The sequence below is a fragment of the Acidithrix sp. C25 genome (genome assembly GCF_904848545.2).
This window is the reverse complement of the sequence record NZ_CAJHCI020000010.1, coordinates 1095758-1153428: the sequence shown is the minus strand read 5'-3', so window position 1 is coordinate 1153428 and position 57671 is coordinate 1095758. Positions and strand designations below refer to the sequence as shown.

Genomic DNA, 57671 nt, shown 5'->3' with positions numbered 1-57671 from the left:
AGCGTTGTCAGCAAGATTCAGATAGACAACCTTTTGTCGCTGCTCTAGAAAGGTATCTATTATTGGCGATGTCTTTGGTAGTTTCACATTTCAACTTCTCAAATCGTACTCCTTTCCTCCGTGGAAGTATCTTCGTGTTAATGGCCATCGAGAGAGGCTTGATTTTTGCGCGTTTCTCTATTGATTTGACATCTAGCTGGTCCATGTGATTGTTATGGGAGTTTTAATTCCATCGAAGGCATGCGTCAATTAGTAGGTAATTGTTTGGATTTTTGTGTTGCTAGCTTTGTTGGTGACTCATTCTCGTTCGGCTGCTGGTAGCTGAACGAGAATATGTGCTTTAAATAAGCTTTGGTAATTCTAGGAAAGTATGAATCAACTAAGCGCTCGTTGGTTTTTGGATGAATGATTTTAGATCAAACTGCAAGCCTATGAGCTTGGTCCGACCTTGTTTTCGATAGGCTAAACCAAGCTTTCATAGCGAACAAGCTATTCGCATAACACTCTGAAATGCTCCAATGAGCCCTTTTAATTTCTTGTAAGGTGTGTTAATCTTCTCATGACATGCTTACACCCGAGGAACTCGCCACTATTGAAGCATTCATGGCGAAGACTGAAAACATCGACAAATATAAGCGGGCGCTGGCAGTTCTCACCCTTGAAGATGGGAGTCCCCTCAACAGGACAGGCCTCTCTGTCAAGCATGTACAGCGAATTCGACGGTCATTCCGCGGCATTGGCACTGAGGCATTCAAGGACAAGCGCCATAACAACGCTCCGGTACTTCTCTCAAAGTCTCAAAGAGATGAAGTGGCAATCATGCTCACGACTACAACTCCCAATGACCACGGCTATAGCAGTTCCCCGTTTTGGTCAACACGGATCCTGGCTACAGTACTCAAGCGCAGATACGGTGTTCTCTATGCCTCTAGGACTAGCTATTACGTTCTGTTTCGGGAAAGTAAGTTCAGCTTCCATCTGCCGGGCAAACAGTACGAGAAGGCTGATCCACAAGCAGTAGCTGAATGGAAAGACGAGCAGCAAGAACGTCTGAAAGAGGCATTCTCTGATCCAGATACGGTGATTCTCTGTGAAGACGAGATGGTTCTCACTCAGGCGACAACTACTCAGAAAGTGTGGATACCGAAAGGAACCACACCAGCTGTAATTGAGACCAATGGAACCAGAAAGAACCGGAGCATCTATGGGTTTTTGAACCTCAAGACAGGCAAGGAGCATGCATTTGCAACAGAGCGCCAGACTATGCATGAAACAGCGGCCATACTGCTGGCGATCCGCAAGATCTACCCAAGAGAGAAGATTCTGCTTATATGGGATGGGGCAGGATGGCACAGAGGGAGCGTCGCTCAAGAGGCAATTAGGGAGCATCACATCGAAGCAGTCCATTTCCCTCCGTATTCTCCGCAACTCAATCCCCAGGAACACGTTTGGAAGCAAGGGCGCTCTGCTGTAACCCACAATCGCTTCATTCCCAAGATTGAACCAGTCACAAAGGAATTAGTCGACTATCTCAACACGACGACATTCCCATACTCTTTGCTTGATTTCAAGGAGCAAGTCAGAGTGTGAGCTCTATAAATTAGATTCTTCGTTTTTGAGACTTTCATCGCTGTAGATGCGTTGTAGCAGCTTTGACTAGTTGTCCCGTCTTGCTTTGCCAGGACATAAAACCGTAATCTCTGTCAGTAATTGACTCGAAGAGTTGAAGGCGCCAATCACATCTATGAGACAAGGCGGTTCTTTGATTCCTTGAAGAAGTCCGGGAAGAGTAGTTACCGTACTTTCATTAGCACAGATGATGACTGCAGACGTGTCGACAAGAGCCGTATTGACGTCGGCGAATCGGGTTAGCCCTTCAAAGCCCGGAGGCAATGCTTCGGCGGAATTATCTAGAATTCGAACGTCGTATCCTAACTCTTTGGCCTGTAGCGCTACCTCTAAACCGAAGCTTCGTCGTAAGGTACTGCTACCAGACTTGTATGCGAGGCCCAGCACGAGTATTGGACCATCTTTGGGACCCTTGGTTTGCACTAAGGCTCTGATTGGCCAGAGTTTCTGTTCGTTATGACTCTCAAGTACCGCTTCAATGACTGGGATCCGGACTTGGTCCTCATGAGCAAGAGTCTCGAGGTAATGTATGTCTCTGGCGAGCGTACCGCCGGCTATTGGACCACCTGGAGTAACATAGGCACGTGGTCCTATTCTCCTGTCCGATTTCAGGGCAGCGGCAACATCCCATGCGTTAGCTCCGTGATGTTCGGCGACACGTGCAATTTCATTTGCGAAGGCCACGGACATCGCCAGAAAACTGTTGAGAGCATGTTTGGATAGCTCAGCCGATTCAACTGACATTGAGACTATCGGTATATCTAATGGAGCTAGGAGCTTTGAAAGTGTGCTTTCGGCCTGCTGCGATGATGTGCCGATGACGATCCGGTCTGCCTCCATAAAGGAAGAGATAGCAGTTCCTAGGCGAAGATTTTCTGGCGAGTAAGCGAAATCAACGTGACGATCTGGTCGGAGCTCTGCAAATCGCTTCTCAATGCGGCTAGTACTGCCGAGCGGAAGTTGCGAGGATATGACGAGTAATGCTTCATTTCGAAGGTGTAGGAGAACTCGGTCGATGATTTCAAATACTGCGTTGACGTCAGCTGAGTCGTCATCTCTAACTGGAGTATCAATGGTAATCCATGCTACATCAGCGGTTTTGATAAGGTCGAAGTCGGAACTAAAGGTGAGATTTCCGCTGGCGACTCCTGTGAGCATTAGGTCCGCTAGACCAGTTTCTTCTAGGGGTAAAACGTTTCGACTTAGGTCGTTGACCCTTGCAAGATCTTCATCTATGGCTAGAACTTGATGGCCGAGACTTGCAAGCGATGCGGAGTAAACGCAACCTAAATGCCAAAGGCCAATGACTGCTACCTTCATGATAATGACCCTGCGCCTTGACTATTAGCAGTCCTAGGACAGCTTAGGTGACTTCCGAGGTGAGCTGGCAATGTGGCTATTTTCCTGAGGTTCATTTGATTGCTCATGAAATGCATTCTTTCGTTTTATGTGAACTCTGTTCGTGCTGCTAAGTGTGTTAGTTGCTATTCATACGCCGACGCGTATTATCGCCTATGGCTAGGGCAATTTGGCTAAAAGGACTGGGAGTAAGTCTATCAATCTTCATGACTGTAACTTCTTTTCTTGCTTTGGGCAACTCTTACCTCCCAGAATGATGAGATCTTAACTTGGCACTCTTGTCATTTCACGAATGGACCCCCTGAAGCTATGTCAAACTTGGTGAAGGCGATAAAAACGTTTCGACTTAGGTCGTTGACTAGAGATTCCATAACTTCGTCCATTCGAACGCTCCTTGGCGCTAGCAAGGTCAATTGGGAGCTTTTAGCAACTGCGACATAGACATTTCATTAATGTCCCCCCTTTTTTTCTTTGGCAGATAGAAAATCGTAGCCCTATGAAGATGAGCTTGTCTAGCTTCTAGCTTCTAGCTATCTTGATATCAACTAGAGATCCCAGTGGTCAAAGGACATTGGAATGGTAGAACGCAAAGCGTTCTGCCATTCCAAGATTGTTTTCCTAGCAATTTTCCACAGAGTTAGGCAATCTTGGTGATTTAGGTCCTCAGTGGGACCCAAATCCTGTATTTGGACGAAGGGGCCATTGTGGTATTATTATCGCAGTTTATGGTCAACACACGGGGACTTGGTTCAAGACGGGTCATGGATCAAGCAGGATCTTATATTCGAGTAGCATCAATCAATCTGATTCAGACTAAGGGTGATGACATGTCAATTCTTAGGTGGTCTCAGGTTGTTAGATGGGATAGATGTTCTGGTGGGTGTTTTAGAGATCTATAGTTGGTAATTGATCGTCACCCAAGGTGCTATTGGAAGAGTCCACGGTTATCCCTATGGCCCAAAGGCAGTGGCTTATTCTGATTTAGAAGCTAACTTTCCACAATTAAATCCGAATAAATCCGAAGTTCCGGTTATGCACTATCCGTCTTGGTGCTCACTCATTTTCGCCGCTAAGCCATTGTGGAGGATCGGAGCCAAGGCGACGAGCAGGAAGTGCCCACTGAAGTGGGGCTCCTTGCACAACAACTGGAGGCGGCAGTCGTAGTGCGTCGCCCCAAGCAGTTCGCTCAATTGGACCAATAGGATCAGGTGGAATTGGTGAGTCACTTGGATCGGAAGGGACCTGCAATGGCCCCGCTTTGATTAGCAAATCGGCCACACGCGCAAGGGAAGTCCGCCATCGGCTACCGGCGCCATCAATCTGGCGCTGCGAGAGACCAGTAATCGCCGCGGCGGCTAACAGATAGCCCGTAGCATGATCGAGCGCCTGCACTGGTAGGGGTGCCGGTCGACTGCCACCAGTCATAAGGCGACCTGCATCGGCGATACCCGAACTCATCTGAACGAGACTGTCGAATCCTCGACGTTGCTGCCAAGGGCCGGTCCACCCGTACGCATCGAGGCTCACGTCGATAAGCCCGGGACAAACGTTCTCACGTACTTCATCTCCGAGTCCAAGGCGATCTAGGGCGTCCGCACGGTAACCGTGAACGACGACATCAGCCGAAGCGAGTAGCTCGAGAAAGTGAGTCCTTCCATCTGGCGTGGATAAATTGAGACGGGCGCAGCGCTTACCTAAGGTGACCTCGGGAACAATCGCGGGCTCATCCCAGTCGGGTGGGTCAATCCTCAGCACCTCGGCGCCCCAGCCCGCGAGCAATCGGGTGGCGACTGGCCCAGCAAGAACTCGAGTGAGGTCGAGCACGCGCAGTCCATCCAGGGGACGTTCTCTGTTTCCAAACAACCTATTGCGCTGGCTAGCCGTTGATGTGCGCCGTGTCCACATCAGTGGTTCGCTGGCAACCGCTCGACCCTGGGGATGTTCCTGCCAATCCATAATTGGTCGCATGACAGCCGCGGCACCGCCCGCACCTATTACAGCGCTCTCCAACTCTTGAGCCGACCAAGTACCGACGGCAGCAGCGACAGCATCGCGGTCTTCTGGAACCTCTAGAACGGTGAGTGCCGCGGTGCGGTGACGAATAGCGTTGGTGTGAAGTCTGATCCAACCATCACAACACTCGTACTCTCCGCCCACTGCGTCCCATGCCGGTAGGAGATTCCATCCCTGTGGTCGGATCGAACCAGCAAACCAGGCCGAGGCCAAGTTTCTATCGACAACCACGCCTGGCGGTGTGTTTCCATCATTCAGGGCCACGAACGAAGCCAACGACGAGCCAGCCACGGCGATCGAAGCTTGTGCTAAGTCGCTCACGGCAAATACCGAGGGCAATGAACCTCCATCCAACAACGTCACAGGAGAAAACGGCACCGGGGAGCCAAGCGCCGCCTGAAAACTAGCGATGAATTTGAGGGCAGTGTCCGTCATGTCATTACTCCTTCTCGCATCATGCGAACTTGCAAGGACTCCTTGGGTGGATTCAACTAGATAGCACAACAACTGCGATTATTTTCTCATCTGGAATCTTATAACCCAGAGTCTTTCTAGATCTCCAATTGAGGCTTCTTTGGATCATTTTCAAGGCATCGCCTGAGTAGTTTTTCAAGTCAGCTTCCTGTTAGCAGATACTTGGCGAAATGGCCGGTTGATGTTCTTGATTGGTCTTCTTGGTCGAACCTCTTGGCCAAGGCGAATGTGGATCGACCAAAAATATGGTACCTCTGTCACTAAAGAGAAGTTTTTATGGCTAGCCAACTGCGATCCCAACTCCCAAGTGATGGATTTCATGACTTCCAAAGAAAACCTCTGGATTGCCTTTGGTCATCGCTTTCTCGAGCGCCGCTGGACCGTGGTCATCTGGGGTGCTACAAAAAGATATAGCACCTTCAGCGTTCAATAAGAGCTAGGGTCCAAGGGGCGGGCGCAACGATTGGGTGAAATTTAGCCGAATGCGAGAGTAGAATGCGAGGCAAATACGCATTGGAGCCCCCATATTGTCAATGCACGATTCACTTTTTACGACTAAATTCGATGGAACTAGTACTGCTTGGGACGTGGTAGAGGGTCTCGATCTCAGCAACCTTTCTGCCATCGTCACCGGTGCTTCTTCTGGTATCGGAGTCGAGACCGCTCGCGCACTTGTTGGTGCTGGCGCCGAAGTAACGTTAGCAGTACGCAACATCAGCGCGGGTTCAGCCGTAGCTGACAACATAGTGAGATCGACTGGTAACGACTGCGTAAGGGTAGTTTCGCTGGACCTGGCCGACAGTGCCTCGATAGCTAGTTTTCTCGATCGCTGGAATGGCCCATTGCATCTGCTTATCAACAATGCCGGTATCATCCCAAGTACGCTGCTCCGAACGCCAGAGGGCTGGGAGCTGCAATTTGCTACCAATTATCTTGGTCACTTCGCCTTAAGCTGCGGCTTGCATGATGCCCTAGCCCCAGTTTCGACGTGCGTCATGAATGAAAGAGGTTGTAAATCATGTAGAAGCTGATAACAATCACACTGCAATGCTACATAGATGATGGAGGTAGGCCCTCCGGGATCGCCTTTTGGGAGGAGATTCCAAACCACCGTACGGGGCATTAGCTAAAGACTGTTGTCCAAAGCGGTACGGAAAAGTTAGAGCAATGACTCTTTCAGGTATGAGTTAAGAAGACGAGTGAAAACAAACCACTGACGAAGCGTTCGAAATTGGTATGGATGATGTCGAAACCGAGGGACGTCGAACTTTCGGGACAACTTGGAGACTAACCCAATTAGTGCTCCTTGGGCATCCGGCGTGTAGGTGGCGTGAGCTTAACATCAGGCGTTTATGTGGAACATGAGAACCCAGTCCTAGACGTTCTTGGCTAAGCCCACATGGGCTAAGCCCAAAGATGAGGAAAAACCTACAAGTTGCAGATCAACAAGAGGGAAAGTACCAAATGCCTATGGATTGGGGGCGGACCATCCCGTAGTAGCTACGAAGTCCTTGTAATGAGGATGGAGCCAAGGGGATGGAGTGAACAGGAAATGCAAATGAACAACTTCTCAAGGTAAAAGTTGAGGGGGAGGGATCAAATGACAAGACCACGACAAGAAAAAGCTTTTGATATCGACAAGTACGTCGTACTTAAAGCATACAAAGAGGCAAAAGCCAATCGAGGAGCACCAGGGATTGATAAGCAGTCCATCTCAGTCTTTGAGATGGATCTAAAGAACAATCTCTACCAACTCTGGAATCGAATGGCTTCTGGAAGTTATTTTCCAGCGGCAACTAGATATGTCGAGATAGACAAGTCAGATGGCGGTAAAAGAATCCTAGGTATTCCAACCGTCAAAGATCGCATCGCCCAAGGGGTAGCTAAAGCCTACATAGAGCCAAGATTGGAAGAGGTCTTCCACGAAGACTCCTATGGTTACAGGCCGAATCGCTCAGCCCATGATGCCATTGAAAAAGCACGCAAGAGATGTTGGAAGTACGATTGGGTCATTGATCTAGATATCAAGGCCTTCTTCGACACAATAGATCATGAACTGCTGCTAAAAGCTGTCTCTATGCACGTATCAGAGCCATGGATAATTCTCTACATCAAACGTTGGTTGAAAGCTCCAATGCAAAACAAAGATGGACAACTAATAGATCGAGAGCAAGGATTACCCCAAGGCGGGGTGATTTCTCCGATTTTGGCGAATCTGTTCTTACATTACGCTTTTGACAAATGGATGGTAAAGAACTTCCCGGATGCCCCGTTTGAACGATACGCGGATGACCTTTTGGTACATGTGAAAACAAAGAAACGAGCCGAAGAGATCCTAGAGGCTATAGGTCAGAGAATGACGCAGGTCAAGTTGGAGTTACATCCACAAAAGACCAAAATCGTCTATTGTAAGGACTCCAACCGTAAAGGAGAGTTCGAACAAATACGCTTTGACTTTCTAGGATTTACCTTTGCACCACGCTACGCCCGCAATAAGTTCAAGCAGCAGTTTAACAACTTCCTGCCAGCGGCTTCAGATAAAGCGGTAGAAGAAATGGGCAGAGAACTTAGGCGGTTTCGTATTCACCTCCAAACAGGCCAAACCATAGCCGAACTCGCCAGGCTTTACAACCCGGTGATCTTAGGCTGGATCAACTACTATGGACGCTTCTACAAATCCAGATTAGGCCAACTCCTCCGTCGTATCAATATCTATTTGATTAGATGGGCACGCAAAAAGTACAGGCGACTTAGCATACGAGCAAATGCTTGGAAATACCTATCTCAAATAGCCGAACGTGAACCCAATCTTTGGGCTCACTGGTCATTTGGGGTAATACCAAAAGTCGGTTCGCTAGGAGCCGTGTGAATTGAGAGGTTCACGCACGGTTCTGTGAGAGCGGGGAGGGGAAGTTCCTCCCCGCCACTCGACGTGCGTCATGAATGAAAGAGGTTGTAAATCATGTAGAAGCTGATAACAATCACACTGCAATGCTACATAGATGATGGAGGTAGGCCCTCCGGGATCGCCTTTTGGGAGGAGATTCCAAACCACCGTACGGGGCATTAGCTAAAGACTGTTGTCCAAAGCGGTACGGAAAAGTTAGAGCAATGACTCTTTCAGGTATGAGTTAAGAAGACGAGTGAAAACAAACCACTGACGAAGCGTTCGAAATTGGTATGGATGATGTCGAAACCGAGGGACGTCGAACTTTCGGGACAACTTGGAGACTAACCCAATTAGTGCTCCTTGGGCATCCGGCGTGTAGGTGGCGTGAGCTTAACATCAGGCGTTTATGTGGAACATGAGAACCCAGTCCTAGACGTTCTTGGCTAAGCCCACATGGGCTAAGCCCAAAGATGAGGAAAAACCTACAAGTTGCAGATCAACAAGAGGGAAAGTACCAAATGCCTATGGATTGGGGGCGGACCATCCCGTAGTAGCTACGAAGTCCTTGTAATGAGGATGTAAGCCAAAGAGATGGAGTAAACAGCAGATCTAGTTGTAATTGGCAAATGAACAACTTCTCAAGGTAAAAGTTGAGGGGGAGGGATCAAATGACAAGACCACGACAAGAAAAAGCTTTTGACAAAAGACAAGTACGTCGTACTTAAAGCATACAAAGAGGCAAAAGCCAATCGAGGAGCACCAGGGATTGATAAGCAGTCCATCTCAGTCTTTGAGATGGATCTAAAGAACAATCTCTACCAACTCTGGAATCGAATGGCTTCTGGAAGTTATTTTCCAGCGGCAACTAGATATGTCGAGATAGACAAGTCAGATGGCGGTAAAAGAATCCTAGGTATTCCAACCGTCAAAGATCGCATCGCCCAAGGGGTAGCTAAAGCCTACATAGAGCCAAGATTGGAAGAGGTCTTCCACGAAGACTCCTATGGTTACAGGCCGAATCGCTCAGCCCATGATGCCATTGAAAAAGCACGCAAGAGATGTTGGAAGTACGATTGGGTCATTGATCTAGATATCAAGGCCTTCTTCGACACAATAGATCATGAACTGCTGCTAAAAGCTGTCTCTATGCACGTATCAGAGCCATGGATAATTCTCTACATCAAACGTTGGTTGAAAGCTCCAATGCAAAACAAAGATGGACAACTAATAGATCGAGAGCAAGGATTACCCCAAGGCGGGGTGATTTCTCCGATTTTGGCGAATCTGTTCTTACATTACGCTTTTGACAAATGGATGGTAAAGAACTTACCCTATGCCCCGTTTGAACGATACGCGGATGACCTTTTGGTACATGTGAAAACAAAGAAACGAGCCGAAGAGATCCTAGAGGCTATAGGTCAGAGAATGACGCAGGTCAAGTTGGAGTTACATCCACAAAAGACCAAAATCGTCTATTGTAAGGACTCCAACCGTAAAGGAGAGTTCGAACAAATACGCTTTGACTTTCTAGGATTTACCTTTGCACCACGCTACGCCCGCAATAAGTTCAAGCAGCAGTTTAACAACTTCCTGCCAGCGGCTTCAGATAAAGCGGTAGAAGAAATGGGCAGAGAACTTAGGCGGTTTCGTATTCACCTCCAAACAGGCCAAACCATAGCCGAACTCGCCAGGCTTTACAACCCGGTGATCTTAGGCTGGATCAACTACTATGGACGCTTCTACAAATCCAGATTAGGCCAACTCCTCCGTCGTATCAATATCTATTTGATTAGATGGGCACGCAAAAAGTACAGGCGACTTAGCATACGAGCAAATGCTTGGAAATACCTATCTCAAATAGCCGAACGTGAACCCAATCTTTGGGCTCACTGGTCATTTGGGGTAATACCAAAAGTCGGTTCGCTAGGAGCCGTGTGAATTGAGAGGTTCACGCACGGTTCTGTGAGAGCGGGGAGGGGAAGTTCCTCCCCGCCACTCGACGTGCGTCATGAATGAAAGAGGTTGTAAATCATGTAGAAGCTGATAACAATCACACTGCAATGCTACATAGATGATGGAGGTAGGCCCTCCGGGATCGCCTTTTGGGAGGAGATTCCAAACCACCGTACGGGGCATTAGCTAAAGACTGTTGTCCAAAGCGGTACGGAAAAGTTAGAGCAATGACTCTTTCAGGTATGAGTTAAGAAGACGAGTGAAAACAAACCACTGACGAAGCGTTCGAAATTGGTATGGATGATGTCGAAACCGAGGGACGTCGAACTTTCGGGACAACTTGGAGACTAACCCAATTAGTGCTCCTTGGGCATCCGGCGTGTAGGTGGCGTGAGCTTAACATCAGGCGTTTATGTGGAACATGAGAACCCAGTCCTAGACGTTCTTGGCTAAGCCCACATGGGCTAAGCCCAAAGATGAGGAAAAACCTACAAGTTGCAGATCAACAAGAGGGAAAGTACCAAATGCCTATGGATTGGGGGCGGACCATCCCGTAGTAGCTACGAAGTCCTTGTAATGAGGATGTAAGCCAAAGAGATGGAGTAAACAGCAGATCTAGTTGTAATTGGCAAATGAACAACTTCTCAAGGTAAAAGTTGAGGGGGAGGGATCAAATGACAAGACCACGACAAGAAAAAGCTTTTGATATCGACAAGTACGTCGTACTTAAAGCATACAAAGAGGCAAAAGCCAATCGAGGAGCACCAGGGATTGATAAGCAGTCCATCTCAGTCTTTGAGATGGATCTAAAGAACAATCTCTACCAACTCTGGAATCGAATGGCTTCTGGAAGTTATTTTCCAGCGGCAACTAGATATGTCGAGATAGACAAGTCAGATGGCGGTAAAAGAATCCTAGGTATTCCAACCGTCAAAGATCGCATCGCCCAAGGGGTAGCTAAAGCCTACATAGAGCCAAGATTGGAAGAGGTCTTCCACGAAGACTCCTATGGTTACAGGCCGAATCGCTCAGCCCATGATGCCATTGAAAAAGCACGCAAGAGATGTTGGAAGTACGATTGGGTCATTGATCTAGATATCAAGGCCTTCTTCGACACAATAGATCATGAACTGCTGCTAAAAGCTGTCTCTATGCACGTATCAGAGCCATGGATAATTCTCTACATCAAACGTTGGTTGAAAGCTCCAATGCAAAACAAAGATGGACAACTAATAGATCGAGAGCAAGGATTACCCCAAGGCGGGGTGATTTCTCCGATTTTGGCGAATCTGTTCTTACATTACGCTTTTGACAAATGGATGGTAAAGAACTTACCCTATGCCCCGTTTGAACGATACGCGGATGACCTTTTGGTACATGTGAAAACAAAGAAACGAGCCGAAGAGATCCTAGAGGCTATAGGTCAGAGAATGACGCAGGTCAAGTTGGAGTTACATCCACAAAAGACCAAAATCGTCTATTGTAAGGACTCCAACCGTAAAGGAGAGTTCGAACAAATACGCTTTGACTTTCTAGGATTTACCTTTGCACCACGCTACGCCCGCAATAAGTTCAAGCAGCAGTTTAACAACTTCCTGCCAGCGGCTTCAGATAAAGCGGTAGAAGAAATGGGCAGAGAACTTAGGCGGTTTCGTATTCACCTCCAAACAGGCCAAACCATAGCCGAACTCGCCAGGCTTTACAACCCGGTGATCTTAGGCTGGATCAACTACTATGGACGCTTCTACAAATCCAGATTAGGCCAACTCCTCCGTCGTATCAATATCTATTTGATTAGATGGGCACGCAAAAAGTACAGGCGACTTAGCATACGAGCAAATGCTTGGAAATACCTATCTCAAATAGCCGAACGTGAACCCAATCTTTGGGCTCACTGGTCATTTGGGGTAATACCAAAAGTCGGTTCGCTAGGAGCCGTGTGAATTGAGAGGTTCACGCACGGTTCTGTGAGAGCGGGGAGGGGAAGTTCCTCCCCGCCACTCGACTGAATTCCCCCCAAGAGCCCTTTTAAGCCCCCTTTTAGCCCCTATTTGGGGGTAACCCCTATTTGGAGATGCTGGTAGATGAAGTTCGGTTTTCTCAAGTGGCCGATGTAGTGCCCTAAGCTGAGAGTTAGCTGCGAATATTGACCTACAAGGTAATTCATCTGGTATACTTGTTATATGTTCATTCGCGAGAAGACCACTAAGAATAAGGCAACTGGAACTAAATATATAAAGCATCAGTTAGTTAGGTCTTATCGCGAAGGAGATAAAGTACGCCAAGAGATAGTTATGGATCTAGGACGACTTGAGATCGATCCTAAGGACTACAAGAAGCTAGCTCAGATATTGACGATGAGACTAGCTGGCTCTGAGTCTTTGTTTGAAGGTGATCTAGAACTAAAGTCAATCGCCGATAAAGTTCTATCTAGCTTTTCTGTTACTCAAACACTTCGCTCTGATCGTGAAGTAATCACAAAAGATGCCGAGTTCCTAAATGTCAATACATCATCTCTAGAGGCATCTGATATTAGGCGCTTAGGTCCTGAACTAATAGCTAGTAGCTTCTATGACAGATTGAAGATCAAAGAGCAACTACTACGGTGTGGCCTTAGTGAAAAAGAGACAGCAATTGCTAAAGCTGTAATATGTGCTCGTTTGGTTGCTCCTTCTTCTGATCTTGAAACACATCGCTTCCTAAAAGAGGACTCTGCACTCTATGAATTGGTAGACCAAGACCTTAGCAATATCGGTAAAGATGCTATTTATGAGATAGCTGATGCTATCTACGAAGCCAAAGACTCAATCGAGATGGCACTTATCAAAGCCGAGAATGAGCTTTACCCAACTAATAAGCGTCTCTTTTTATTTGATCTTACCAATGCCTATTTTGAGGGACGAACACTTGGTAATGATCTAGCCCAATATGGCCACTCCAAAGAGAAGCGCTTCGACTGTACTTTAGTAAGTCTTGCCCTTTTGGTGGATGATCGTGGACTACCGATCTATAGCCACATATATCCCGGTAATCAGTCAGAGCCTGAAACCCTTGGTGATGTCTTATCTAGTATCTCTAGTCACCTAAGACAGGGACTCTTTAGCGAAGATCTCCCAACGGTTATCATGGATAGAGGGATAGCAACTTATGACAACATCGCACTGATTGAGTCCTATGGTCTTAGCTATCTGGTAATTACACGCGCTAATGCAGCTAGACACTATCTAGCTGAACTACGCCAAGGAAAAGATACCTTCTTAGAGATCAAGAACTCCTCCAATGAGAGCATCTACATCAAAGAACTGGGTGATGACCTGGGTGGTGAGATGGATGACAAGGGAGAAGCTGCCGAGGCGGGTGCTGACCTGGGTGCCGAGGGAGAAGCTGCTGAGTCGGGTGCCGAGGGAGAAGCTGCTGAGTCGGGTGCCGAGGGAGAAGCTGCTGAGTCGGGTGCCGAGGGAGAAGCTGCTGAGTCGGGTGCCGAGGGAGAAGCTGCTGAGTCGGGTGCCGAGGGAGAAGCTGCTGAGTCGGGTGCCGAGGGAGAAGCTGCTGAGTCGGGTGCCGAGGGAGAAGCTGCTGAGTCGGGTGGTAACCTGGGTGCTGAGGTGGATTCTGAGCAAATAGTTGTTCATCTACAAGGCAGTGAGTCGATGGGCATCGAGTCGATGGGCAGTGAGTCGATGCGTGTTGATTTCATCGATGCTGGATCACTCAGCGCTCATCCACAAGCTAACCATTCACTTGGCGGCGAGTCCCTCGGTATCGATTCGATGGATACTGCTCCACAAGTTGGCGGTCCACAGGCCAAGCACTCCCAGAGCAATGAACCCCAAGCCAACCATTCCAATAGAGCTCAACCATACGCAAGTGACTCCATGGACAACAAGATAAAGCAGATCCTATGTATCTCAGAGCGTCGCAGGGATAAAGAAGAGGCAATTGCTATAGGTATGCAAACTAAGTTCCAGAGTGCATTTGACAAACTAGCTGACTCAGTTAAGCGTGGTCAATATTCCAATGCCACAACTGTGGCTTCAAGAATAGGAAAGCTAAAGCAAGAGCATCGCTCTATTGCACGTCGCTATGAGATAGATGCCATAACTGGCGATGACCAAAAAGTCAAAGAGCTGGTTTTGACTGAGAAACCAAAAGTAAAAGAAGCAGCTGAGACTCTCTATGGTGCATATGTGATTGAGACCAATAGGAACGATCTAGAACCAGAAGAGATCTGGAAGCTCTATATGACCCTAACAAAGGTAGAGGATGCATTCAAAGCCCTAAAGAGCAATCTAGGGATGAGACCGATCTATCACCAACTAGCTAGTCGTACCGCTGCTCATCTATTTATCTCAGTAGTTGCTTATCACCTCTATGGAGCAATTGCACTTAGCTTATCTCAAGCCGGTGACAAAAGAAGTGTTCACGGCATTCTTGCTCAAGTGTCTACCCATAGCCGCTTGAACGTAACGATGTTAGATGATAACAAACGTCTACATAACCTTCGTATCTCCTCTACTCCAAACTCTACCCAAAAAGAGATCTACTCTATTCTTGGAGTAGTAGATACCCTAGCTCGAACCAAGAAGGTGATTGCTCAACTGTAGTGCCCAAATCCAGACACCAATATGGTCATGAACTGGGCTTTCATGGGGTGGTTGTCGAGTGGCGGGGAGGAACTTCCCCTCCCCGCTCTCACAGAACCGTGCGTGAACCTCTCAATTCACACGGCTCCTAGCGAACCGACTTTTGGTATTACCCCAAATGACCAGTGAGCCCAAAGATTGGGTTCACGTTCGGCTATTTGAGATAGGTATTTCCAAGCATTTGCTCGTATGCTAAGTCGCCTGTACTTTTTGCGTGCCCATCTAATCAAATAGATATTGATACGACGGAGGAGTTGGCCTAATCTGGATTTGTAGAAGCGTCCATAGTAGTTGATCCAGCCTAAGATCACCGGGTTGTAAAGCCTGGCGAGTTCGGCTATGGTTTGGCCTGTTTGGAGGTGAATACGAAACCGCCTAAGTTCTCTGCCCATTTCTTCTACCGCTTTATCTGAAGCCGCTGGCAGGAAGTTGTTAAACTGCTGCTTGAACTTATTGCGGGCGTAGCGTGGTGCAAAGGTAAATCCTAGAAAGTCAAAGCGTATTTGTTCGAACTCTCCTTTACGGTTGGAGTCCTTACAATAGACGATTTTGGTCTTTTGTGGATGTAACTCCAACTTGACCTGCGTCATTCTCTGACCTATAGCCTCTAGGATCTCTTCGGCTCGTTTCTTTGTTTCCACATGTACCAAAAGGTCATCCGCGTATCGTTCAAACGGGGCATAGGGTAAGTTCTTTACCATCCATTTGTCAAAAGCGTAATGTAAGAACAGATTCGCCAAAATCGGAGAAATCACCCCGCCTTGGGGTAATCCTTGCTCTCGATCTATTAGTTGTCCATCTTTGTTTTGCATTGGAGCTTTCAACCAACGTTTGATGTAGAGAATTATCCATGGCTCTGATACGTGCATAGAGACAGCTTTTAGCAGCAGTTCATGATCTATTGTGTCGAAGAAGGCCTTGATATCTAGATCAATGACCCAATCGTACTTCCAACATCTCTTGCGTGCTTTTTCAATGGCATCATGGGCTGAGCGATTCGGCCTGTAACCATAGGAGTCTTCGTGGAAGACCTCTTCCAATCTTGGCTCTATGTAGGCTTTAGCTACCCCTTGGGCGATGCGATCTTTGACGGTTGGAATACCTAGGATTCTTTTACCGCCATCTGACTTGTCTATCTCGACATATCTAGTTGCCGCTGGAAAATAACTTCCAGAAGCCATTCGATTCCAGAGTTGGTAGAGATTGTTCTTTAGATCCATCTCAAAGACTGAGATGGACTGCTTATCAATCCCTGGTGCTCCTCGATTGGCTTTTGCCTCTTTGTATGCTTTAAGTACGACGTACTTGTCTTTTGTCAAAAGCTTTTTCTTGTCGTGGTCTTGACATTTGATCCCTCCCCCTCAACTTTTACCTTGAGAAGTTGTTCATTTGCCAATTACAACTAGATCTGCTGTTTACTCCATCTCTTTGGCTTACATCCTCATTACAAGGACTTCGTAGCTACTACGGGATGGTCCGCCCCCAATCCATAGGCATTTGGTACTTTCCCTCTTGTTGATCTGCAACTTGTAGGTTTTTCCTCATCTTTGGGCTTAGCCCATGTGGGCTTAGCCAAGAACGTCTAGGACTGGGTTCTCATGTTCCACATAAACGCCTGATGTTAAGCTCACGCCACCTACACGCCGGATGCCCAAGGAGCACTAATTGGGTTAGTCTCCAAGTTGTCCCGAAAGTTCGACGTCCCTCGGTTTCGACATCATCCATACCAATTTCGAACGCTTCGTCAGTGGTTTGTTTTCACTCGTCTTCTTAACTCATACCTGAAAGAGTCATTGCTCTAACTTTTCCGTACCGCTTTGGACAACAGTCTTTAGCTAATGCCCCGTACGGTGGTTTGGAATCTCCTCCCAAAAGGCGATCCCGGAGGGCCTACCTCCATCATCTATGTAGCATTGCAGTGTGATTGTTATCAGCTTCTACATGATTTACAACCTCTTTCATTCATGACGCACGCCGAAAGTAGGGCTAGCCAAGGGCGCTCGTGCTCAGGGTGACGCACGTATTGTCTCGCTGAGCTCTGGTGGTCACATGCGTTCACCGGTTGTATTTGACGATATCCAGTTTGAACGTCGCGACTATGATCCGCAAGTTGCCTACGCTCAGTCTAAAACGGCGGACTCGCTCTTTGTGGTCGAAGCTACACGCCAGTGGAAAGCAGATGGCATTGTAGCTAATGCCGTCAATCCTGGTGGTGTTGCTAGCGGGTTGCAAAGGGATTTCACGCAGAAGCAAAGGGATTACTTGGCAGAAGCAAAGCAGCGGGTGTCTTTGTCTACAAGACTGCCGAGCAAGGGGCAGCTACCACCCTTGTTGCAGCTGTGAGCCATGAATTTTCTCAAACTGGAGGCCATTACCTTAGTGACTGCAACGAAGCACCGACAGTCCCTAACGACAGCGATTTGTTTGCTAATGGTAACGCTGTAAAGGAGTGGGCGATTGACCCATCAACCGCACGGAGGCTGTGGATGGTGTCGCTTTCTCTTCTCGACCAACCTGTTCAATAGCGTTCATGAATATCCTCGGCGAACTGGCCCTTTAGATTCGATACGCCAGCTTTGGTAAGGAAACGATCAGTTTGGGATATCGCAAAAGAAATGGGGTGTTCTCACTTAGGGTATCGATGTAATGTTACCTGGACAAGCTAGTGATTGAAAAACCTGATATCTGGATACCACGAAAAGGTGCCTTGTGTGCAAATGAGGCTGAGGATATCTGACATGAAATTTTATCACGTGCTTTAATGAGCTAGATAACCAGATCCTTGAGCAGATCCCTAGGTAGATCTCATTCTAGAGAGTCAAGAGAGATAAAGAAGGCAAATGGTGGATGAGATTCATATCGACTTTAGCTCATCTCAATGCTCTTTTCGAAATACAGGGCAATACCAAACGGCCTAAAGCATCAAAACTCACTTACAAAGCCCAAGGTTTTAAGGAGACATTGTTTCCTGGTGAGATTGTTTCCTGGTGAGATTGTGGCTCGAGAAATTGTGCTTCCCATGGAGATAGCTAATCGACTTTGGCTGGACATCGTAGACTTTTGGGTAATGCAAGTTTTGATGGCCATTGAGAGCTATAACCGAGCGCCACCAGCCTGACATGGATCGCCTTAGCCCGGACCTTAGCCTTAGACTTGTCAACGGCTTCCTCAATTACGCCAGCGTACTTATCGGTGGCCTTAGGACGCCTCTCATATTGACCCTGTCGTATCAGTTGTCCGGCATTTCGTGCTTGAACATACTTCCCTACGGTATTAGGAGAACAGCCAACGAACTGCGCTGCTCCGTTATACGATCTAAAAAGATCGTAAGCCTCAATAATTTCCATGGATTCTTTGCTATCCTTCACTTTGGGCCCTTTCTTGGCATTAGGAGTGGTATAAATCCATAATGCCCCAAGATAAGGGCCTTCATTCTTCTTTTTTCTCAAAAAGTGATAGCCAGACCGCCTTTGCATGCCCACTCTCGGGTCCAGGAGACCCGAGAGTGGGCCGTCACGCTAGGCGGTCATCCTGTATGCAATTTTCGTGGCTATATTCATTCATGCCAAATGGCCATATTCATGCATTTTGTAATGGCCGTTGACAAACTGAGCGACTAATGCCGTTGTGAATGGTTGACTTTTTCACCCGATGCCAATACGCCTAGTTGATTTTCAGTTGATTTATTGGCCACTGATGTGAATCGGCCAAAAGTTTGTAGTAGCGGAAATCGAGCATATTAATAGTTGCATATTAATAAAGAGACCACCTTCGTATTTGATACGCAAGAGGATTGCTTAGGGACTGCGTCCGCCAGAGGCTAATTCGTAGGTCGTAATTTTAGAGTTGAATAGCTATTTCCTTGCAGGGCCATCTTGTTTAGGGGGCCAACCGTTTCACTTATCCATCCGAACGGTGCGCCACTTGTTTTTTTTTGCGAAGGGAAAAACTTTGAAAGAGACCGAGTCCTAGCGTTCAGGGAGATTAAAGTATTTTATTTGCTGATTACCAAGCTTTACCTTTAGATCGAATTAGCTGTTATGGTTTTTGAACTATGAGGGGTTGGGCCACATGAGATTGGTCGGGGGATTGCGCATAGGTTTGGCAAAGAGAAAGCCTTGTGCGAGAGTGGCACCGTTTTTGGCAACGAAAGCGAACTCTTCCTTTGTCTCAATACCTTCGGCTACGACCTCGATCCCCTGCTCTCTGGCAGCAGTTGCTAAGCCGCGGAAGATCGACTGTTTCAGTGGATTGCGGTCAATATCAATGATAATTTCGCGATCGACCTTGATGATGTCGGGCGAGAGGTCAATTAATGTATTGAGACCTGCATATCCACTACCTACGTCATCTAGTGCCACTTTGAAGCCGTTGTGACGGTAGTAGTCGAAGATACGACCAAGGTGGTCCATGTCTTCGATGCGTTCGGTCTCGGTTACCTCAAAGACGATTCGACTGGGGTCAAAGTTTGCCTCATCAGCTATCTCTAGGGTGGTGCGCAGACACTGACGCGGATCATAGATTGCATTGGGAAGAAAGTTGATGAAGATGCGACCTGGAAGTTCCAGTTCTGCGGCTGTGCGAATGGCGGTTTCTCGAGCAAGGCGATCCAGGAAAAACACGGCATCGTTGGCTCGCGCGTATTCAAAGAGCACCGTGGGTGAGATGATTTCTCCTGTCTCGTTTCGTCCTCGAGATAGTGCCTCAAAGCCATGTAATTGTTGACTTGCTATCTCCACCACGGGCTGAAAGTGAGTCTCAATTCTTTTGTTCTCGAGACATTTGCGCACTTCTGGATGTCCCATAGAGCGTCGGTATTTATCGAGACTCTGGACACCTCGCATGACATCAAAGGTGACTTCTTCACCAGAACGAAGGGTGAGGAGTTGAATCTCGCGTTGCTGAAAGTCTGAGAGGTTCGCCTGACATGCGAGAAACTGTAGCGCTGTAACTGAATCTGCACCACTGTGTTTTAGTGAGAGGCCGTTAACTTCAAAATCAAAGCCGCCACGGCGCATTGACTCTTCTAAGAGTATTAGTAACTCCATCGATGGGACCGAGAGTAAGACTCGATCAAATTCTTGTTGTTCTGGCACGCAGAAGGTACCGCATTCTCTACATGGCACGCTATTTAATCCATTTCTACGATGGAGCCGGTCGAGCTTCAACTATTTTTTTATCGACCAGATCCCAAAGTTAGTTAAGTATCCTTGCTGAATCTTGCTCTTTTGCTCGGTTGTCTTGCTATTAATGCGAATGCTCACCTTGGCCAAACCTCCTAGCCAGGACTCTGCTGAGTCTGAGTTTTAGCAGCTTTTATTTTTTTGACAATAGGATTGGAAACTAATTGGCTTCGAACTCATCGACAAGGGATCGCTTGGTGTTTTTGGTTGGGAAAGAAGTTGGAGCCTTCAAGCTGTGGAATTATTTGGGTAATGATCAGAAAATTTACCCGGTTGGAGCTGTGGGTTGAGGCGAGGTTGGTTGTGTTATTTCAAGTGAATTTATGTCACCTCTAATTTGGAGATTAATTTGGAAAACGCAGGCTGTAGAGAACTGATGGAAGGTAGGAGTGAGCAAGATTAAGACTTTCAAGCGACCATTGGGTGCAATTTTGAACCATTGATGATGTCGGCGACAGATTTTGTGGGAGCCGACACGGCTTATGCAATACCATTTATGTGGCAGGGTCGCAGTCGTCGTGAATGAAATTAGATCGACCTAAGTCGACGTGGCGATCCGTTATGGGGGCTAGTAACTCGATATAGCTGATCTCATAACTCCAAGGATGTGGCACCTTTTGATTTTTGGCAGCGCGATAGAGATTGTGGAGCTCGTGGACAGAAAAAGTTTTTATTGAATTGGAAACCACCAAGATCTTCAAATTCCCATTGTGCCTATTTGGCGAGAATGTTTTTGCTTTTGGGCCTTCACTCTATTATTTCGAGTTATCCCTGCTCATCCCAAGGTGTCGGATCGATAGCTGGTTGAGGTTCTTTCGCAAGCAGACAGCGTCCTTTGATTGAGGCTCATCCCTGTGTCTTTATCTCGAGCAACTTAATTGTGTAAGGCACGGGTTCCGGTGATTCTTGGAGCTTGCCTTGCAAGGCCAGCACATGGACTAGGTCATTTGTGGGGATATGGTTAGTGTGTGCTTTATCAATATGTCCCAGACACTGTCAATCTCCTTTGAAAAACGCCCCCATCACCAGTGCTCCTAGAGTTTTTTAGGCCGTCATGGTTATCTGCGCAAAAGAGGGTTGGGATAGTTAATTCAAAAATAGCCATTGAGCGTGACCCCCAATGATTTTACGCTATCTCTGTTTCTATGACCGTCATTAGACCGCCATCTACGAAGATAGATGCCCCGCTCTCGATTTGATTCACCTGGGCCTGATTCACCTGGGCCTGATTCACCTGGGCCTGATTCACCTGGGCCGACAAGGTCTCATGAAGCTCAATATGAACTTGGGAGCGCTGGATCACAAGTAGTGAACCTTGGTTTATCTATAGAGAGATTGGTCACCGTCAATTTGGAAGTTTGCCTATCAGTTACGGTCAAATAGGGATAATCATGGCCAAATGAGGCCACTGGATTACTCGCCATTGGACCGATAGCGAACTTGGCAGGCAACATCAAAGTTGATTCGTTGCTTTTTGGAGTTGTACCTTGGGTAAATTTTCACTTAGTTGCTTTAGCTGGGTAGTTTTTTGACAGGGGATGTTAGCTGGGTTGAGCGTACTTTTGATGACAAGGTACGTTCCAATGGAAGATCACAATGCAGTTCCTTTCAGTTGTGTAGCTCGAATTGTCGCGCTCGAATCAGGGACGGCATGCTTGTTGGTATTTCATTTGCGACAGCAGGGGACTCTACCCGGTGGAAAAGGCAATAGATGATTGCGCGGTAGTGGTCGTTTCTTTGATAGCTATTGAACTTGAAATCGCACCGACTTTGATTTGTAAGATACCCCTGATACCCGCTGATACCCATATAGTGCCATTACACCGTCGATACAAACCAATCTTGTAAAACTGGCTTCAAAACTTCTTTCAAACGGCTAGATTAGGGCTATACGCGGGTGTAGTTCAGCGGTAGAACATCAGCTTCCCAAGCTGAGAACGCGAGTTCGATTCTCGTCGCCCGCTCCAGATGTATTAGCTCTTCAGCGGCTGTTTTTAATGCCGAGTTATTTCGTGTAGCTCCCGAAAGTCATGCTCAGACCATATTTCGACCACATTGCGTAAATTTTTGCGTACATTTTGCGACTCTTCCGTTTCTACTGGGGTGGAGTACTCGATTTCATATGCGGTAACACTCTTTATCAGCCCCAAGTGATCTTCTTTGTCTGATAGGTATCTATAGTTGCGCCATGGATAAGACCATATGAAACTATTTAGTCAACCCAGATACGCCAAGACAAAGGGCATCACTGACACGATGACCATCTTGTTGTTTGTTGTCTTTGGTAAATGAAGGCGGTTATTGGTGGCTTAGCTATTTCACCACGATTGAATCAAGTACCCGCCAGTTGGGCTTTCCGCTATAGAGCAGTGCTCTTATGCGGTAATTCAGGTCTCAACCAAGCCGCCAGCTAGATTCGGATTGGCATCTAAAGAGGCACCCTTAGATGAAACATTCATAAGTCGCGCAGCCAAGCCTGCATCGAGAAGTGAAACCTTTGGACGAGATACAACGCGCTTTGAAAGGTTGGTTGTCCACGCCGGTATGTTCTGCGTCAGATATAAGGTCTGTAGCAACTCTAGATAAGGAGTCAGGGTACGTTGAGGAATGTTGGTGTCGCGAGCCAAGTCGGCAACGTTCAACTCTCCGCTACTTCTTGCAGTCAACATTCTCGGGATCACTGGCAGCTCCGTGACATGTTGAAGGTTCGAGATATCCTCAGCCTCCCTGCGAAGTATGGCATTAGCATAGTTATCAAACCAAAGGTCACGACGCCTTCCCGGAGCACGATTCAAGACCTCGGGATATCCCCCGCAACAGCTAGTTCGAGATAGTCACTTCGGCTCAGATCACTTGTATGGTTTATGAATCTTTCACCGGACAAAGCCCGATCGATGAACTTCTCCCTATGCCCTATGAGCTCACCCTGACTTAGGCCGAACAACTCGATAATCTCAGCCCAACCAGCAAGACTATCTTCGATAGTGGGTAATTTGAGGAGATTGGCCGATCCAGTCAAAAGAAACCTACCCAGACGATTATCGCCATCGACTACGAACTTTAGTGCTAAAACTAATTCAGGGACACGTTGTACTTCATCAATAGCCAAAAGACGACCTGGGTCGGAGTTGAGGCACCCGACTGGATCCTCACGGGCGCCGTTCGCCGCAACTGGATCGTCAAATGAAACTAACCGTCCGTCCTTAGAATCGACGATCTCTCTAATGAGTATCGTCTCCCCACCTGCCTAGCGCCCTGTATAACAACAACTCTGGTATCGCCAAGGGCCTCTAATACCCGACTCTTGGCATTTCTAGCGATTCGCACCATGTTTTGATTTTAGAAAATACTCCCCGATTTGCTGTACTTACTTCGCCGATCACCGACGGATCGTCTGTAGGACTGAACTCTCATTCCAGTTCACCGGCATCTCCCTGGTCCAGAAACCTCTAGAGCAATTCTGCAACGAACTCGGCCTCCACGATTCGCTGCATTTTCGCCCGTGAAACGAGCAATGTGTTACACGGATCCACCCGCTACAGGTGTACCGCTGCCGTATGCAACTCCGGCGGTGTTCGTCGTTGACAAGCGGGAGAAGGTACCAACCCGCCGCGAGAAATCGGTAGTAGCATCGTCGTCACCGATCTGTACCAGCGCATGGAAGGGACCATGGACGGGAACATGCCCAAATGAATTCCCGCCATGCTTTTGGATAGTAATCAACCTCGTGTGCAATCTGCGCCTGACATTAGGCAGGCCATACAGGAGCCAACTATGAGCTATGGGAGTTTGAGGGGCTCGTGGACTTCGGACGCGCTTGCTGTCAGGGGAATAGCAGATTGGCGGGGTGACGAACGTGACGTCGAGGAACTCTGGCCTTTGCTCATATTAGAGAAGTCTCAAAACTATTGCGGTGACGTGGCACTGGCGTACGTCGCCATCGGTGACTCCAATGATAAACGGAGATCTTCGGTCTATAAATGATAAAACCCATAGACTAGCAGCTGACAAATGACCCGGAAAGGCTTTTGCGCGAACAGATTGTCAGCTTCTATCCATTACGCCTGATGTCGCTCCAACAAGAAACTGAATCGCATCTGCCGAAAGCAACGCCCGTAACACATACTCGACGATGACGGCTTGCTCATTGATCGGTAAAAGGAGCACCGGTATCAGTCCTAGCTTGCTCCCGTTGATGTTTGATTGGCGCATCCCATCGATTTTGGAAAGTTCTACCTACTCATGTCCCCAAGCTAAATTAATCCAGTAGTTGATGAACTATGGGATTACAGCCCAACGATCAAATCACGCTCGGACAAAGTATCCAGAGCAGCTTGCAGACACCCCTACCCGAAAGACAGCGCTATTGTCCACAAGTTCGGAGGGTTCGTTCGATAGAACAAAGAGTCCCCTAGATCCAACATGAGCTCCTTGATCACTTCGCCATCGAAGCAATTTTTCAGATCGCTGACGTCCAACTTCCCACTTTAGATATTTCCCATTTGAAGTCTAAGGACACTTAGCGCTGGATCAGCAGCGCACCGTTCTGAAGTCCCGTACTCCATCCATCACAGCAAAGTCGCCATCCTCAATACATAGTAGGCGACTGCCAAACCAGCAATGGAAAGGGAGACCGCTAACTCCATTTGCTTGCGCGATTTCCTGCCCGACCGAATTTCGTTCAGCACATCGGATACCGAGTTGGCATAAGAGTTCGCCACCCGTCAATCGGTAGCTAATCTTTCACAGCACACTTCCGTAAGTATCGTATAGCGTAACCACAAAACTCATCAAACGACACTAAAGCATTAAAGCAAGTAAGCAAAAATGGAGATCAAATCAATAGAACTTCTATTATTCGAGCAAAAGCGTAGTAAATAACTACCTTTTTGCTACCATTTTTATCTTTCCCTGTGCATTACCGTTGTGTGAACTAAACTGATGAGGGTGAGAGCATTGACTGTATACGAGCGTCTTTTAGAGCGGGCTTTCGACCAACATGGCTTCATCCGCGCTGCTCAAGCGAGAGAACTCTCAATCAACCCAGCAATACTCCGTCAACTTGCCGCCGTTGGTCGTCTCGAACATCGAGGTTGGGGCCTTTACCGACTAGTAGCCATTCCCATCACAGAAAGGGATGAATTCCAAGAAGCCGTATTGTGGGCTAACGGATTAGGTGTTATTGCTGGGGAATCTGCGCTTGCCCTTTGGAACCTAGCGGACGTCAACCCTATGAAGATAGAAATAGTAGTTCCTCCCAATTACCAGCCTCGACGTCAAGGGCAGGAACGATACAGAATACGCCGACGAAATCTACAAATTAGCGACATCGAGGAAGTGGACAACATCCGAGTGATTACACCAAAATTGGCTATCGATGACGTCATAAAGGCGGGGGTTTCAGGTGAGCTCGTAGCACAGGCCATTGCAAATGCCAAAGCTCGTGAATTGATCGGCACCATTACCGAAGCTCGCCTTCGCGTCCAACTAGCAGACAGAAGCACATCCAAAAATTCATTGCACCATGAATGAATAAAAACCATTGCCCGGTGACAAAAACCGTCTTGAGCGATTACTGACGGAATGGTCCAAATCGGAGGAGATCATCGTAGCTCGACTTCGTCACATTGTTGGCATTTCCGTCATCGCCCAGATGCTCGATGGACTATCCGACGATCAAGGAATACCTAGAATCGCATTCAAGGGAGGTTCCGCCCTCGTGATGCGTTTCGGAACTAAAGCAAGAGCAACCAAGGATCTCGATGCCGCATTTCGTGGCAACTTAGAGTTGGCAGTTAGTTTGATAACGGAGAAAGCTGAAATAGGGTGGTGTGGATTTACTGGAAGAGTGACCGAACCACAACCTATCGAAACCTTGATTGGATCAACCACCGCAATACGTTTCAAAATCAAACTTGCTTATCGCAACAAAGACTTTATGACCATCCCTTTCGAAATGTCTACCGAAGAAGCCGCTTCGTTAAACGAACCAGAAGTTATCGCTCTCGCAATCAGTCTCAAGCGTGTGCAGCTCATCGAGCCCGCTGCAATAGCATTCCTACCTATAAGATTTTAGATTGCTCAAAAGCTTCATGCCTGCACTGAAGCTCCGACCGAAGATCGCCCCAACTATCGGGCACGCGATCTCGTTGACATTTTGCTAATTGCTGAACTAGGAAATGTACACAACGAGCTATCGGCTACCAGATCAGCTTGCATCACGATATTAGAGGTTAGATGCGCTCAGCCATGGCCACCCGTCATTGGGGCTTACCCAGGATGGGACGAAATTTGGAGAAACCTCCAAGAAAACGAGAGAGTAGGAAACTCTCTTGATGAAGCCTTAGTAAGAGTGAACGACCTCATTATGCGCATCAACTCAGCGAAGTAACGCCTACCGGGACAACCTTCGCATACGAGTGGGCACCTTGATCGCTGATATCACAGACAACGGTGCCGCACTTATAGATAGAGATCGGACAACTACAAATTGGACCATGCCGGATCATCGGATTTCAGCGTGTTTGGCGCTATCTCGTTTTGTCAAAAGATACTTGAAAATGGTGGGCCAACCGGGACTCGAACCCAGGACCAAGGGATTATGAGGTGTTTACAAAGTATCAGAATTGATAACCTATTTATCCGAGTACGTCTCATTTTTGCTGCTCATTGAAGCGTTCTAGCAAGGATACCGAGACGGCCTCGGACTGGGTGGGATGTTCGCGGACACAATTGTTGGGTGAAAAGTTGGGTAAAGTTCAGGATCCACTTCCTCTATCGCAACTAACGATTCCAACCCAAGAATACGGAGAGGTCTTGCGATGCACCGCTATGGCGATGGCTCACAAGCGGAGAGAGACACCATTAACCAGGTAAACATTGCAAACCTTTGAGCGATCTCACCGAAGGCTACGATACCTACAGCAGAAAGTCACTCACCTCGCGGCCCAATAGTTGGCTTGCGTTTCTTTCGTTTCCAGCCATACTATACTCATGAGGACATTAACTCATTCAAATATCGCTGTAGACAACCTTGGCTCGTTCGTGGCAAAGGTACGGCCTGTCGTCAACGCCCAAGGAACCCTTTGACTTGAGGTTGGCAACCTTTCGTGCAATGTAAGTGGCGAACTCGCCTTGAACATCCTTACGCTCGTTCAGGCAACTGCGAGTGACAGGGCCGTGGAATGCGCCATCCTACCCAGCGAATTGAGCACAGGCGAAGCCGCTGACTCCAAAGTGACATCGGTTCGCTGCGAGGCGAGAATGAGACGCTGCGGAGTGAGAATGAGACTCTAACACTTTGAGATCGGTTCGCTGCGGCTAATGAACACTACCGTTGCCAACCAGATAGATGCGTTGACAACAAAGATCGCTGAGTTAGAGAAGAGGCTGGGTCGTCATTCGTCGAATTCATCTTTGTCACCATCCTCGTTTCCGGTAACTGTCAAGTCAGTTGACGTAATTTCTTGGAAATATCTTTGGTGTGCTGCTGTACCGTGGTTGACCACCTCTCTCGTTGTGCCACACTCGGCGTGATCCATTTGTCTTCTGCTAGTGACCAGTTGCGAATCTTGCCGGAATGATACGCCCCGCTAAAAGCTTGTTGCTAGGGTTTTAGGCTACGTGGAGCAACAACTGTCGATGCGGGCCAAAGGCCAAGTAGCCCAATCTCAGCCGAGCCGGGGACGGATGCAGTGCTTTGGCGTGTGAGGTAAATTGATGAACTAGCGCCAAAACCTAACTGTTTGGGCTTTTAGTGGTGGTTTAGAGGCCGCTTTCCAAAGATACGACAAGCTCCTAGTTGCAATACCAAGTTACAAAGTCGATGTTTAACCCAGCGTTTAACCCAGCGTAGAACTAACCATGAGGCCAAGGCAATACCCATTACATATACGTGCTATGTTAGGCGAAGTGGTGGTTGCGATGAAGGCAGAGCGTTGAGACAAGGAATTTTGAAATGGCGCATGGAACTTCGATTTGGGACGGCGGTCCGTTGAAGTTTCTGCATGCTAGCGATTTGCATATAGATAGTCCACTTCGGGGGCTTTCTGCATATGAGGGAGCACCAATACAAGAGATCCGAGGTGCTACTCGTCGTGCCGTGGAAAACCTCGTGGGTGCAGCGGTCTCTAATGACGTGGATCTCGTTGTGCTAGCGGGTGATATCTTTGATGGCGACTGGAAGGACTACAGCACTGGCTTATTTTGGATTAGACAGTTAGTTCGACTCTACGACGAGGGAATTCCGGTTGTGCTTGTAGCTGGCAACCATGACGCAGTCAGTGAGGTTAGCAAGCGTCTTTCCTATCCTCCCAATGTCTATCAGCTATCAAGCGCTGCGCCACAGATTCAACTATTTGATGAGCTGGACCTAGCTGTTGTAGGTCAAAGTTATGCCAGTCGAGTGGTGGCGGGCGATCTGGTGGCAAATTTTCCTAGCGCAGACCCCGGACTTTTTACCATCGGCCTCCTACACACAAGCCTCGATGGTCGTGTAGGCCATGCTTCATATGCCCCTACTACTGTGGATATGCTCCGCAGTAGAGGTTATTCCTATTGGGCGCTCGGTCACGTACACCAACGAGAGGTCGTATCCACTGAGCCCCATATTGTCTTTGCGGGCAACCTTCAAGGTAGACATATTCGAGAGACTGGTCCAAAAGGAGCATCGCTCGTAACCACCCAAGAGGCAGAGGTTGTCTCAATTGCGCCTCTGGAACTCGATGTCGTTCGATGGGCGAATTGTAATGTTGATGTAAGTCAAGCCCAAACCTTCGAAGAGGTGATCTCAGAGATATCTCAAGTGCTAGATAAAAGTGTCATCGATGCCTCTGGAAGACTTGTGGCTGCTCGAGTCAATATCAGTGGCACATCACCGATCCACAGAGAGCTTTGGAGGCGATCCGAGCAATTAGATAGTGAGGTTCGTGGACTTGGAGCGGTCCGAGGTGATCTTTGGATAGAGAAGGTGGTGCTGGGTACTCGCAACTTCGTCAGAGCTGATGGTGAAGTGGTTGAGGCTATTCGACAAAGGGCAAAGCAACTACAAGACGACCCAGAGGAGTTCGCTAGCCTTCTTTCGGTCTTTATGGACCTGCGTAATAAATTGCCCCTTGAGCTGCGGGTGAATGGATTGAACGGCGAGGAATCGGTGGGGCCTACCTCAGAAAGTCATCTTCGAGCCACGTTAGAATCTGCCGGTGATCTAATATCTAGCCTTTTGAGCGAAACGGATCCATCATGAGGCTTCTAAAGTTGAATCTTGTCAAGTTTGGGATGTTCACTGAAAGAGAGCTGGATCTACTTGCAGAGGGTGTCAACGTCATAATCGGCGCCAATGAAGCGGGCAAGACGACGACGATGGCGGCAGTTCGACAACTTTTCTATGGTATACCTCTACGCAGTCCCTATTCGTATCTTCATTCGAACTCCGACTTGCGCATAGGTGCAATCGTGCGCCCTAATGATGGCAGTGACTTTGAGGTCTATCGGATCAAACGTAACACGCAATCCTTGCGATCTGGTTCTGATCTTCCAATTTCCGAAGCGACGATGGCCGAGGTGCTCGGTGGGGTAGGGGCAGAAGTCTATGACTCCCTTTTTTCAATCGGCCATGAGGAGATTGTCTCAGGTGGACAGTCTCTCCTAAAGAACGAAGGCGAGCTAGGGCGAGCCCTTTTTGCTGCCAGCACTGGTCTAACGCAACTGAACTCAGTTATGGCCAAGTTGGATGCAAAAGCAGGCGAACTATTCAAATCCGGGGCTTCGAAACCACGGATAAATGCAGCTCTAACGAGCTACAAAGAGTCGACTTCGGCGGTCAAGGCACATAGTCAGAGTTCTTCTGCGGTTGAGGAGCTCGATAAGTCACTTCATATAGCAAACGAACGACTTAGCAAATTAGAATTGAGCTATCGTGAACTCTCTGGCGCTTTGGTTCGAGCCACGAGGGTTCTATCTTCCAGGGGCCAAATTGGCCGAAGAGCCCAACTTCTTCAGGAGTTTTCGGGAATCGACTTAGGAAATGTCCGAGTCACCCCAAATATGCAGTCACTTCTCAATGAATCCCTAGAGATCCGTAGAGAATGCCTAGCCAGCCTTGCAACACTCGTGCCCGATCTTGAAAAGCTTGATATGAGACTTGCTGAGATCGACGTTGACGAACCCCTACTTTCACGCTCTGAGGAGATCGAACACCTAAGTGAACAACTTGGAGGAATTCGCCAGAACCTAAAGGATCTACCTAGTCTCAATAAGCAGGTTGGAGACCTCGAGCGGGAGCTTGAAGTGTTGTTTCGACGGGTTCCAAAGAATTGTCGCAGAGATGATAAGGCTATGCCCGTGATTAGTGACGTTGAACGATCACAGATCCAACGCCTAGGGGAGGCATGGCCAAAGATAGACGACGCCTTAGTTGGTGCACGTCTCTCAAGAGATGAGATAAAGGTTACTCTTAGTCGCAACATGGATGATCGTGATCTGCTACCTGAAGCCTCCGATATCTCGAACTTACGGGTAGCTCTAGCTCGGATCCGAGAGGCTGGTCAGCTCGAGTTGAGCCTAGAGGGATATCGACAACAGATCATAGGACTCGAAACCAAGATCAATTCCTCAATTGCATCTCTTGGTCTTACGATAAGCCCAAGAGAGTGCGACAAGCTTTCGTTACCTTCGCTAGCACGAGTTAATGATGTTGCTCAACACGTTATGCAAGCAAATGCAGCACTTGCAGAGGCACTTGGTGAAGGTAGAAGAATTGATGCGGAGCTGGCAAAGATAAAAGATGATCTCGAAGGGCTCATTCAACGTAAAGACCCGCCATCTATCGAGGAACTTTCTCTTGCCCGTGCCCATCGCGATGAAGGATGGGCCCTGGTGCGCCAAGTCTGGCTGGAAGGCGAGGCGATCGAATCACAAGCCCAAGCCCAGGCACAAGCCCAGGTATGGAGCGATGGCCAGTCACTTGACCGGGCTTATGAAGCCGCAGTAAGTGGGGCTGACAAGATTGCCGATAGGGGCTGGCATGAAGCCAGGGATGTGGAAAAGCGAGCCAACCTAGAGCGCCAAAGTGCCCTCGATCTCGCCTTGATTGAGGAAAATGCACGACTGATCGAGGTGCGCCGTGGTGAGTGCGAGGTCGCAGGTCGAGAGTGGGCCATGCTATGGGAGCCACTTGGAGTTGTGGCTTCGAGCCGGGCTGAGATGGATGAGTTCTTGGAGGCGGCACGAGAACTGGGATCGCAATCGCTAACACTTAGAGATCTTGATGCAAAAGAAGGCGAAGTGAGCGCAACGATATTGCGCTGTGTCAATGATCTGCGTGGCCTTCTCGGTGAGGTTGGAGATATACCCCAGGACACCTTGAGTCTGGTTGCTCTACTTGAACGGGCAGAACAGCATTGTTTGAGATCAGAGACCCTGGATCGCCAAAGATTATTGGTAGACCAAGAGATCAAAGGCAATCGTAGCTTGATGGAAAAGCACGAACGCGCGGTGGTTGTCGCTGAGAGCAACCTTGCTTTATGGGAAGTTGAGTGGAGCGAGGCAATTGCGCCCTTGGGTGTTGATGGTACGACCAAACCCCAAGATGTCTCATCGTTGTTGTCTACCCTCAAGATGATCGAGGATAAGCAGAGCGAATTAGATGAAAAGCGACGTCGAGTCTTTGGGATGGAGCGGCGAAACTCTCAGGTCGAAGAGCAGTTGAAGGCAGTTCTGAGCTTCCTTTCACATCTCACGATCGATGCCACCTCAACAGAGATGAGAATCAATGCCCTTCAAAAGTTACTTAAGATTCAACAGAACGCCGATGCGACACGACGGGCTCTAGGAGAACAACGCGATAGTAAGGTTCTTGAGGTCGAGAGGATTAGTAGGTCCAAAGCAGATGCAAATGCGAAGATAGATGCGCTGATCAAGGAGGCATTTGTTCCCGATGAACAGTCATTGATAGCGGCGATCGAATCTAAGAAGCGTTCCGAGACACTTATTTTGGAAATTGAGAAGATAGAGACCGATCTATATGGTGCTAGCGGTGTTTCACTTGATGTGCTCTTGGGGGAAGTTGACTCCTTGGCCGGAAGCGACCTTGACGCGCTGATCAAAGAGCTGTCTGGCGAACTTGATGATTGTGATCAAGAGCGCAAAGAGGTCGCTGTGGTCATCGGTGGTCTTAATGTCAAGAGGGCATCGATCGATGACTCTGATGAAGCAGCCCTAGATGCCGAGCGCACGCAGTTCATCCTTGCGGATATTGAGAATAACTGTGATGAGTATGTCCGGGTCATGGTGGCTCGCTATCTTTTAGAACAACAGATTGTTGAGTACCGTTCTCAAAATCAGGGGCCGATTCTTCGACGGGCAAGTGAAATCTTTAGTCAGCTTACCCTTAGAGAATATTCTGGAATTGATACCGACGTCGATGAAAAAGGCAACCTTGTGATTCTTGCTACGGCTACATCCGGAGGCTCGTTGGACGTTGGGGCATTGAGCGTAGGCGCCCGGGATCAGCTCTATCTTTCACTGCGTCTTGCTGGCCTTGAACACTATGCCTTTGGTACCCGAAACTTACCGTTGCTACTCGATGATCTATTCGTACATTTCGACGATGCGCGCACTAGTGCAGGTCTGGCTGTATTGGCACAGCTCTCTTCCAGAATGCAGGTGCTGCTCTTCACCCACCATGAGAGAGTCGCTGAACAGGCAATGGATGTCATTCCGACCGACAAACTTCGGGTTCAAGTATTGAAACATTAGAGGGTGCCTGTGACGATAGAGCGGATTGGTTTGCCATTGAATAGCCCAGCGTTAGGTAATTGCTCAAATGGATTATTACAGCTACGACAAGGATGATCCTATTGTCTGTCCTTAGTATCACAGGTTCGTTACCTTAGAGGCTGATTTAGATAAGGGCCAAGGCAGCACAGTTGAATCTGTCATGAGATTGACTTAGATTGGCCAGATTGACCTAGGGTTCCCCTCCTAAGGGGGTCAGCTTGTCGGCCTCCCCTCCTCGCACCAAGAGCCTTCTAAGCTTTTTGATCTGTCTTTAGCCCTTAAATGAATCAAAAGTTCCCCCGACCTCGTTCGTCAGTGCCAATCTCTCTTACTATCGTTATTTTGTATGATTCTTTCCGATCGCACCATACGCTCTGAGATTGAGGCTGGACGAATAGTAGTTGACCCATTGGGTGAAAATGCAATTCAACCCTCATCTATAGATCTACGTGTCGATCGCTTCTTTCGTATCTTTCGCAACCATGTAGCTAAGGTGATCGACCCACGTGTCGAACAAAAGGATCTAACTGAAGTTATCGAGGTAGATCTCGATGGTCTTTTTATCTTGCATCCAGGTGAATTTGTCCTAGGCTCAACTCTTGAGCGCATTGGAATCCCAGACAACTTAGTAGGCCGCCTGGAAGGTAAATCATCCCTTGGCCGTCTTGGCCTTTTGATTCACTCAACCGCTGGCTTTGTCGACGCTGGCTTTAGTGGCAATATCACCTTGGAACTCTCCAATGTAGCCAATCTCCCAATAACTGTCTATCCAGGTATGAAGATCGGACAGATCAGCTTTTTGGAGATGACAACCCCAGCCCTTATCCCATATGGCTCTAAGAGCCTTGGTTCTAAGTACCAAAATCAAAGCGGCCCAACCCCATCTATGAGCCATAAGAACTTCGAAGAATAACCATCTTCGCTATCGACTGTTATTTGGGGGGGGGGTGACTGCGTCAGCCATCTATGAGCCATAAGAACTTCGAAGAATAACCATCTATAGAGTTGGCAGATTTGTTACTTGGTGGTAACATTAGTTTTTGCCTATTTTATGACTGCTCTTTCCTCTAATCTATTTGGATGTTCCACCAATTGGATACTTTTGCCAATTGGTTGTTTCAAACTAAATGGCGACTAAATGACGAAATGAGCACTCGTTAGAATCTTTTGGCACCGATGAAGATCCCTGGAGGCTAGATGCGTCTAATCGTTGGATTAGTAATTACTGTGGCTGCATTGGCCATAGCTCTAAATAGAGCGCTATTTATTATGAAGTTGGTGAGATCTGGAGCTAAAGCCCCAAATCGCTCATCAACCATAGCTTCTCGAATTTCAACTGAACTCACAGAGGTACTTGGTCAACGAAAGCTCCTCGCCAAGACAGTCCCAGGAATTGCACACTTCTTTACCTTCTGGGGATTTACCATTTTGATCGCAACGATCATAGAGGCATATGGAGCTCTCTTTCAATCCAACTTCGCCATTCCACTGATTGGCCATGACTCATGGCTTGGCTTTATCGAAGACTTCTTCTCTGTAGCTGTCTTAGTCTCTTTGGTCGTCTTTTCAATAATCAGAGTGATAAATGCACCTAAGAAAAAGGCTAAAGCATCTCGCTTTTATGGATCACATAACTCTGCAGCATGGCTAGTACTGGCGGGAATAGCCCTAGTTGTCATAACCCTATTGGTCTATCGAGCCGCTCAAGTAAATACAGGTGACTTCCCCTATTCCAACTTCGCATTTGCAAGCCACCTAATCGCTAACGCCCTAGCACCCCTGGGCCATTCAGCCAACAGTGCAATTGAGACCATCTTCTTATTGGGTAACATCGCCATCATCATGGGCTTTTTGGTCTTTGTCACCTACTCCAAGCACCTACACATCTTCGTAGCTCCAATCAACATCGCATTCTCTCGACGTCCCAAGGCACTAGGTGCCCTAGATAAGACACCTAACATGGACCCAGAAGAGCTAAGTGAAGACAGCGTCTTTGGCGTAGGCAAGATAGAGGACTTCTCCTGGAAGCAACTGCTAGATCTAGTAACTTGTACAGAATGTGGTAGATGCCAAGAACAGTGTCCCGCCTGGAATACACAAAAGCCCCTCTCTCCCAAACTCCTTATCATGGATCTAAGAGAGCACCTCTTTGAATCCTCCCAGCGCCTATTGACAACCGCTGGAACCACTCAACTTCTTGAAGAACCCAAGATGCTGGTCCCAAGTGTCATAGATCCAGATGTCCTGTGGTCTTGTACCACCTGTGGAGCTTGTGTTGAAGCTTGTCCTGTAGATATAGAACACATCGATGCAATTGTAGATATGCGTCGTTACCAAGTTCTAATGGAGAGCGACTTCCCAAGTGAAGCCCAAGGCATGCTCCGTAACATAGAAAACCAAGGAGACCCATGGGGCCTTGGCTCTTCTCATCGAGGAGATTGGGTATCAGAACTTGACTTTGAAGTCCCAATAATCACCAATGAGATCCCTGAGGATATCGAATACCTCTTTTGGGTTGGCTGTGCTGGAGCACTAGATGAAAGAGCTAGAAAGGTCACCCAATCGATTGCTCGCCTACTTCATAGATCTGGAGTCACCTTTGCAATACTTGCAAAGAAAGAGAGCTGCACCGGTGATCCAGCTCGAAGACTAGGCAACGAATACCTCTATCAAAGCCAAGCAATGACCAACATAGAGACCCTAAATTCAGCCAAAGCCAAAAAGATCATAGCCTCTTGCCCCCACTGCTTTAATTCCTTAGCCAATGAATATCGTGGCCTAGGTGGCAACTACGAAGTCATCCATCACACCCAACTACTCAAAGAGCTAGTAGATGCCAAAGCACTAGTTCCAACCATTACCCAAGATGCCAAAGTAACCTATCACGACCCATGTTACCTAGGTCGCCACAACAACATCTACGAAGAACCAAGAAGTGTCCTTGGATCGCTTCCAGGACTGTCGTCTGTTGAGATGCACAAGCACAAAGAAAAGGGCTTTTGCTGTGGTGCCGGTGGAGCTCGCATGTGGCTAGAAGAAAAGATCGGCAAGAGAGTCAATGTAGAACGCATGGATCAAGCTCTAGAGATGGATCCAGATATGGTATCTACAGCATGCCCCTACTGCATGATCATGCTAGATGACGCAGTCAAGGCCAAGATCGCTGATGGTGGAGCCAAAGAAGGTGTAGAAGTCCTAGATGTAGCCCAGATCCTCGAGAAGTCACTTGAGTGAAACTAAGGAAGTCAAAGACCACTAACCTCCATAACGATGGGTGACTAAAAGCGAAGGGCACCTAAAGGCGGAAGTTGATAGTGGATGCGATAGGTATCTTTGGTGACTTTTTCATAACTTGCGATCAAGCAATATTGAGGCCTGATACCTACCACGATTGAGGTAACTTTAGAAATAGGTTTGAGGGATCAGGAAAGTCTGGTCCAAAGACTTCGGTACAGTGGTCCAAAGATACTGGTGCTGTGGTCCAAAGACACTGCCAATAGTGCTCCAGAGAATCGCAATAGTCAGGCAATCGCGCGAGGTGAGATTTTCTCCTGCATCTGCATCGCCGAAGCTCAAATTTATCTCCATCTCTGAACCCAACCGCTACCCAATAGCGCAGGAACGGCAGGATTGGGCGACTCGTAACCTCCAACTCCACGAATTCTTATTGGAGGTTGTATGTTAAACTCCAATAAGGAGATTTCATGTCTAAGGTTGTGAAGCGGCGCTGGACGAGCGATGTCGGTGGCACCGGACTTTCTCGGAGGGACAGGCGTCGTGTATTTACGAGGCCTACGTCCCTGATCGTCTTATGGGTCGTCGCTTTTGCCTAAAGGGTGAGGTCGCTGCCGATGTAGCAGATGCCGAGGCCGCAATTGCCCGCTTGAATACTCAAGCAGCAGCTCTGGTTGAGACCGAGGCGCTTGCTCGAATCTTGCTTCGTGCTGAAGCGGTCGCCTCGTCACGTATCGAGGGGCTAGAGGTCGGAGCTCGACGCCTCTTGCACGCCGAAGTTATTCGAGGGATGGCCGAGTCCGCATCCGACGTCAGCGCAACCGAGGTTCTCAACAATATCGATGTATTGGTCTTCACCGTCGAAAGCATTGGCTCTGGTGAGGCAATCACCGTCGATCTTCTTCTTGATATCCACCGACGTCTACTCGCCAGAACACTACTGGAGCCATACGCAGGTATCATTCGGGACCAGCAGAACTGGATCGGTGGGAGTTCCTACAACCCGTGCTCCGCCGACTTCGTGCCTCCACCCCCGGAACTCGTCATTGAACTCCTACGAGATTTGTGCGACTTCTCTTGCACCGACGACCTTCTAGCCATTGCGCAGGCAGCCATCGCTCACGCGCAGTTCGAGACCATTCACCCGTTCGTGGATGGCAATGGTCGAACCGGACGAGCCCTTATACACCTGATCCTTCGGCGTCGTGGACTTGCTCTGCGAAGCATCCCTCCGGTGTCGTTGGTGCTCGCCACATGGGCGCGGGATTACATCAATGGCCTTGCCCTTTTCCGATACGTCGGATCGCCTGACGACACTGCTGCCATCGATGGTGTGAATACGTGGATCGGTCGTTTTGCGAGTGCCTGCACTAGGTCTGTGGCTGACGCCATTACCTACGAGGAGCGGGTTGCGGAACTGGAACTTGAGTGGCGCGAACGACTGGGGTCCGTTCGGGCTAACTCTGGAACGGACATCCTTCTTCGGGATCCTTCCCGGTGCCCCAATCCTGACCGCTGAAAGCGCTGCAAAGCTTCTGGGACGGACCTACAAACCGGCAGCCGCTGCGATTGAGCGGCTCGTCGAAGCTGGGATTCTCCAACAGGTGAATGTCGGACGGCGAAACAAGGCGTTCGAGGCACCCGAGGTCATCGCTGCGTTTACGGATCTGGAGCGATAGCTTGCCCATCCAAAAGTCGATACTCGCATGAACAAGCCCGTTCGGACCGTTCCTCGACGTCGCTGAAGAGCTAAGTGTCCCATATGTATTGAGAGTTCGAGTGCACCGTTAGATACTGATATGCGCAAATGCTACGATTTGCATCATACTTGTTATCAGTGTCTCGTATTCGACTTGTGATCGTCAACCGCAAGAGAGAGAGGAATACTCAGCGACCGTTTGACCTTATCAGCGATTTTGAGAAGAACCTTCATTTATGGATCGTCGAATTCGAGGAAGGATAAATCCATATCGTCATTGATACGCCACGGGGATACGATGCGGTTGGGTGAAGCGCTATTCCCGGTGTTGGTGACATCGAATGACAATAACGTCTTGGTCCGTTTGTCTCGAAGCCTCATGGGCATTAACCAACACCGGTGTTTCCATCCGACCAAAGATCGGAGGGTCGCTTTGATGGAGAAGCTCAATACCGCTTCGCTGGGGGTACGTACTGGCTTAGCAGAGAGGGATTTCAGCATCACTAAAGCCGCGATATTGGCGGTATTGGGGATGACCTAGCGAACTAATGGTTTAGATCAAATCGTCCAAATGTGACGGGTTTGTCACGTTATAGGAAACGCCCGCCACCGCCAATTTTACAACACTTTACAACAAAACTTTACAACAAAGAGATCCACAATCGCCAAAGCAGCCGATTCCGAGATAGCCTACTCCAAATATTGTAGATTTCTATGTGATCGGTATCTTTTGGCGAGATCTTTTGTGGTACGTACGATTTGAGTTGTAGGCAATCGCCAATTCTTAGTTGTAGGCGTGCTCGTCAGCTTGGCGAAGGCGCATGGACATGGTCTCTAGGAGGCGTAGTGCCATGGCGGGGATCTCCTCTAAAACCGAGGTAAATTCTCTCGCACTCAGAACAAGAAGTGTCATATCGCTCTTGGCGGTCACGCTAGCCGAACGAGGCAGATGATCCAGTAGTGAGAGTTCTCCAAAGTGTGAGCCAGCCCCTAGGGTTGCGACCTCTTTTCCGGCTTTTGTCACCAGCGCCTCTCCTTCGACAATTAGATAAAAGTCCCTACCCGAGTGACCTTCTTCGCAAATTGAACTGCCCGCCGGCGCCAGGGCCTCATCGCAAGCTCGTTCTAGAAGGGCTAGTTCACGCTTGGAACATCCAGCAAAGAGCCAGATGGAGCGAAGGTGTTGCGCCTTGGAGTCGACGGGTTCGTTTTTTGTCATAGCTAAAAACTAGCCAATTCTAAGGAGTGATGAGCGTTGTTTTGGAAGTCTATCCTTTGGCGGTTACCGCGGGTGCCTTGAGAGGCCCACCTGTAGGTGTTATGGCAAACCAAATTCCACCAGCGCCTTGGGCATTCAGCTGTCCGGGAGCGGTATCGCCTGAGTACGTATAAAGGGGATGCCCAGCATAGGCGATCTGTTCTCCCTTGGTAGGGGAGGTAAGAACTCCTAGATAACCGGCCAAGATTCCCCCTGAGGCTTGTGGAGCGCCATTTGTAAGCACTGGAGGAAAGGCAAGTGAACACGTTGCTTTGCAGCCAGGATAGGTTGGGGTATCGCCAAGTCGCATATAGAGAGTATGGCCATCGGGGGCAGCTAAAACCATTCCGTAGTTTGTCTTTTCCACCATGATCGTAGTTGGACCTTTGGGCAGGCCATTAATTGAGTTCGGAACAGTTGTTGGCGAAAAGACAGGAGTTTGGAAACCCGCACCACTGTAGGTGCGTGGCTTAGCAGTAGACGCCCCATTTAAACTTGGAGCATTGGTTCCACCTGCACCTAAGGTCGCGGTTTTGCTGGCACTGGTGGCACCTAGGCTTCCACCCTCAGGAGGTAGTCCTTTTGATCCAGTTGGTTTTACACAAGCAGTCAATATGGCACCACTTAGAAACGTGGAGAATAAAAGTATCATCGGTCTATGCAAAGTCACGGTAGTAATTGTATTGCATGTCCGCACATTATGGTTCTTCGCCTAATCGATGAGCGCCAGAGCACGTGGCACATTTGCTCAGTTTTCCGATTAACGGTCTTTGGTAATTTAGCGGCGCCAGAATCTAGTTAGTTTTGGTTGCTTGTGGATCGACTGACTGGTGTTTATCATTTGATTTAATTCACGGGATCGAAGATGGATATCGGATCGTAACCATTAAAACAAAGCCCATCGGGTATATATCTTTTGCCATGAATATCCCATAATGTGGTTGGTTTCCCGCGTCTACCGTTCCTCTAAAGGAGATCGGGCCCTTCTTGGTCGATTGGGAACACGCCTAATGACTCCATTACTTCGGTGTCGTCGTTGTAAATTGATGCTGAGTGGGGTCACTAGCGCAGAGGTATTGGGGTCATTTTGGTCAAGCGTTTCAAGCGTTTCGGGTATCTCGAATCCCCCCCCAAGAGAGCTCTATGGTCGATAATGACCTCCAGATCATCTTTTTGAGCTGGCTTTGTACGCGCACTGAATCTCCCAAAGCGCAAACAGGTGGGACGCAATCCTTGAACCTCAAAACTGCAGTATTCCCGCTCCACGGTAATATTGCTACGATAACTCTATGGGTAAAGAGCAGATTTTTGTTACTGTACAAAATCGTGGCCTTATTGCACTTCCGAGCGGTATCCTGAATCGCTTTGGCTTGGATAAGGCGGGTGCCCAAGTCGAGGTGATTGAGAGAGAAGAAGAGATAGTACTGCGTTCCCATTTTGGCGTTTCGGTGGATCAGAGACATGGTTTTGGACTGAGCGGTGGCAAACGCTAGAGCGTGAAGCCCACCAAGCTATTAACAGCGCAAGTGCCACCGTATTTGAAGATGTCGAGTGAACCTCCCCGTCCGTGAGGGCGGGGAGGTTCACTCGACTGGGTTAGCCCTTAATGCTTATCCATCTAGCCACTCGAGATTGGTAGGTGTTGTATTCATCGCTGAAGGTGGCCGTTAGGTAGGCTTCTTCCTTCGGGATGATTATTTTGTCGATGACAACCAGTACTGCGCTATTGAGAACAACGCCGGTAATAGATCCGTTAGCTATTGCCGCTCCAAAGTTACTAAGGGCTGCTCCCAGATAGATTGGATTGCGTGAGAACTTGAAGGGACCGTCTTGAATTAGCTCTGTTTTCTCTACATTTGGATTTGGGTTTTGACTATGTTTTTTCATGGTCAAAAGCGACCAAGTAGATATTGTGATTCCAACTTGGATCGCGAGACGTCCAATAACTGTCATTTTGGTTCCGGATTTTATCCTAATTTTGGATTTTTTATCCAAAGCTAGAGCCGAGGTGGTGGCCAGAACGAAAAGTAGGGGTGGGGGAATATGTTTGGATCGTGTGACTTTGCTATTTTCTTCACCATTACTCATAACATCACCTTATTTGGATGAACTGACTATTCGCGAAAGACCACTGCCACCTGCTTTCTTGTGATGAGTTATGTCTCAGGAGAGGGCCTATTGCTAGATAACGGCTGTTAGTCAGTTTGTTTAGCTTTGTTTTGGCCTTCTTTTGGCTGTGCCCGCTTCTTGTGTTGCCATGGTTTGTGGCGAGGGTATCGGATAAGGCGCTTGACTGTAGTCGACCTCTTGGAGATGGCTGGGGCCACATCTAAGGGGAACTGTGAAATAATTTGTCGATTTAGCAAGAGTTAGTTCAACATTATTGGTCGCCTGGCGAGATTTTTTGAATCCAACCAAAATGTGGCCCTATTGGTTGTGACTAAAAGATCTTCGTAACGGCGCAAAAGAAATAGGCTTCCCATTTAGGTAGGCCTGAGTCGGCAATTGGGTTGGATAGTCTGGTTGATCGTATCAACGGCATTTGGTCGCTTTTGTTTTGTGGAATTAGTGGCTTTTGATTGAACCCAGCATCAAGTCCTAGAGAACTACATGTGCAAGTGAGATTATTATTTTTTGTAACTAAAACTCGTTCTTGCCGTCTGTCTCGTGGTTCGTCAGAGATCTCTATAAGCCACTTTTATTTAGTTGGCGGTTTTGGTTACATAGAGTTGATACCCAACGTGGATATAGTTTAATTTGCGCCCAAAGATCATTGTAAATGCGTCGATGGCAGGTTTCGGACTACGGATTGGATCTTGTCCGTAGGGGAGCTGTTCGAACCACAGATAATCATCGAATGCTAATACTCCTCCAACTCTAAGTAATTTAAAGCTAAGGACCGCGTCAGTTAAGACATCAGGAGCTTGATGGGATCCGTCGACGTAGATAAAGTCAAAATATTCGCCTAAACCCATCGCGAATAATTTAGAGAGGAAGAAGTCCGAGGTTCCTTTGTGTATATGAAGATCAAGGCGATTGTCGATACTATTTCTGGCTAGCTCAATGTTATATAAAAAGCGCTTTTCGACCAATGACATGTCGAGGCCCTGTTCCATATGCTCGATGCCACCGATCCAGGTGTCAATGGCGTGAAGTTCGACATTTGCCAATGCACCGACGGTCTCGACTATATATGTGGTGGCCGCTCCTTCGAAGGACCCGACTTCTAGAAGTTTTCTAGGATTTAATTGCGGAAAAATTGCATCCCATACCGGCTTGGTCGTACCTTGAAACCAGTTATTTGTGAATTCGTAGTTGCTCATGAAATTACGTCGTCCTTTTAAACTTTGATGTAAGGTTGTAAACGACCGGATCCCATGGTCTAGGTTTTTGCAGATACCTACCTTGAATCAATCAGAGGTCGGATTCGCTAGAACGGACACTTCGTGTGCACAAATATATTTTCGACAAATATAGCGTTATCCATTAATCTTTTTCTTTAAATGGCAATATTTCACCAGGGAGACGCTTTTTCCGTGGTCTTTGAGCTCTTGGGAGTAATCGCAAAATTAAGCGGATCGATCCGAGAATTGTCAATCTCTATATGAGGTGCGTTGCCTGATGATCCACTCTCTCCAATCTCCATTTGCGAGCATGTTGATCTTGTCGAAGATTTTGCCAAGTGCGGACTGGAATGTTGATCTGCTTGGGATTTGTATCTTCATGGGTTAGCTGAGTGCGATGGTTGCGCAATTGAAATGGTCGCTCGATTATTCTTGAGTGACTCTAATAGGGTCGAATATACTTGGTCTCGACCTAATTTGAAAAGAAATCTATTTTTTAACCTTTTTGTTCGTTTTGGTGGAGTCTTCGATGTTTCGAAAGAGATATTCTGGCCGACTGCTTCACTCGGTTCAACTCTGGCTAGGCCTTCTTTTGGCTGTGCCCGCTTCTTGTGTTGCCATGGTTTGTGGTGAGGGTATCGGATAAGGTGCCTGACTGTAGTCGACCTCTTGAAGGTCGCCGGGGCCACATCCAAGACTTGCTAATTCGGAGGCGGTGTTAGCGATTGGCGATGGCAGATTTGGAGCGATAAAATTCGGGGCTTTCATCGCTAGTGTTGAAGTCAAGTCTCCCACCGCACTTCGACGCCACTTGGAGATATTTGGTGCTTGAACGCCAAATCTCTCTTCGAGGAAGCGAAGTTGTGAGGTGTGATCGAAGGTCTCGGAGTTTATGTAACCGCCTTTTGAAAAAGGAGACACAACTAACATTGGGACTCGCATTCCAAGGCCGATGGGACCATTGATCCCGCCAGATGATCCATCCAAAGGAGATTTGGTAATGTATTCTCCCTCGGTGCCTGGTGGTGGCACTAAAGGAGGAACGTGGTCGAAGAAACCGTCATTTTCATCCCAGGAGATAAAGAGAACCGTCTTGGACCATACCTTTGGTGATGCAATCAACGCACTTAGCAACTGGTCGATGAACCAAGCACCAAGTGCAGGCGGAGCCGGTGGGTGTTCGTCATAGCCCAAAGGCGGAATTACCCAAGAGACCGATGGAAGCGAGTCGTTGTGAATGTCTGTCATAAAGGTGTCGGGAAATGTCGGCGTAAACGCCTTTTCGTAGAGCGATGACCCCTTGTGGCGATATTGGGAGAAGTAAGGAAGAATTGCGTCAGAGATCCAAAGAACTTCTGGGTTGTCAACTCTATATAGGGGTCCAGGTGGCGTGTAGACCTTCCAGCTGATATTGGCATCCTCTAGTACTTCGGGCATCGTGGTCCAATCGACGCTAAATCGTGCTGACGGAGAGGAGTTGGTAATTAGAACCGGGCCACCATGGCTACCGTTAGGGTCGATCGTTCCGGAGATCGACATGAGGCGATTTGGATGCGTTGGTCCTAAGACTGAGGCATGATAACCGTCGCAAAGGGTGAAGGCATCGGCTAACCCATAGTGATATGGAAGGTCTTGTCGAAGATAGTATCCCATGGTGAGGACTCCATTTGCCACACCTTCATGCAAAGGGTCGGTATGGGTGCTCACAAACCTAGCCATCGAACCGTGGTCCCAGCATTCGTGTTGCGTCTGCCAATCATGCGCCAGGTCAAAGGTGCATTCTCCAACCTTAGATGAGGTGTTGAGCCTAAATGGTAGGAGACGCCCGAGTGGAGGTATCGTGGTGTTTGCGGCAAATGCTTGGGAGAAGGCACCGAGTTGGCCACTTGGATGATCGTCGAAACCTCGAACTCCGGGGTAAGTTCCAAAGTAGTGGTCGAAGGAGCGATTTTCTTGCATCAGAAAGATCACATGTTCGATAGCCCCTAGATCTGACCCAGCTGGAGGTATCGCGATTGCCTTTGAGATCGTCTTTGAATTTCCACAAGACGCCGCTAGGGCGGCCAAACCACCAGCTAGTGCACCTTTTAGGAATCGCCGTCGGTCGAGAAATTGGTCGCTATTTCGATTCAAAGTGCCATGGGTCCCTCGCTATATTGTTATCTTTGGACGCTTTGCTCACTTGGCGTTTCGCTAAGATATCAACGCCACAATAGCACTTTCTATTATCTTTGGGGTGTTATTTGGAGCTGCCCGGGTTGCCAGCTGCAAGATCGATGAGGACCCCGTTTTTCATGCGTTTTATAAGGCGAAGGCGCTGAAATCGGCGAACCCATGATCTAGATCTATCTTTGAGATCAACCTATTAGGACTATTAGCCCTGTTTGATGCCGGAGTTGGTTTTACGCTTTGGTTTTACGCTTTGGTTTTACACCTCGGCTTTACGCTTTGGCTTTAAAATCTAGGCTTTGGATGGTGATGTCTAATAATGGTGCTCTTGGAGAGCCGCTTGAAATTATCAAATTATCAAATTATCAAATTATCAAATTATCAAAGAGCCATAAGCGTCATACAGAGCGATAAGTGTAAATAAGCAATAAGAGCCATAAAGAGCTACACAGAGTCATGCAGAACTATAGAGACCAGCGCCTCCCAAGAAGACGCTGGTAATAAGCCAATGTTAGAACGAGGAAGTCTTAGCCAAAGAGACTTGATGCCAAGTAACTAGTCTCGTCCCAACCAGTGGGTGCGTGTTGCTTTGAGGTTTTGATCGACGTCGTAGACGATGGGTAGTCCATTTGGGATCTCAAGGGTTAGGATCTCTTCGCGGTCGATATCTTCAAGATGCATTACCATGGCTCGCAGAGAGTTGCCGTGGGCTGAAACCAAAAGGGACTTTCCTGCTAGAAGCTGGGGGACCATTACGTCATAGAAGTAAGGAAGCATCCTTTCTCTAACGTCTTTTAGGCATTCAGCATCCGGAATGATCTCTGGTGCTAAATCGCTATACCTAAGATCGTGACGACTATGACTTGGGTCGTTCCTATCAAGTGCCGGTGGCACAACATCATAGGAGCGTCGCCATTGATGAACTTGCTCTGAGCTAAAGCGTTCCTTCATCTCTTCTCGAGTGTGGCCTTGAAGGGCTCCGTAGTGTCGTTCGTTTAATCGCCAGTGACGATAGACAGGGATCCAACTACGACCTAGCTCTTCTAAGGCAAGATCCGAGGTTTTGATAGCTCGACGCAATAGTGAAGTATGAAGGATGTCGGGAGCTAGGCCTTCGCTGGCCATAAGCCTGCCGGCAGCTATTGCTTCCTCAACGCCCTTTTCGGTAAGGTCGATGTCTGTCCATCCTGTGAATTTCTCTTCTAGGTTCCAGGTGCTCTGGCCGTGTCGTAAAAGTATCAATTGTCCCATAACAAGCTCTAAAGGTAGCCTTGATTTTCAAAAAATCTTTCAGAATTGGAAAGAAAATCTCAAAAATCAAAGTTGATATGAGTACACTCAACTTTATTGCACATATAATGTGTATGAAACTTCACTAGGAGGTATTTAGAAAGATGCCAAAAGCCGTAGGAATTGACCTCGGAACTACCAACTCGGTCGTTAGCGTCCTTGAGGGCGGCGACCCGGTAGTAATACCCAATGCAGAAGGTGGTCGTACGACCCCTTCAGTCGTAGCTTTTTCCAAGACTGGAGAGGTTCTTGTCGGCGAAGTCGCCAAGCGCCAAGCAATTACCAATCCAGATCGCACAATACGTTCCGTAAAACGCCATATGGGTACAAACTGGACCATCGATATCGATGGGAAGCCTTTTACTCCACAAGAGATTTCGGCACGTGTTCTATCAAAGTTAAAGAGAGATGCTGAGAGCTACCTTGGCGATACTGTAAATCAAGCCGTAATTACGGTTCCTGCTTATTTTGATGATGCTCAGCGCACCGCGACTAAAGAGGCCGGACAGATTGCAGGCCTTGAGGTCCTTCGTATTATCAATGAGCCAACTGCAGCAGCACTTGCCTATGGATTAGACAAAGAGGGCGAGGATCAGACGGTTTTAGTCTTTGACTTAGGCGGTGGCACCTTCGACGTCTCAGTTCTTGAGATTGGTGACGGTGTCTTTGAGGTCAAGTCGACAAGTGGAAACACAAGCCTTGGTGGCGATGACTGGGATCAACGTGTGATCGATTGGCTCGTAAAGACCTTCAAGGATACAGAGGGAATTGACCTCTCTGGCGACAAGATGGCGATGCAAAGGCTCAAAGAGGCTGGCGAAAAGGCCAAGATTGAGCTTAGCGCCGTTGGTGAAACCACAATTAACCTTCCCTTTATCACTGCTAATGCAGAGGGACCAAAGCATCTTGATCTCAAGCTAACTCGGTCTAAGTTCCAAGAGCTAACCGAGGATCTAACTCAAGCTTGTCGTGGGCCATTCGAGCAAGCAATTCGCGATGCTGGCTTAACCAAAGAGCAGATCGATCACGTTGTCTTGGTAGGTGGCTCGACTCGTATGCCAGCTATTCAAGAGCTAGTAACCGGTATCACAGGAAAAGAGCCTCATAAGGGTGTAAACCCCGATGAGGTAGTAGCAATTGGTGCTGCGGTGCAAGCTGGCGTTCTAAAGGGCGAAGTAAAAGATGTTCTACTTCTTGACGTTACCCCTCTAAGCCTTGGTATTGAGACCAAGGGTGGAGTGATGACCAAGTTGATCGAGCGAAATACTACGATTCCAACCAAGCGTACTGAGGTATTTACCACCGCAGACGACAGTCAGCCTTCGGTTGAGATTCATGTCTTGCAAGGTGAGCGCGAGATGGCCATGTACAATAAGACCCTTGGAAAGTTCCAGCTTGTTGGCCTTCCTCCTGCACCAAGAGGGATTCCTCAGATTGAGGTAACCTTTGATATCGATGCCAATGGTATCGTTCATGTCTCTGCTAAGGATCGCGCTACCAACAAAGAGCAGTCGATCACGATCTCAGGACAGAGCACGCTAAGCAAAGATGACATCGATCGAATGGTCAAAGATGCTGAGGCTCACGTAGCTGACGATAAGCGACGTCGCGAAGAGGCTGATATCCGAAATAACGGCGATACTTTGGTCTACCAGACTGAGAAGCTGCTAAAGGAGCAAGGTGAGAAGTTCTCGGGTGACGAGAAGGAAACTGTGGAGGCCGCCCTTGAGACACTCAAGAAGGCGCTTGCCGACAGTGATGTCGAGGTTATCAAGAATGCCACAGATGCCCTCATGAAGTCCTCGCAAGATTTCACTCAACGCCTTTACGAAGAGGCTTCCAAGGCAGCAGCTAGTGCGCCTAACCAAGAGGATGCAAGTGCTCAAAGTGCCGCTAGTGACGATGAAGTCGTCGATGCAGAGATCGTCGACGACCCCAAGCCCTAAACGCTTAATGAGTTGCTGACTCTATTCATAGGAGCTATTGGCCTTTTGTGATTTTGACCGATTACAAAAGGCCACCAGTTCAATCTTATGTAGAGTTGCAAATCTCTCTTGGGTTGCACTGTGGCATCTAAGTGAATTTTATTGATGAAATTAGATTCCCACAGTGCTATGAGTAGATCTTTGCGATAGACGCATTGTAAGTTTGAAGATATTTACCGAAAGGATACCAATGAGCGATTCGGATGCGCCTTTGGAAGCCGAAGGAGCAATTACGAGGGCAGACGATGGTACGTTTGGCGATCAGAACCAAGAGATCGACGGCAACGGCGGAGCCATCTTTGATGATTTTACGGAAAATGGTGATGAGGTTATCGTTCCCGATCTTATAGATGAGACCTTGGCCGATGACGAGGTTCCCTCTTGGGATAATTTGGCTGATGTGGTTTCGCAGATCACCAAAGAGCGCGACGACTATTTGGATGCACTACAGCGCACCAAGGCAGATTTCGACAATTTCCGTCGACGAACGGCTCGATTGGAAGCCGAAGCATCTGAAAGACGAGTAGTAGCGCTTTTGGAGCGATTGATACCAAGTCTCGATGATTTAGCCTCGCTCTTAGCCCATAAAGTTGGTGCTCCTGACGAAGAGTTGGTAACAAAGACAATTAGGCCAATTTTCAGCGCGCTTGCAAATGAAGGGTTAGTGGTTATCGAAGAGGTCGGTGCTGAATTTGACCCTGAGATCCATCAAGCTGTTGCTCATGAAGATGGTGACGGACCAGCCAAGGTGGCGGAAATATTTAGATCTGGATACCTTTGGAAGGGTAAGACGATTCGACCAGCGATGGTAAAGGTAGTGGGGTGATAGCCCATGTCGGCTAACAGCGAGTGGTACGAAAAGGATTACTACTCAATTTTGGGTGTCGATAAGTCGGCAAGCGAAAAAGATATCCGAAATGCCTATCGTAAGTTGGCCAAGGCATATCATCCCGATGCCCATCCCGGTTCCGAGGAGAAGTTCAAGGAACTCTCAAGCGCCTATGAGGTGCTCGGAGATGCTAAACGAAGAAGTGAATACGACTCCTTTAAGGATCAATCTCCATTTATGCCTCGAACCGGAGGCGGAGGTGGAGGATCAGAGCCAGGCTTCAACTTCAAAGTCGAGGATTTGGGAGACGTCTTTGGTGGCCTCTTCAATAAAGGTAGGCGAAATCCTACAGCTGGACCACAGCGTGGTAGCGACGTAGATACTTCATTGTCGATTACCTTTATCGAATCCATTGAAGGCCTTACCACCTCAGTAAATGTGATTGGGGAGGCCCAGTGCCGAACTTGTCATGGAACTGGTGCAGCGCCAGGTAGTTCTCCGGTTGTCTGTGCGAGATGCCAAGGAAGTGGCTCGGTAAATGAGAATCAAGGTTTTTTCTCCTTTTCTCAACCCTGTCCCGCCTGTGGTGGCAGGGGACTACGAGTCGACTTACCTTGTAATTCGTGCCAAGGCACAGGAACGGTTCCTTCCAATCGAAAGCTCAATGTTCGAATTCCAGCTGGAGTCGAAGATGGTCAACGCATTCGGCTCAAACAAAAGGGTGGACCGGGACGAAATGGGGGCCCAAGTGGAGATCTTTATATCACCATTAAGGTGGGTGCGGATCCAAGATTTTCCAGGCGCGGAAATGACTTGGTTACCACTTCTAAGATCTCTTTTCCCCAGGCGACGCTTGGAACCGACATTGTGGTTCCGACATTGCGTTCGAGTGTGAAGCTTAGAGTTCCGGCAGGCACTAAGTCTGGTCAGGTTTTGAGAGCCAAGGGATATGGCGTAGCACCCTCGGGTCGCAGGATCACGCCAGGTGATCTTTTGGTAACGATTGAAATCGTTATTCCAAAGAATCTCTCTGATGAACAACGTAAATTAGTTGAAGAGTTAGCACGGATCCTACCTAAGGAGGTTTAGTTCGACTCTTCTTTGAGTGACCTTTCTTGTTATATCACTAAGGAGGTGCCATGGCAGGCGAATCTTATAATGAATCATTTTTTAGAGCCGTATATGTTATCTCTGTCGCGGCCGAACTAGCAGGAGTGCACCCGCAAACGCTCCGTATCTATGAGCGGCGCGGTCTTTTGGATCCAAAGCGTACTAGCGGTGGCTCCAGGCGCTATTCTCAGCGTGATCTTGAGAGACTTAGGAGAATCTCGGATCTAACTGAAGCTGGCGTGAATCTAGAGGGTGTTCGGCGAATTTTGGAACTTGAAGAGGAGGTGATGGAGCTAAAGAGCGAGATCAAACGAATTAAAGATTCCAAAAAAGAAGAGGTGGATGAGACCCATCGTCAATATCGAAGGGATCTAGTCCCGATTAACCAGGCGGTTGTTCCATTTATGTACTATAGGTTTCCAATTGGAAATAACGATTAGTTCTTTTGGAATCGTTGAGATGCTTTGGGAGTCTTTGGTGGCTAAATTTTCATAATTGTGGATTTTAACGTGTCCTTTTGCCGAAAGCGAGCTATCTTCGAATCAGAGTGATTTTTCGGTCATTTATTACCGAAATAGCCCAGATTCTATATTGTCATTGAGGTGTCTTTGTGATCTATCTTGAACGACATTTGGGAGCTGCCTTTCTCTTGTAATTTTGATAGCGAGTTGTGTTTTGAATGCATCACTTTAGGTGCTCTTTGTCGGAAGTTCGTTTTTGCCTAGTGATTCCTAATTGTTGATTCCAACCGGGCTCTTTCAAACAGGCAATAAATCCCCCAGTTGTGCTTTGTTGTCGTTGTGGTAGCTAACTTTGGAAAACCTGATTTTAGGGCTTTTGGGTTTAGGGCGTCTGCCATAGCGTATCTAGCGGTCGGGATCTTTTTCAGGGGACTTAATCAAAGGCGCTCTTCTTCTTGGGTTTGGAGGTCGATTAGATGTAGGTCTTGGAGATCTTTTCGAAATGACTCTTTTATCCTGGCAATTTGATCGGTAGTATTGTCGTAGCCTTGACATTCCATGAATTTAAAGGGCGACATATTGGTCGAAGCCTTAGATCGTAGGACTTTGGTATAGGCGCTTTCTCGCATCACTTCTTTAGCAATGGTCGCTTTGTTATTTGGGCGTCGAGAAATTTATAATTTGCTTTTTTGGGAGAATTGTTGACTGTAATGTGGTTTTGTAGCTAGTGGCTTTGGCATCTTGTTGGTAACACAGCTTCCAACAGTTTTAATTTCGCCCCGCATAAGACAACCCCAGACAAGATATCACCTAGGGCTTATCCCAGTAGAAGCCAACCCAGTAGAAGCCAACCCAGTAGAAGCTAGACCGTAACACATGCCCATTTTAATCGACCTGGAATTATGACCCTTGATTAAGTTAAATTTCGACGTTAGTCCAGGGTGATAATTCGAAGATGAGATTGTCGCAAAATAGATCCGAAGTTACCATGAATAAAGTTAAAAACTAAGGCCAATCGAGGTCCATAAAACTTGGATTGCTTCTTGGGATTTTTTGTTTTATCAGGATTATTTTCCCCAATTAAAAGGGGATAAAGTTTCTATTTTTTTGTCTTTGAATTAATTATGATTACGTAATATTAGATCTCTTGGTAGAGAATTTTAGGCGCGAATAACTGTTTGATTGTTTGACCAAGGATCTTGTTTGCTTTTTAGAAGATTTTCTGGCTCAGTTTATCGATTGCGGAGCTAGGGACCCGAAATAGGTGGTGGATTAATATATGAGCACGATAAATACTAACAAATGGACTCAAAAGACCCAAGAGGCGCTTTCAGCGGCCCTTGAAGACGCTAAAGCTCGCTCGAATCCAGAGGTGACTCCAGATCACTTGGCACTTGCACTGATTGGCCAAGGAGAGGGACTTACATTGCCGATTCTGTCGAAATTGAACCTCTCGCCTCTAGCATTACGCAACAAGATTGTGGCACGTCTTGATTCGTCGACAAAGGTCTTTGGAGCTGATCCAACTATGTCACGGGCGCTATTGGATTTAGTCAAGATGGCAGACCTCAATCGTGCTGAGATGCGTGACGACTATCTCTCGGTAGAACACCTTTTACTTGAGTTGGCACCTCTCTTTGAAGTCGACAGGGCCTCTATGCTTAGCGTACTCAAAGAGGTACGAGGTAGCCAGAGGGTGACCTCTCAAAATCCAGAGGAGACCTTTGCCGCTCTTGAGCGTTATGGTCGAGATCTAACTAAAGCTGCCCTTGGGGGAAAGATCGATCCGGTCATTGGCCGAGATGAAGAGATTCGTAGGGTGATCCAGGTTCTGTCGAGGAGAACTAAGAATAATCCTATTTTAATTGGAGAACCGGGCGTAGGAAAGACAGCAATCGTTGAAGGTTTGGCGCTAAGAATCGTACAAGGCGATGTGCCAGAAGGCCTTAAGTCCAAGCGTCTAATTGCCTTAGATCTAGCATCAATGGTGGCTGGAGCGAAATATCGAGGTGAGTTTGAAGAGAGACTGAAGGCTGTCTTGGCTGAGATTGCGTCCTCTGATGGTGAGGTAATCACCTTTATCGACGAGATGCACACTGTGGTAGGAGCTGGAGCTGGCGAGGGAGCGATGGATGCTTCCAATATGCTCAAGCCAATGTTGGCTCGAGGTGAGCTTCGGATGGTCGGAGCGACCACACTCGATGAATATCGCAAATACATCGAAAAGGATCCTGCACTTGAGAGGCGTTTTCAAAGGGTTCTGGTTGAAGAGCCAACCGTTGAAGCTTCAGTTGCTATTTTGCGAGGCCTAAAGGAGCGCTATGAGGTCTTTCATGGTGTTCGGATTCAGGATCGTGCACTAGTGGCTGCGGTATTGCTATCTAAGCGTTACATTACAGATCGCTTTTTGCCCGATAAGGCGATAGACCTGGTCGATGAGGCTGCGAGTCGTTTGCGTATTGAGATTGACTCAATGCCAACTGAAATTGACGTCGTTGATCGACGAATCCGCCAGTTGGAGATCGAGAAGATTTCGCTCGAGGGAGAAGATGACCGATCATCGCTTGATCGCTTGAGCAAGATCGACTCTGATTTGGCGAATTTGAACGAAGAGCGATCTACCATGGTTGGTCACTGGCAGCTTGAGAAGGAAAAGATCGAGACGATACGAACAGCCAAGGAGTCCCTAGAGTCATCTCGACTGGCCGCTGATCGTTATTCGCGAGAGGGAAGTCTCGATAAGGCTTCTGAGATTTTATATTCGCGAATCCCGATGATCGAAGAGGAGATAAAGGCCCAAAGTGCCAGCCTTGAGGAGCTGCAATCTGATATGAAGATGCTTCGAGAAGAGGTGAGCGACGCCGACATAGCGGGGGTCGTTTCAAATGCCACAGGAATTCCCGTTTCAAAGATGCTCGAAGGGGAAGTCGGTAAATTGCTGGCGATGGAGGATGAACTTCATCGGCGTGTAATTGGCCAAGACGATGCAATCTCAGCTGTTGCCAATGCTATTCGGCGTTCTCGTGCTGGCCTTGGTGATCCGAATCGACCAATTGGAAGCTTCCTATTTTTGGGGCCAACAGGAGTTGGAAAGACCGAGATGGCAAAGGCTCTAGCTGGCTTTCTCTTTGACGATGAGCGGGCTATGACCCGCATCGACATGGGAGAATATCAAGAGGCACATACCGTAGCTCGCTTAGTCGGAGCACCTCCAGGATATGTTGGATACGACGAAGGTGGACAACTCTCCGAAGCGATACGACGACGTCCCTATTCGGTGGTTTTGCTTGATGAGCTAGAGAAGGCGCACCAGGATGTCTTTAACGTTCTCTTGCAGGTCTTAGATGACGGTCGGCTGACAGATGGCCAGGGGAGAACTGTCAACTTCACCAATACCGTCTTGATCATGACTTCGAATCTAACTGTAGATCCAAGGGCATTCTTCAAACCGGAATTTGTAAACCGTATCGATGAGATTATTACATTTCACTCCCTTAGTCAGGATGACCTAGACAAAATTACAGATCTGATGATCGATGAGATCAAAGAGCGATTGGCGCTTCGTAAGATATCGTTGGATGTCTCTCCTGGCCTGCGAACTTTAATTGCAACCGAAGGTTTTGATCCGGCCTTTGGGGCTAGACCACTTAGGAGAGTTTTGCAGCGCCTTCTTGGTAATGCGATCTCGAGTGCTATTTTGAGTGGAACCTTCGGAGAGGGAGATACAATTCATGCCTTTATTGATCCATCTAATCCCCTCGCCGTTGCCCTTAATTGATTGAGATGCGCCTAGCATTTACTTGGACTTTTTCACCGGAAAAGTTCTGGGATTTCTAAGGAGGCCTATCTTGCCAGTAAAGGTCGTAGTAGGTACGCAATGGGGTGACGAGGGCAAAGGAAAGCTCACCGATTCCATGGCCGCACAGTGTGACTATGTGGTTCGCTATCAGGGTGGTCATAATGCCGGCCATACTGTAGTGGTGGGGGAAGAGTCTTTTGCACTTTCGTTGATTCCCTCTGGAATTTTATCCGAGCGTGCCACTTGCGTAATTGGTAATGGCGTTGTGGTTGAGCCAGGTGTCTTAATCAAAGAGATGGAGGCGCTAAATGCGAGAGGTGTGGATACCTCTCGCATCCTGGTCTCTGGCTCTGCACATCTGATAATGCCCTATCACCTAGAGCTCGATAGGGTAACAGAACGTTACCTTGGAAAGAATGCCCTTGGTACAACCAAGAGGGGAATCGGACCCGCCTATGCCGACAAGGCCAACCGAATTGGCCTTAGAGTTCAAGACCTCCTCGATGAAAAGATCTTTCGCCAAAAGCTCGACGTGGCATTGCGTGAGAAAAATGCTGTCCTCTCAAAGGTATATAACCGTCTTCCGCTCTCGGGCGATGAGATTGCCGATCGTTATCTAGGCGAATATGCCTCTAAGATTGCTCCTCATATCGCTGATACGGTTGAGATTTTACAAAATGCTGTGGCAGCGGGTAAAGAGATTCTTCTCGAAGGCGCCCAAGCTACCTTCTTGGATATAGATCATGGGACCTATCCATTTGTCACCTCCTCTTCGCCAACTGCTGGTGGTGCCTGCATCGGAAGCGGAATTGGACCACGACAACTCGGATCGATCATTGGAATTTCAAAGGCATACCTCACCCGAGTGGGAGCTGGACCATTTCCAACTGAGCTAAAGGATGAGACCGGCGATCGCCTCATAGAGATCGGTCATGAATTCGGAACGGTGACTGGACGTCGACGTAGGGCGGGATGGTTTGATGCAGTTTTGGTGCGACATGCAGCACGCTTGAACTCTTTGACAGAGATTGCTCTTACCAAGATGGACGTCCTCGATAGCTTTGAGACAATAAAGGTATGCGTAGCATATCGAGATGGGGATAAGATCCTAGATTCGGTCCCCTATCATCAGAGTGTTTTTCATAAGGTTGAGCCGATTTACGAAGAGTTCCAAGGTTGGATGACCGATATCTCTGCTGCGCGAAAACTTAGCGACTTGCCAAAAGAGGCTCGGGTCTACGTTGAATTCTTGAAAGAGAATCTTGGTGTGCCTATTACGACAATAGGTGTTGGACCAGAGCGCGAACAGTTCGTACAGGGTTAATGGTGACCGCGGTTACTCAGAGTCCCCATTTGCGGATCGTCGTTGTCGGAGGTGGAGGGCGAGAGCACGCTATCGCCGACACGCTTGTTCGCGAGGGTCATAGTGTTACAGTGACACCTGGCAATCCGGGAATTGCACAAATTTGTGGTACCTCTTCGTTGGATGCAACACAGCTAGAAGCTGACCTATTTGTGATTGGACCAGAAGCTCCACTTGTAGATGGTCTCGCTGATCGCCTTCGCCAGCAGGGCAAGTCGGTCTTTGGTCCTGGACGCGACGGCGCAATGCTTGAAGGTTCTAAAGACTTTATGAAAGAGATTGCTGCGAGTGCGAAGGTGCCTACGGCAAATTATCGTACTTTTGATAATTTGGAACTAGCTATTTCTTATCTAAGAGGAACCGATGGTCCCTACGTGATAAAGACCGACGGTCTAGCGGCTGGTAAGGGCGTGCTTGTAACAAGCGACTTAGACGAAGCAATCTTGGATGTAACCCAAAAATTAAGTGGTACTAGTTTTGGAGATGCAGGGCGAAAGGTCATCATAGAAGAGTGTCTAGTTGGTAATGAGATCTCTTTGATGGTCGTTTGTGACGGTAAAAGCGCATTGGCATTACCGTGTGCTTGTGACCATAAACGTTTGAGTGATGGTGACCTTGGTCCAAATACAGGTGGAATGGGTGCGTATTCTCCGGTCGCTTGGTTCGATGAAGGAATGACCCAAAGGGCGATGGACGAGATAGTGCATCCAACCTTGGCCAAGTTGACTTCAATGGGAATCGACTATCGTGGTCTGCTCTATGCGGGACTGATCATTACCCAAGAGGGTCCTAAGCTGATTGAATTTAATGTGAGATTTGGAGATCCAGAAGCTCAAGTTATTCTTCCGCAGCTAGAGGGCCAATTAGGATTGCTTTTGCTCAGCGCAGCAAAAGGTGACCTCGATAGTGCAATCGTGCCAAATAAGAAAAATGGTGTGGTCGTGGTTATGGCCGCACCTGGTTATCCTGAGTCGCCCAAGGTAAATGGAGAGATCATCGGTCTTGGCGAAGCTGCGAAACTTGATGGTGTACGAATCTTTCACAGCGGAACTAAATTGACCGACCAAGGTGCAATTGTGGTTGGCGGAGGTCGAGTAATAGGAGTTTGTGGCTTTGATGAAGATCTCCGAGGCGCTATCTCCAAGGCATATCGTGCGGTAGATCGCATCTCCTTCGATGGGGCACAATTCCGAAGGGATATAGCAGCGAGAGAAGAGTAGGGATCCCTTCTTAATGGTTGATCGAGATCTGTTGGCTAAGGATTTCTTTTTGCATTTAATTGTTTATGCATCACTTCTGATTCCTAGGTTTGCTTTTTCGGCAATAGGGATCGTTGGCGAATAGATTGTCATATGTATTTGAGACGTGTTTTGATGCGTCTTATTTGATGAGCTAATTTTGGGACTATTTTAGTCCTTATTGACTTTAATTATCCGACTAGGCCAAGGAGCAAAAGAGTGATCGATCGATATACCATAGGAGAGATTGGCGAGATATTTTCCGATGAGTCTCGAATGACGGCTTGGCTGGAGGTCGAGTTGCTCACCGTCGAGGCGTTAGCAACCTTAGGAAAGATCCCAAGTGAAGATGCCATTTTGGTACGCAGATTAGCGCCAAAGATCGACCGGGCTTTTGTGGATGAGGTTGGTGCCCGAGAAGCGATAACAAATCACGATCTGGCCGCTTTCGTCGATGTGGTTCAGTCTCATATCGGCGTGAGCGCAGCTAGTTGGGTCCATTACGGTTTGACCTCTTCGGATGTAGTAGATACCGCTCTCTCGGTCATTCTTGTAAAGGCTGGTAAGGCAATTTCCGGCCAAGTGCGAGGTGCGATACTTGCGCTTTACAACAAGGCAGTGGAATATAAAGATACGGTGATGGCAGGCCGTACACACGGAATGCACGCCGAGCCCACAACTTTCGGCAACAAACTCGCTCTTTTTTGTTTGGCTCTGAACCGTGATTATGAGCGTTTGGAACGAGCTATCTCTGGAATATCAGTCGGTAAATTGTCGGGTGCGGTTGGAACTTATTCGAACATAGATCCTGAGGTCGAAAAGATTGTTTGTGGCGCACTTGGTCTTACTCCTACGCCTGCCACCCAAGTTATAGCGAGGGATCGCCATGCTGAATATGTATATGCATTGACCTCAATGGCGGCGACGATTGAGACGATTGCGACTGAGATACGCCACCTTGCACGAACAGA

Annotated in this window: 41 protein-coding genes, 1 tRNA gene and 3 pseudogenes (2 of these 45 running past the window's edge); 26 read left to right on the top strand and 19 right to left on the bottom strand. The window is 48.0% G+C overall.

Features of this window, described 5'->3' with window-relative positions; genetic code table 11:
- Window positions 1-87 carry the 5' portion of a hypothetical protein gene (locus tag ACIDITHRIX25_RS80750; protein ID WP_268749149.1) on the bottom strand. It extends 42 nt beyond the left edge of the window, so the window shows 87 of its 129 coding nt (coding positions 1-87); the start codon lies at window positions 85-87; its stop codon lies beyond the left edge, outside the window.
- A 477-nt stretch (window positions 88-564) separates the two neighbouring features.
- On the opposite strand from ACIDITHRIX25_RS80750, the gene ACIDITHRIX25_RS80745 reads away from it, so the two are divergent.
- Window positions 565-1590 carry an IS630 family transposase gene (locus ACIDITHRIX25_RS80745; protein WP_201733480.1) on the top strand — a complete coding sequence of 342 codons (1026 nt, stop codon included), beginning with the start codon at window positions 565-567 and terminating at the stop codon, window positions 1588-1590.
- Window positions 1591-1656: 66 nt separating this feature from the next.
- On the opposite strand, the gene ACIDITHRIX25_RS80740 is transcribed toward ACIDITHRIX25_RS80745, so the two are convergent.
- The gene (locus tag ACIDITHRIX25_RS80740) at window positions 1657-2949 is read right to left on the bottom strand and encodes a nucleotide sugar dehydrogenase (protein ID WP_201733479.1); all 1293 of its coding nucleotides are present in this window, start codon (window positions 2947-2949) and stop codon (window positions 1657-1659) included.
- A 1092-nt stretch (window positions 2950-4041) separates the two neighbouring features.
- The gene (locus tag ACIDITHRIX25_RS80735) at window positions 4042-5436 is read right to left on the bottom strand and encodes a CoA transferase (protein ID WP_201733478.1); all 1395 of its coding nucleotides are present in this window, start codon (window positions 5434-5436) and stop codon (window positions 4042-4044) included.
- A gap of 572 nt (window positions 5437-6008) precedes the next feature.
- Here ACIDITHRIX25_RS80735 and ACIDITHRIX25_RS80730 point away from each other — a divergent pair.
- From ACIDITHRIX25_RS80730 to ACIDITHRIX25_RS80710, 5 genes and pseudogenes are all read left to right on the top strand, one after another.
- Window positions 6009-6452, top strand: a pseudogene (locus ACIDITHRIX25_RS80730) (SDR family NAD(P)-dependent oxidoreductase); the annotation flags it as partial.
- 623 nt (window positions 6453-7075) lie between these two features.
- Window positions 7076-8344: a group II intron reverse transcriptase/maturase gene (ltrA, locus tag ACIDITHRIX25_RS80725; RefSeq protein WP_201733476.1), complete on the top strand. Its 1269-nt coding sequence runs from the start codon at window positions 7076-7078 to the stop codon at window positions 8342-8344.
- A 717-nt stretch (window positions 8345-9061) separates the two neighbouring features.
- Window positions 9062-10303, top strand: a complete 1242-nt coding sequence (gene ltrA / locus ACIDITHRIX25_RS80720) for a group II intron reverse transcriptase/maturase (RefSeq protein WP_201731844.1) — start codon at window positions 9062-9064, stop codon at window positions 10301-10303.
- A gap of 689 nt (window positions 10304-10992) precedes the next feature.
- Window positions 10993-12261, top strand: a complete 1269-nt coding sequence (gene ltrA / locus ACIDITHRIX25_RS80715) for a group II intron reverse transcriptase/maturase (RefSeq protein WP_201733475.1) — start codon at window positions 10993-10995, stop codon at window positions 12259-12261.
- 240 nt (window positions 12262-12501) lie between these two features.
- Window positions 12502-14922: an IS1634 family transposase gene (locus ACIDITHRIX25_RS80710; protein ID WP_201733474.1), complete on the top strand. Its 2421-nt coding sequence runs from the start codon at window positions 12502-12504 to the stop codon at window positions 14920-14922.
- A 116-nt stretch (window positions 14923-15038) separates the two neighbouring features.
- Here ACIDITHRIX25_RS80710 and ltrA (ACIDITHRIX25_RS80705) read toward each other — a convergent pair whose 3' ends face one another.
- The gene (ltrA, locus tag ACIDITHRIX25_RS80705) at window positions 15039-16280 is read right to left on the bottom strand and encodes a group II intron reverse transcriptase/maturase (RefSeq protein ID WP_201732520.1); all 1242 of its coding nucleotides are present in this window, start codon (window positions 16278-16280) and stop codon (window positions 15039-15041) included.
- A 667-nt stretch (window positions 16281-16947) separates the two neighbouring features.
- On the opposite strand from ltrA (ACIDITHRIX25_RS80705), the pseudogene ACIDITHRIX25_RS80700 reads away from it, so the two are divergent.
- Window positions 16948-17486 (top strand): annotated as a pseudogene (locus ACIDITHRIX25_RS80700) (SDR family NAD(P)-dependent oxidoreductase); the annotation flags it as partial.
- A gap of 504 nt (window positions 17487-17990) precedes the next feature.
- On the opposite strand, the gene ACIDITHRIX25_RS80695 reads toward ACIDITHRIX25_RS80700, so the two are convergent.
- From ACIDITHRIX25_RS80695 to ACIDITHRIX25_RS80685, 3 genes are all read right to left on the bottom strand, one after another.
- Window positions 17991-18308 (bottom strand): hypothetical protein, encoded by a 318-nt coding sequence (locus ACIDITHRIX25_RS80695; protein WP_201733472.1) that lies wholly within the window; start codon window positions 18306-18308, stop codon window positions 17991-17993.
- 705 nt (window positions 18309-19013) lie between these two features.
- On the bottom strand, window positions 19014-20087 hold the full coding sequence (locus ACIDITHRIX25_RS80690; protein WP_201733471.1) for an EAL domain-containing protein: 1074 nt from the start codon (window positions 20085-20087) through the stop codon (window positions 19014-19016).
- Between the two features lie 1183 nt (window positions 20088-21270).
- Window positions 21271-21447, bottom strand: a complete 177-nt coding sequence (locus ACIDITHRIX25_RS80685) for a hypothetical protein (protein WP_201733470.1) — start codon at window positions 21445-21447, stop codon at window positions 21271-21273.
- A 590-nt stretch (window positions 21448-22037) separates the two neighbouring features.
- Here ACIDITHRIX25_RS80685 and ACIDITHRIX25_RS80680 point away from each other — a divergent pair.
- Window positions 22038-22111: transfer RNA gene (locus ACIDITHRIX25_RS80680), tRNA-Gly, on the top strand.
- A 420-nt stretch (window positions 22112-22531) separates the two neighbouring features.
- Here the strand turns inward: ACIDITHRIX25_RS80680 and ACIDITHRIX25_RS80675 are convergent.
- On the bottom strand, window positions 22532-22939 hold the full coding sequence (locus ACIDITHRIX25_RS80675) for a DUF8612 domain-containing protein (protein ID WP_201733469.1): 408 nt from the start codon (window positions 22937-22939) through the stop codon (window positions 22532-22534).
- A complete protein-coding gene (locus ACIDITHRIX25_RS80670) occupies window positions 22936-23361 on the bottom strand; it encodes an AAA family ATPase (protein WP_249685771.1) in 426 nt (141 codons plus the stop codon). The genes ACIDITHRIX25_RS80675 and ACIDITHRIX25_RS80670 overlap by 4 nt, the downstream gene beginning before the upstream one ends.
- A gap of 557 nt (window positions 23362-23918) precedes the next feature.
- Here ACIDITHRIX25_RS80670 and ACIDITHRIX25_RS80665 point away from each other — a divergent pair.
- Window positions 23919-24128, top strand: coding sequence for a hypothetical protein (locus tag ACIDITHRIX25_RS80665; RefSeq protein ID WP_152625818.1), 210 nt, complete (start codon window positions 23919-23921; stop codon window positions 24126-24128).
- 60 nt (window positions 24129-24188) lie between these two features.
- On the opposite strand, the gene ACIDITHRIX25_RS80660 is transcribed toward ACIDITHRIX25_RS80665, so the two are convergent.
- Window positions 24189-24356: a restriction endonuclease subunit S domain-containing protein gene (locus ACIDITHRIX25_RS80660; protein WP_160291702.1), complete on the bottom strand. Its 168-nt coding sequence runs from the start codon at window positions 24354-24356 to the stop codon at window positions 24189-24191.
- Window positions 24357-25100: 744 nt separating this feature from the next.
- On the opposite strand from ACIDITHRIX25_RS80660, the gene ACIDITHRIX25_RS80655 reads away from it, so the two are divergent.
- From ACIDITHRIX25_RS80655 to ACIDITHRIX25_RS000000104480, 3 genes and pseudogenes are all read left to right on the top strand, one after another.
- Entirely contained in the window at window positions 25101-25676 is a 576-nt protein-coding gene (locus tag ACIDITHRIX25_RS80655; protein WP_201733468.1) for a type IV toxin-antitoxin system AbiEi family antitoxin domain-containing protein, read from the top strand.
- 10 nt (window positions 25677-25686) lie between these two features.
- Entirely contained in the window at window positions 25687-26220 is a 534-nt protein-coding gene (locus tag ACIDITHRIX25_RS80650) for a nucleotidyl transferase AbiEii/AbiGii toxin family protein (RefSeq protein ID WP_201733467.1), read from the top strand.
- A gap of 1247 nt (window positions 26221-27467) precedes the next feature.
- Window positions 27468-27530: pseudogene (locus ACIDITHRIX25_RS000000104480) on the top strand (hypothetical protein); the annotation flags it as partial.
- 11 nt (window positions 27531-27541) lie between these two features.
- Here the strand turns inward: ACIDITHRIX25_RS000000104480 and ACIDITHRIX25_RS80645 are convergent.
- On the bottom strand, window positions 27542-27685 hold the full coding sequence (locus tag ACIDITHRIX25_RS80645) for a hypothetical protein (RefSeq protein WP_201733466.1): 144 nt from the start codon (window positions 27683-27685) through the stop codon (window positions 27542-27544).
- A gap of 416 nt (window positions 27686-28101) precedes the next feature.
- On the opposite strand from ACIDITHRIX25_RS80645, the gene ACIDITHRIX25_RS80640 reads away from it, so the two are divergent.
- The 5 genes from ACIDITHRIX25_RS80640 to ACIDITHRIX25_RS80620 all read left to right on the top strand — a co-directional run bounded on the left by ACIDITHRIX25_RS80640 (window position 28102) and on the right by ACIDITHRIX25_RS80620 (window position 37674).
- Window positions 28102-29388 (top strand): metallophosphoesterase family protein, encoded by a 1287-nt coding sequence (locus ACIDITHRIX25_RS80640; RefSeq protein WP_201733465.1) that lies wholly within the window; start codon window positions 28102-28104, stop codon window positions 29386-29388.
- Window positions 29389-29399: 11 nt separating this feature from the next.
- The gene (locus tag ACIDITHRIX25_RS80635; RefSeq protein WP_201733464.1) at window positions 29400-32900 is read left to right on the top strand and encodes an AAA family ATPase; all 3501 of its coding nucleotides are present in this window, start codon (window positions 29400-29402) and stop codon (window positions 32898-32900) included.
- Window positions 32901-33267: 367 nt separating this feature from the next.
- Complete coding sequence (dcd, locus tag ACIDITHRIX25_RS80630) at window positions 33268-33834, top strand: dCTP deaminase (protein WP_201733463.1); 567 nt, start codon at window positions 33268-33270, stop codon at window positions 33832-33834.
- 284 nt (window positions 33835-34118) lie between these two features.
- Window positions 34119-36155, top strand: coding sequence for a (Fe-S)-binding protein (locus tag ACIDITHRIX25_RS80625; protein ID WP_201733462.1), 2037 nt, complete (start codon window positions 34119-34121; stop codon window positions 36153-36155).
- A gap of 577 nt (window positions 36156-36732) precedes the next feature.
- Window positions 36733-37674, top strand: a complete 942-nt coding sequence (locus ACIDITHRIX25_RS80620; RefSeq protein WP_200891336.1) for a Fic family protein — start codon at window positions 36733-36735, stop codon at window positions 37672-37674.
- Window positions 37675-37701: 27 nt separating this feature from the next.
- On the opposite strand, the gene ACIDITHRIX25_RS80615 is transcribed toward ACIDITHRIX25_RS80620, so the two are convergent.
- The 3 genes from ACIDITHRIX25_RS80615 to ACIDITHRIX25_RS80605 all read right to left on the bottom strand — a co-directional run bounded on the left by ACIDITHRIX25_RS80615 (window position 37702) and on the right by ACIDITHRIX25_RS80605 (window position 39725).
- Window positions 37702-37962 carry a hypothetical protein gene (locus ACIDITHRIX25_RS80615; RefSeq protein WP_200891335.1) on the bottom strand — a complete coding sequence of 87 codons (261 nt, stop codon included), beginning with the start codon at window positions 37960-37962 and terminating at the stop codon, window positions 37702-37704.
- A 676-nt stretch (window positions 37963-38638) separates the two neighbouring features.
- On the bottom strand, window positions 38639-39073 hold the full coding sequence (locus ACIDITHRIX25_RS80610; RefSeq protein ID WP_052607027.1) for a cyclic nucleotide-binding domain-containing protein: 435 nt from the start codon (window positions 39071-39073) through the stop codon (window positions 38639-38641).
- Window positions 39074-39122: 49 nt separating this feature from the next.
- Entirely contained in the window at window positions 39123-39725 is a 603-nt protein-coding gene (locus ACIDITHRIX25_RS80605; protein ID WP_052607026.1) for a COG4315 family predicted lipoprotein, read from the bottom strand.
- Window positions 39726-40401: 676 nt separating this feature from the next.
- On the opposite strand from ACIDITHRIX25_RS80605, the gene ACIDITHRIX25_RS80600 reads away from it, so the two are divergent.
- Entirely contained in the window at window positions 40402-40605 is a 204-nt protein-coding gene (locus ACIDITHRIX25_RS80600; protein WP_052607025.1) for a hypothetical protein, read from the top strand.
- 103 nt (window positions 40606-40708) lie between these two features.
- Here ACIDITHRIX25_RS80600 and ACIDITHRIX25_RS80595 read toward each other — a convergent pair whose 3' ends face one another.
- From ACIDITHRIX25_RS80595 to gpmA, 4 genes are all read right to left on the bottom strand, one after another.
- Window positions 40709-41200 (bottom strand): methyltransferase family protein, encoded by a 492-nt coding sequence (locus ACIDITHRIX25_RS80595; protein ID WP_052607024.1) that lies wholly within the window; start codon window positions 41198-41200, stop codon window positions 40709-40711.
- Window positions 41201-41814: 614 nt separating this feature from the next.
- Window positions 41815-42435 carry a class I SAM-dependent methyltransferase gene (locus ACIDITHRIX25_RS80590; RefSeq protein WP_201733461.1) on the bottom strand — a complete coding sequence of 207 codons (621 nt, stop codon included), beginning with the start codon at window positions 42433-42435 and terminating at the stop codon, window positions 41815-41817.
- Window positions 42436-43026: 591 nt separating this feature from the next.
- On the bottom strand, window positions 43027-44589 hold the full coding sequence (locus tag ACIDITHRIX25_RS80585; protein ID WP_052604934.1) for a phospholipase C: 1563 nt from the start codon (window positions 44587-44589) through the stop codon (window positions 43027-43029).
- A gap of 591 nt (window positions 44590-45180) precedes the next feature.
- On the bottom strand, window positions 45181-45876 hold the full coding sequence (gpmA, locus tag ACIDITHRIX25_RS80580; RefSeq protein ID WP_052604935.1) for a 2,3-diphosphoglycerate-dependent phosphoglycerate mutase: 696 nt from the start codon (window positions 45874-45876) through the stop codon (window positions 45181-45183).
- A 143-nt stretch (window positions 45877-46019) separates the two neighbouring features.
- Here gpmA and dnaK point away from each other — a divergent pair, with 143 nt between their 5' ends.
- From dnaK to ACIDITHRIX25_RS80560, 4 genes are all read left to right on the top strand, one after another.
- Window positions 46020-47861: a molecular chaperone DnaK gene (gene dnaK / locus ACIDITHRIX25_RS80575; RefSeq protein ID WP_052604936.1), complete on the top strand. Its 1842-nt coding sequence runs from the start codon at window positions 46020-46022 to the stop codon at window positions 47859-47861.
- A 229-nt stretch (window positions 47862-48090) separates the two neighbouring features.
- Window positions 48091-48726: a nucleotide exchange factor GrpE gene (locus ACIDITHRIX25_RS80570; protein WP_052604937.1), complete on the top strand. Its 636-nt coding sequence runs from the start codon at window positions 48091-48093 to the stop codon at window positions 48724-48726.
- 6 nt (window positions 48727-48732) lie between these two features.
- Entirely contained in the window at window positions 48733-49818 is a 1086-nt protein-coding gene (gene dnaJ, locus ACIDITHRIX25_RS80565; protein WP_052604938.1) for a molecular chaperone DnaJ, read from the top strand.
- Window positions 49819-49868: 50 nt separating this feature from the next.
- Window positions 49869-50279, top strand: coding sequence for a heat shock protein transcriptional repressor HspR (locus ACIDITHRIX25_RS80560; protein WP_052604939.1), 411 nt, complete (start codon window positions 49869-49871; stop codon window positions 50277-50279).
- A 458-nt stretch (window positions 50280-50737) separates the two neighbouring features.
- On the opposite strand, the gene ACIDITHRIX25_RS80555 is transcribed toward ACIDITHRIX25_RS80560, so the two are convergent.
- On the bottom strand, window positions 50738-50929 hold the full coding sequence (locus tag ACIDITHRIX25_RS80555) for a hypothetical protein (protein ID WP_052604940.1): 192 nt from the start codon (window positions 50927-50929) through the stop codon (window positions 50738-50740).
- 650 nt (window positions 50930-51579) lie between these two features.
- On the opposite strand from ACIDITHRIX25_RS80555, the gene ACIDITHRIX25_RS80550 reads away from it, so the two are divergent.
- The 4 genes from ACIDITHRIX25_RS80550 to purB form a co-directional block, all read left to right on the top strand.
- Window positions 51580-54078: an ATP-dependent Clp protease ATP-binding subunit gene (locus tag ACIDITHRIX25_RS80550; RefSeq protein ID WP_052604942.1), complete on the top strand. Its 2499-nt coding sequence runs from the start codon at window positions 51580-51582 to the stop codon at window positions 54076-54078.
- A 70-nt stretch (window positions 54079-54148) separates the two neighbouring features.
- Window positions 54149-55423, top strand: a complete 1275-nt coding sequence (locus ACIDITHRIX25_RS80545) for an adenylosuccinate synthase (protein WP_052604943.1) — start codon at window positions 54149-54151, stop codon at window positions 55421-55423.
- Window positions 55423-56682 carry a phosphoribosylamine--glycine ligase gene (gene purD / locus ACIDITHRIX25_RS80540; protein WP_052604944.1) on the top strand — a complete coding sequence of 420 codons (1260 nt, stop codon included), beginning with the start codon at window positions 55423-55425 and terminating at the stop codon, window positions 56680-56682. The genes ACIDITHRIX25_RS80545 and purD overlap by 1 nt, the downstream gene beginning before the upstream one ends.
- Before the next feature lie 237 nt (window positions 56683-56919).
- Window positions 56920-57671, top strand: partial view of an adenylosuccinate lyase gene (gene purB, locus ACIDITHRIX25_RS80535; RefSeq protein ID WP_201733460.1) — the 5' portion only. 574 nt of this gene lie beyond the right edge of the window; 752 of the gene's 1326 nt are visible here — the first part of the coding sequence; its start codon is at window positions 56920-56922; its stop codon lies beyond the right edge, outside the window.

What these genes read in the sequence shown, in the direction of transcription:
- dnaJ (WP_052604938.1), top strand. Translation starts at nt 48,733, where the DNA reads ATGTCGGCTAACAGCGAGTGGTACGAAAAGGATTACTACTCAATTTTG.
- ACIDITHRIX25_RS80620 (WP_200891336.1), top strand. Translation starts at nt 36,733, where the DNA reads ATGGGTCGTCGCTTTTGCCTAAAGGGTGAGGTCGCTGCCGATGTAGCA.
- purD (WP_052604944.1), top strand. Translation starts at nt 55,423, where the DNA reads ATGGTGACCGCGGTTACTCAGAGTCCCCATTTGCGGATCGTCGTTGTC.
- ACIDITHRIX25_RS80740 (WP_201733479.1), bottom strand. Translation starts at nt 2,949, where the DNA reads ATGAAGGTAGCAGTCATTGGCCTTTGGCATTTAGGTTGCGTTTACTCC.
- ACIDITHRIX25_RS80745 (WP_201733480.1), top strand. Translation starts at nt 565, where the DNA reads ATGCTTACACCCGAGGAACTCGCCACTATTGAAGCATTCATGGCGAAG.
- ACIDITHRIX25_RS80610 (WP_052607027.1), bottom strand. Translation starts at nt 39,073, where the DNA reads ATGACAAAAAACGAACCCGTCGACTCCAAGGCGCAACACCTTCGCTCC.
- ACIDITHRIX25_RS80625 (WP_201733462.1), top strand. Translation starts at nt 34,119, where the DNA reads ATGCGTCTAATCGTTGGATTAGTAATTACTGTGGCTGCATTGGCCATA.
- ACIDITHRIX25_RS80735 (WP_201733478.1), bottom strand. Translation starts at nt 5,436, where the DNA reads ATGACGGACACTGCCCTCAAATTCATCGCTAGTTTTCAGGCGGCGCTT.
- ACIDITHRIX25_RS80555 (WP_052604940.1), bottom strand. Translation starts at nt 50,929, where the DNA reads ATGCGAGAAAGCGCCTATACCAAAGTCCTACGATCTAAGGCTTCGACC.
- ltrA (WP_201733475.1), top strand. Translation starts at nt 10,993, where the DNA reads ATGACAAGACCACGACAAGAAAAAGCTTTTGATATCGACAAGTACGTC.
- gpmA (WP_052604935.1), bottom strand. Translation starts at nt 45,876, where the DNA reads ATGGGACAATTGATACTTTTACGACACGGCCAGAGCACCTGGAACCTA.
- ACIDITHRIX25_RS80595 (WP_052607024.1), bottom strand. Translation starts at nt 41,200, where the DNA reads ATGAGTAATGGTGAAGAAAATAGCAAAGTCACACGATCCAAACATATT.
- ACIDITHRIX25_RS80660 (WP_160291702.1), bottom strand. Translation starts at nt 24,356, where the DNA reads ATGCGCCAATCAAACATCAACGGGAGCAAGCTAGGACTGATACCGGTG.
- dnaK (WP_052604936.1), top strand. Translation starts at nt 46,020, where the DNA reads ATGCCAAAAGCCGTAGGAATTGACCTCGGAACTACCAACTCGGTCGTT.
- ACIDITHRIX25_RS80710 (WP_201733474.1), top strand. Translation starts at nt 12,502, where the DNA reads ATGTTCATTCGCGAGAAGACCACTAAGAATAAGGCAACTGGAACTAAA.
- ACIDITHRIX25_RS80590 (WP_201733461.1), bottom strand. Translation starts at nt 42,435, where the DNA reads ATGAGCAACTACGAATTCACAAATAACTGGTTTCAAGGTACGACCAAG.
- ACIDITHRIX25_RS80600 (WP_052607025.1), top strand. Translation starts at nt 40,402, where the DNA reads ATGGGTAAAGAGCAGATTTTTGTTACTGTACAAAATCGTGGCCTTATT.
- ACIDITHRIX25_RS80570 (WP_052604937.1), top strand. Translation starts at nt 48,091, where the DNA reads ATGAGCGATTCGGATGCGCCTTTGGAAGCCGAAGGAGCAATTACGAGG.
- ltrA (WP_201733476.1), top strand. Translation starts at nt 7,076, where the DNA reads ATGACAAGACCACGACAAGAAAAAGCTTTTGATATCGACAAGTACGTC.
- ACIDITHRIX25_RS80695 (WP_201733472.1), bottom strand. Translation starts at nt 18,308, where the DNA reads ATGGAAATTATTGAGGCTTACGATCTTTTTAGATCGTATAACGGAGCA.
- ACIDITHRIX25_RS80550 (WP_052604942.1), top strand. Translation starts at nt 51,580, where the DNA reads ATGAGCACGATAAATACTAACAAATGGACTCAAAAGACCCAAGAGGCG.
- ACIDITHRIX25_RS80560 (WP_052604939.1), top strand. Translation starts at nt 49,869, where the DNA reads ATGGCAGGCGAATCTTATAATGAATCATTTTTTAGAGCCGTATATGTT.
- dcd (WP_201733463.1), top strand. Translation starts at nt 33,268, where the DNA reads ATGATTCTTTCCGATCGCACCATACGCTCTGAGATTGAGGCTGGACGA.
- ACIDITHRIX25_RS80645 (WP_201733466.1), bottom strand. Translation starts at nt 27,685, where the DNA reads ATGGATCACGCCGAGTGTGGCACAACGAGAGAGGTGGTCAACCACGGT.
- ACIDITHRIX25_RS80665 (WP_152625818.1), top strand. Translation starts at nt 23,919, where the DNA reads ATGAGCTATGGGAGTTTGAGGGGCTCGTGGACTTCGGACGCGCTTGCT.
- ACIDITHRIX25_RS80640 (WP_201733465.1), top strand. Translation starts at nt 28,102, where the DNA reads ATGGCGCATGGAACTTCGATTTGGGACGGCGGTCCGTTGAAGTTTCTG.